Origin of the sequence: Corynebacterium sp. (assembly GCF_030532195.1) — a bacterium.
In the GTDB taxonomy this organism is placed as follows: domain Bacteria; phylum Actinomycetota; class Actinomycetes; order Mycobacteriales; family Mycobacteriaceae; genus Corynebacterium.
In genome coordinates, this window is the sequence record NZ_JAUNLP010000006.1 from 1 (window position 1) to 56193 (window position 56193).

General features: G+C 58.5%; 57 protein-coding genes and 2 tRNA genes (1 of these 59 only partly in view). 34 read left to right on the forward strand and 25 right to left on the reverse strand.

The annotated features are described in order from the left end of the window. Positions 1-28 precede the first annotated feature (28 nt). Entirely contained in the window at positions 29-1108 is a 1080-nt protein-coding gene (ychF, locus tag Q4E11_RS07340) for a redox-regulated ATPase YchF (protein WP_303164835.1), read from the reverse strand. 94 nt (positions 1109-1202) lie between these two features. Between ychF and Q4E11_RS07345 the strand changes: the two genes are divergently transcribed. From Q4E11_RS07345 to Q4E11_RS07360, 4 genes are all read left to right on the forward strand, one after another. Next, positions 1203-2753 carry an AI-2E family transporter gene (locus tag Q4E11_RS07345; protein WP_303164836.1) on the forward strand — a complete coding sequence of 517 codons (1551 nt, stop codon included), beginning with the start codon at positions 1203-1205 and terminating at the stop codon, positions 2751-2753. A gap of 137 nt (positions 2754-2890) precedes the next feature. Further along, on the forward strand, positions 2891-4024 hold the full coding sequence (locus Q4E11_RS07350; protein WP_303164837.1) for a DUF6542 domain-containing protein: 1134 nt from the start codon (positions 2891-2893) through the stop codon (positions 4022-4024). 108 nt (positions 4025-4132) lie between these two features. Continuing rightward, the gene (xseA, locus tag Q4E11_RS07355) at positions 4133-5368 is read left to right on the forward strand and encodes an exodeoxyribonuclease VII large subunit (protein ID WP_303164838.1); all 1236 of its coding nucleotides are present in this window, start codon (positions 4133-4135) and stop codon (positions 5366-5368) included. 53 nt (positions 5369-5421) lie between these two features. Next, positions 5422-5727, forward strand: a complete 306-nt coding sequence (locus Q4E11_RS07360) for an exodeoxyribonuclease VII small subunit (protein WP_303164839.1) — start codon at positions 5422-5424, stop codon at positions 5725-5727. 60 nt (positions 5728-5787) lie between these two features. Here Q4E11_RS07360 and Q4E11_RS07365 read toward each other — a convergent pair whose 3' ends face one another. Continuing rightward, entirely contained in the window at positions 5788-6435 is a 648-nt protein-coding gene (locus Q4E11_RS07365) for a DUF4245 domain-containing protein (RefSeq protein WP_303164840.1), read from the reverse strand. A gap of 372 nt (positions 6436-6807) precedes the next feature. Between Q4E11_RS07365 and glpX the strand changes: the two genes are divergently transcribed. The 5 genes from glpX (at position 6808) to Q4E11_RS07390 (ending at position 13381) form a co-directional block, all read left to right on the forward strand. Next, a complete protein-coding gene (glpX, locus tag Q4E11_RS07370) occupies positions 6808-7833 on the forward strand; it encodes a class II fructose-bisphosphatase (protein WP_303164841.1) in 1026 nt (341 codons plus the stop codon). Between the two features lie 163 nt (positions 7834-7996). Then, positions 7997-9397, forward strand: a complete 1401-nt coding sequence (locus Q4E11_RS07375; protein ID WP_303164844.1) for a class II fumarate hydratase — start codon at positions 7997-7999, stop codon at positions 9395-9397. A gap of 140 nt (positions 9398-9537) precedes the next feature. Then, positions 9538-10989, forward strand: coding sequence for a TIGR01777 family oxidoreductase (locus tag Q4E11_RS07380; protein WP_303164846.1), 1452 nt, complete (start codon positions 9538-9540; stop codon positions 10987-10989). 204 nt (positions 10990-11193) lie between these two features. Then, positions 11194-11793, forward strand: a complete 600-nt coding sequence (locus Q4E11_RS07385; RefSeq protein WP_303164848.1) for a TetR/AcrR family transcriptional regulator — start codon at positions 11194-11196, stop codon at positions 11791-11793. After that, a complete protein-coding gene (locus Q4E11_RS07390; RefSeq protein ID WP_303164849.1) occupies positions 11783-13381 on the forward strand; it encodes an MDR family MFS transporter in 1599 nt (532 codons plus the stop codon). The genes Q4E11_RS07385 and Q4E11_RS07390 overlap by 11 nt, the downstream gene beginning before the upstream one ends. 18 nt (positions 13382-13399) lie before the next feature. On the opposite strand, the gene Q4E11_RS07395 is transcribed toward Q4E11_RS07390, so the two are convergent. Continuing rightward, positions 13400-14032, reverse strand: a complete 633-nt coding sequence (locus Q4E11_RS07395) for a GNAT family N-acetyltransferase (protein ID WP_303164850.1) — start codon at positions 14030-14032, stop codon at positions 13400-13402. Between the two features lie 63 nt (positions 14033-14095). Next, positions 14096-14857 carry a LysR family transcriptional regulator gene (locus tag Q4E11_RS07400; RefSeq protein WP_303164851.1) on the reverse strand — a complete coding sequence of 254 codons (762 nt, stop codon included), beginning with the start codon at positions 14855-14857 and terminating at the stop codon, positions 14096-14098. A 40-nt stretch (positions 14858-14897) separates the two neighbouring features. Between Q4E11_RS07400 and Q4E11_RS07405 the strand changes: the two genes are divergently transcribed. The 5 genes from Q4E11_RS07405 to metS all read left to right on the forward strand — a co-directional run bounded on the left by Q4E11_RS07405 (position 14898) and on the right by metS (position 19946). Then, positions 14898-15290 (forward strand): DUF5997 family protein, encoded by a 393-nt coding sequence (locus Q4E11_RS07405; RefSeq protein WP_303164852.1) that lies wholly within the window; start codon positions 14898-14900, stop codon positions 15288-15290. 31 nt (positions 15291-15321) lie between these two features. Then, positions 15322-16095, forward strand: a complete 774-nt coding sequence (locus tag Q4E11_RS07410; RefSeq protein ID WP_303164853.1) for an alpha/beta fold hydrolase — start codon at positions 15322-15324, stop codon at positions 16093-16095. A gap of 615 nt (positions 16096-16710) precedes the next feature. After that, on the forward strand, positions 16711-17883 hold the full coding sequence (locus Q4E11_RS07415) for an acyl-CoA dehydrogenase family protein (RefSeq protein ID WP_303164854.1): 1173 nt from the start codon (positions 16711-16713) through the stop codon (positions 17881-17883). 278 nt (positions 17884-18161) lie between these two features. Beyond that, a complete protein-coding gene (locus tag Q4E11_RS07420) occupies positions 18162-19772 on the forward strand; it encodes a sodium-dependent transporter (protein ID WP_303164856.1) in 1611 nt (536 codons plus the stop codon). A gap of 6 nt (positions 19773-19778) precedes the next feature. Continuing rightward, positions 19779-19946: a methionine/alanine import NSS transporter subunit MetS gene (gene metS / locus Q4E11_RS07425; protein ID WP_303164857.1), complete on the forward strand. Its 168-nt coding sequence runs from the start codon at positions 19779-19781 to the stop codon at positions 19944-19946. A gap of 3 nt (positions 19947-19949) precedes the next feature. On the opposite strand, the gene Q4E11_RS07430 is transcribed toward metS, so the two are convergent. Then, a complete protein-coding gene (locus Q4E11_RS07430; protein WP_303164858.1) occupies positions 19950-20708 on the reverse strand; it encodes an enoyl-CoA hydratase-related protein in 759 nt (252 codons plus the stop codon). Between the two features lie 79 nt (positions 20709-20787). On the opposite strand from Q4E11_RS07430, the gene Q4E11_RS07435 reads away from it, so the two are divergent. Beyond that, positions 20788-21279 (forward strand): GNAT family N-acetyltransferase, encoded by a 492-nt coding sequence (locus tag Q4E11_RS07435; protein WP_303164860.1) that lies wholly within the window; start codon positions 20788-20790, stop codon positions 21277-21279. On the opposite strand, the gene Q4E11_RS07440 is transcribed toward Q4E11_RS07435, so the two are convergent. Continuing rightward, a complete protein-coding gene (locus tag Q4E11_RS07440) occupies positions 21280-22017 on the reverse strand; it encodes an anaerobic ribonucleoside-triphosphate reductase activating protein (protein WP_303164861.1) in 738 nt (245 codons plus the stop codon). Further along, positions 22010-23800, reverse strand: a complete 1791-nt coding sequence (locus Q4E11_RS07445) for a ribonucleoside triphosphate reductase (RefSeq protein WP_303164863.1) — start codon at positions 23798-23800, stop codon at positions 22010-22012. Before Q4E11_RS07445 ends, Q4E11_RS07440 begins: the two co-directional genes overlap by 8 nt. 245 nt (positions 23801-24045) lie before the next feature. Between Q4E11_RS07445 and Q4E11_RS07450 the strand changes: the two genes are divergently transcribed. Then, positions 24046-25260: an HNH endonuclease signature motif containing protein gene (locus Q4E11_RS07450; RefSeq protein WP_303164864.1), complete on the forward strand. Its 1215-nt coding sequence runs from the start codon at positions 24046-24048 to the stop codon at positions 25258-25260. A 63-nt stretch (positions 25261-25323) separates the two neighbouring features. On the opposite strand, the gene glyA is transcribed toward Q4E11_RS07450, so the two are convergent. Further along, complete coding sequence (gene glyA, locus Q4E11_RS07455; protein ID WP_303164865.1) at positions 25324-26625, reverse strand: serine hydroxymethyltransferase; 1302 nt, start codon at positions 26623-26625, stop codon at positions 25324-25326. 149 nt (positions 26626-26774) lie between these two features. Here glyA and coaA point away from each other — a divergent pair, with 149 nt between their 5' ends. After that, positions 26775-27710 (forward strand): type I pantothenate kinase, encoded by a 936-nt coding sequence (gene coaA, locus Q4E11_RS07460; RefSeq protein WP_303164867.1) that lies wholly within the window; start codon positions 26775-26777, stop codon positions 27708-27710. A 27-nt stretch (positions 27711-27737) separates the two neighbouring features. Here coaA and Q4E11_RS07465 read toward each other — a convergent pair whose 3' ends face one another. From Q4E11_RS07465 to mca, 4 genes are all read right to left on the reverse strand, one after another. Next, positions 27738-28523 (reverse strand): isoprenyl transferase, encoded by a 786-nt coding sequence (locus tag Q4E11_RS07465; RefSeq protein ID WP_303164868.1) that lies wholly within the window; start codon positions 28521-28523, stop codon positions 27738-27740. A 38-nt stretch (positions 28524-28561) separates the two neighbouring features. Next, positions 28562-29653 (reverse strand): 3-deoxy-7-phosphoheptulonate synthase, encoded by a 1092-nt coding sequence (locus Q4E11_RS07470; RefSeq protein WP_303164870.1) that lies wholly within the window; start codon positions 29651-29653, stop codon positions 28562-28564. 288 nt (positions 29654-29941) lie between these two features. After that, positions 29942-30229, reverse strand: a complete 288-nt coding sequence (locus Q4E11_RS07475) for a hypothetical protein (protein WP_303164872.1) — start codon at positions 30227-30229, stop codon at positions 29942-29944. A gap of 27 nt (positions 30230-30256) precedes the next feature. Further along, entirely contained in the window at positions 30257-31111 is an 855-nt protein-coding gene (mca, locus tag Q4E11_RS07480) for a mycothiol conjugate amidase Mca (RefSeq protein WP_303165095.1), read from the reverse strand. Positions 31112-31272: 161 nt separating this feature from the next. On the opposite strand from mca, the gene Q4E11_RS07485 reads away from it, so the two are divergent. Then, on the forward strand, positions 31273-31734 hold the full coding sequence (locus Q4E11_RS07485) for a DUF4307 domain-containing protein (protein WP_303164874.1): 462 nt from the start codon (positions 31273-31275) through the stop codon (positions 31732-31734). Between the two features lie 138 nt (positions 31735-31872). Then, positions 31873-32385 (forward strand): transcription elongation factor GreA, encoded by a 513-nt coding sequence (gene greA / locus Q4E11_RS07490; protein ID WP_303164876.1) that lies wholly within the window; start codon positions 31873-31875, stop codon positions 32383-32385. A 19-nt stretch (positions 32386-32404) separates the two neighbouring features. Here greA and Q4E11_RS07495 read toward each other — a convergent pair whose 3' ends face one another. Together Q4E11_RS07495 and Q4E11_RS07500 are read right to left on the reverse strand one after the other, a co-directional pair. Beyond that, positions 32405-33289, reverse strand: a complete 885-nt coding sequence (locus Q4E11_RS07495; protein WP_303164877.1) for an alpha/beta fold hydrolase — start codon at positions 33287-33289, stop codon at positions 32405-32407. Between the two features lie 126 nt (positions 33290-33415). Then, positions 33416-34243, reverse strand: coding sequence for a Bax inhibitor-1/YccA family protein (locus tag Q4E11_RS07500; RefSeq protein ID WP_303164878.1), 828 nt, complete (start codon positions 34241-34243; stop codon positions 33416-33418). A 177-nt stretch (positions 34244-34420) separates the two neighbouring features. Here Q4E11_RS07500 and Q4E11_RS07505 point away from each other — a divergent pair, with 177 nt between their 5' ends. Both Q4E11_RS07505 and Q4E11_RS07510 read left to right on the forward strand, forming a co-directional pair. Beyond that, positions 34421-34753, forward strand: coding sequence for a hypothetical protein (locus Q4E11_RS07505; RefSeq protein WP_303164880.1), 333 nt, complete (start codon positions 34421-34423; stop codon positions 34751-34753). Positions 34754-34815: 62 nt separating this feature from the next. After that, entirely contained in the window at positions 34816-36399 is a 1584-nt protein-coding gene (locus Q4E11_RS07510) for a succinic semialdehyde dehydrogenase (RefSeq protein WP_303164881.1), read from the forward strand. 220 nt (positions 36400-36619) lie between these two features. On the opposite strand, the gene Q4E11_RS07515 is transcribed toward Q4E11_RS07510, so the two are convergent. Together Q4E11_RS07515 and Q4E11_RS07520 are read right to left on the reverse strand one after the other, a co-directional pair. Continuing rightward, the gene (locus Q4E11_RS07515; RefSeq protein WP_303164883.1) at positions 36620-37774 is read right to left on the reverse strand and encodes a site-specific integrase; all 1155 of its coding nucleotides are present in this window, start codon (positions 37772-37774) and stop codon (positions 36620-36622) included. A gap of 203 nt (positions 37775-37977) precedes the next feature. Beyond that, entirely contained in the window at positions 37978-38568 is a 591-nt protein-coding gene (locus Q4E11_RS07520; RefSeq protein WP_303164885.1) for a helix-turn-helix domain-containing protein, read from the reverse strand. 158 nt (positions 38569-38726) lie between these two features. On the opposite strand from Q4E11_RS07520, the gene Q4E11_RS10635 reads away from it, so the two are divergent. The 11 genes from Q4E11_RS10635 (at position 38727) to Q4E11_RS07570 (ending at position 45272) form a co-directional block, all read left to right on the forward strand. Then, positions 38727-38921: a helix-turn-helix transcriptional regulator gene (locus Q4E11_RS10635; protein ID WP_368410412.1), complete on the forward strand. Its 195-nt coding sequence runs from the start codon at positions 38727-38729 to the stop codon at positions 38919-38921. Positions 38922-38949: 28 nt separating this feature from the next. After that, positions 38950-39318 carry a hypothetical protein gene (locus Q4E11_RS07525; RefSeq protein ID WP_303164886.1) on the forward strand — a complete coding sequence of 123 codons (369 nt, stop codon included), beginning with the start codon at positions 38950-38952 and terminating at the stop codon, positions 39316-39318. Between the two features lie 70 nt (positions 39319-39388). Beyond that, on the forward strand, positions 39389-39694 hold the full coding sequence (locus Q4E11_RS07530; RefSeq protein ID WP_303164888.1) for a hypothetical protein: 306 nt from the start codon (positions 39389-39391) through the stop codon (positions 39692-39694). 286 nt (positions 39695-39980) lie between these two features. Beyond that, a complete protein-coding gene (locus Q4E11_RS07535) occupies positions 39981-40493 on the forward strand; it encodes a hypothetical protein (protein ID WP_303164889.1) in 513 nt (170 codons plus the stop codon). Between the two features lie 2 nt (positions 40494-40495). Then, positions 40496-41764, forward strand: a complete 1269-nt coding sequence (locus Q4E11_RS07540) for a DUF3631 domain-containing protein (RefSeq protein ID WP_303164890.1) — start codon at positions 40496-40498, stop codon at positions 41762-41764. Positions 41765-42098: 334 nt separating this feature from the next. Next, positions 42099-42380, forward strand: coding sequence for a WhiB family transcriptional regulator (locus Q4E11_RS10640; RefSeq protein WP_368410413.1), 282 nt, complete (start codon positions 42099-42101; stop codon positions 42378-42380). Between the two features lie 21 nt (positions 42381-42401). Next, positions 42402-42659, forward strand: coding sequence for a hypothetical protein (locus Q4E11_RS07550; protein WP_303164892.1), 258 nt, complete (start codon positions 42402-42404; stop codon positions 42657-42659). Further along, positions 42656-42982: a hypothetical protein gene (locus Q4E11_RS07555; protein WP_303164893.1), complete on the forward strand. Its 327-nt coding sequence runs from the start codon at positions 42656-42658 to the stop codon at positions 42980-42982. Before Q4E11_RS07550 ends, Q4E11_RS07555 begins: the two co-directional genes overlap by 4 nt. A 2-nt stretch (positions 42983-42984) precedes the next feature. Continuing rightward, on the forward strand, positions 42985-43422 hold the full coding sequence (locus Q4E11_RS07560) for a hypothetical protein (protein WP_303164895.1): 438 nt from the start codon (positions 42985-42987) through the stop codon (positions 43420-43422). A 196-nt stretch (positions 43423-43618) separates the two neighbouring features. Then, positions 43619-44446, forward strand: coding sequence for a phage major capsid protein (locus Q4E11_RS07565; protein ID WP_303164896.1), 828 nt, complete (start codon positions 43619-43621; stop codon positions 44444-44446). Between the two features lie 415 nt (positions 44447-44861). After that, positions 44862-45272, forward strand: a complete 411-nt coding sequence (locus tag Q4E11_RS07570; RefSeq protein ID WP_303164898.1) for a hypothetical protein — start codon at positions 44862-44864, stop codon at positions 45270-45272. Between the two features lie 659 nt (positions 45273-45931). On the opposite strand, the gene Q4E11_RS07575 is transcribed toward Q4E11_RS07570, so the two are convergent. The 9 genes from Q4E11_RS07575 to Q4E11_RS07615 form a co-directional block, all read right to left on the reverse strand. Continuing rightward, positions 45932-46008 (reverse strand) — tRNA-Leu (locus Q4E11_RS07575). Between the two features lie 12 nt (positions 46009-46020). Then, complete coding sequence (locus Q4E11_RS07580) at positions 46021-47004, reverse strand: Ppx/GppA phosphatase family protein (protein WP_303164900.1); 984 nt, start codon at positions 47002-47004, stop codon at positions 46021-46023. Beyond that, positions 47005-47541, reverse strand: coding sequence for a DUF501 domain-containing protein (locus Q4E11_RS07585; RefSeq protein ID WP_303164901.1), 537 nt, complete (start codon positions 47539-47541; stop codon positions 47005-47007). 144 nt (positions 47542-47685) lie between these two features. Further along, positions 47686-48222 carry a septum formation initiator family protein gene (locus Q4E11_RS07590; RefSeq protein WP_303164903.1) on the reverse strand — a complete coding sequence of 179 codons (537 nt, stop codon included), beginning with the start codon at positions 48220-48222 and terminating at the stop codon, positions 47686-47688. A gap of 115 nt (positions 48223-48337) precedes the next feature. Beyond that, the gene (eno, locus tag Q4E11_RS07595) at positions 48338-49612 is read right to left on the reverse strand and encodes a phosphopyruvate hydratase (RefSeq protein ID WP_303164906.1); all 1275 of its coding nucleotides are present in this window, start codon (positions 49610-49612) and stop codon (positions 48338-48340) included. A gap of 85 nt (positions 49613-49697) precedes the next feature. Then, complete coding sequence (locus tag Q4E11_RS07600) at positions 49698-50393, reverse strand: lytic transglycosylase domain-containing protein (protein ID WP_303165096.1); 696 nt, start codon at positions 50391-50393, stop codon at positions 49698-49700. 225 nt (positions 50394-50618) lie between these two features. Further along, positions 50619-51527 carry a MazG nucleotide pyrophosphohydrolase domain-containing protein gene (locus tag Q4E11_RS07605; RefSeq protein WP_303164907.1) on the reverse strand — a complete coding sequence of 303 codons (909 nt, stop codon included), beginning with the start codon at positions 51525-51527 and terminating at the stop codon, positions 50619-50621. 7 nt (positions 51528-51534) lie between these two features. Further along, positions 51535-55140 (reverse strand): transcription-repair coupling factor, encoded by a 3606-nt coding sequence (gene mfd / locus Q4E11_RS07610; protein WP_303164909.1) that lies wholly within the window; start codon positions 55138-55140, stop codon positions 51535-51537. A gap of 48 nt (positions 55141-55188) precedes the next feature. Further along, positions 55189-55890, reverse strand: coding sequence for a TetR/AcrR family transcriptional regulator (locus Q4E11_RS07615; RefSeq protein WP_303164912.1), 702 nt, complete (start codon positions 55888-55890; stop codon positions 55189-55191). Positions 55891-55960: 70 nt separating this feature from the next. Here Q4E11_RS07615 and Q4E11_RS07620 point away from each other — a divergent pair. Together Q4E11_RS07620 and glmU are read left to right on the forward strand one after the other, a co-directional pair. Beyond that, positions 55961-56031 (forward strand) — tRNA-Gln (locus tag Q4E11_RS07620). An 86-nt stretch (positions 56032-56117) separates the two neighbouring features. Beyond that, positions 56118-56193 carry the beginning of a bifunctional UDP-N-acetylglucosamine diphosphorylase/glucosamine-1-phosphate N-acetyltransferase GlmU gene (gene glmU / locus Q4E11_RS07625; protein WP_303164914.1) on the forward strand. 1406 nt of this gene lie beyond the right edge of the window, so 76 of the gene's 1482 nt are visible here — the first part of the coding sequence; the start codon lies at positions 56118-56120; its stop codon lies beyond the right edge, outside the window.

Genomic DNA, 56193 nt, shown 5'->3' on the forward strand with positions numbered 1-56193 from the left:
CCCCCCATAACGCGAAGCGTCAATAACGCTAAACGTTAAACTTGAACTCGACCACATCGCCATCATGCATGATGTAGTCCTTGCCCTCCTGGCGAATCTTGCCCTGAGCCTTAGCCTCAGCCATGGAGCCCGCGGCAATCAAGTCGTCGTAAGAGACAATCTCGGCTTTAATGAAGCCGCGCTCAAAGTCAGAGTGAATAACGCCAGCGGCCTCCGGTGCGGTCGCCCCCTTGCGGATGGTCCAGGCGCGGGCTTCCTTCTCGCCAGCAGTCAGATACGTCTGCAGCCCCAGGGTGCGGAAACCAGCACGTGCCAGCGCATGCAGACCCGGCTCGGTCTGACCGATTTCAGAAAGCAGCTCGTTGCGGGATTCCTCATCCAGCTCGAGCAGGTCGGCCTCAGCCTTGGCGTCCAGGAATACGCAGTCCGCCGGTTCCACAGCAGAAGCCAGTTCCGCACGACGGTCTTCGTCGGCAAGCACTTCCTCATCGGCATTGAAGACGTAGAGGAACGGCTTTGCGGTGAGCAAGTGCAGTTCGCGCAGTGCGGAGAGCTTCACGTCATCGGCAGCGGCGAAGAGGGTGCGGCCCTCCTCCAGGACGGCGAGAGCCTGCTTGACGGCTTCAACCTCACCGGCCTTTTCCTTGTCCTTCTTGGCTTCCTTCTCCAGACGCGGCAGGGCCTTCTCAATGGTCTGGATATCGGCCAGAATCAGCTCGGTTTCAATGACTCCGATATCGGAGGCCGGGTCAACCTTGCCGTCGACATGCACGACATCGTCATCATTGAACACACGGACGACCTGACAGATGGCATCGGCCTCACGAATATTTGCGAGGAACTTATTGCCCAGGCCTTCGCCCTCCGAAGCGCCCTTCACAATGCCAGCAATGTCAACGAACGACACCGTGGCGGGAAGGATACGCGCCGAGCCGAAGATTTCGGCGAGCTTATTCAGACGTTCATCGGGAAGCTCAACAACACCGACGTTCGGCTCGATGGTGGCGAATGGGTAATTCGCAGCCAGCACATCGTTGCGCGTCAAAGCGTTGAACAGGGTTGACTTTCCGACGTTGGGCAGACCGACAATTCCAAGTGTAAGACTCACGCCCTTCATCTTACGGGCTTGGCAAACAAGATTTGAAGTCGCCCATACTTCGCGAACTTGCCCACGCTACCGTTTCAACCCCCATAATGAATACGTGAGTAATAAACCCAATGAAGGCGAAGAATGGACTGCACAGTCCGAAAAGGACGCTATCGATTACGTCATGGGATCGGAGCCGTTACGCGTGGAACAGTCTCTGTCAATCCCCTCCGATACGCATAAGTCGGCGACGACCCAACCTGACTTGCCGGAAGACGCAGAAAATCTCGACGAACTAATGGACGAGAGCAACTCCGAATCCATCGACCGCGCCGATGTGATTGGCGAGGGCGCTCGGTGGTTTGCAGGCTGGTGCCTGCGCTTCCTCATCACCGTCGCAGCTATTTACGTCGTCACCCAGCTGCTGGGCAAGATTTGGGATGGCGTGCTGCCAATCATGCTGGCCCTCATTGTGTCGACGGTTTTGGCGCCGCCCGCCGTCTTCCTGATGAAGCACCGCTGGCCCCGCGCGCTGGCCGCGCTGACGGTTATCCTCGGCGCGCTGGCCATTATTGGTGGTGTCATAGCACTTCTTGCCCCGACTGTGCAGTCGCAGTTCCCCGAGCTGCGTCGCCAGTTCACAAACGGCATCCAAGAAGTCCAGAACATCATTCAGGGCCCGCCGTTTAACGTCAAGGACGAGCAGCTTCTCGACGCACTGGATCAGGCAACTCAGTGGCTGCAAGAGCGCTCCGGCGATATTGCCAACACGGTTTTCCAGGGCATCTCGGTTGTCTCCTCTGTCGCTGTGACCATGATGGCCATGCTGGTGCTGACCTTCTTCTTCATCAAGGACGGTCAGGATTTCCTGCCATGGCTCCGCCGTCTGACTGGCCGTCGCCTGGGCTGGCACCTCACTGAGGTCCTCACGCGCTCCTGGAACACGCTGTCGGGTTACATCCGCACGCAGGCTATCGTTTCGCTTATCGACGCCATCTTCATCGGTGCCGGTCTTGCGATTTTGCAGGTGCCACTGGCCATGGTTTTGGCAGTGGTGACCTTCTTCGCCGGCTTCATTCCGATTGTCGGTGCCTTCACGGCAGGATTCATCGCCGTCGTCGTCGCCCTGGTGGCCAATGGCCTGACCACGGCAATCTTCGTGTTGATTATCATCATCGCCGTCCAGCAGATTGAGGGTAATATTCTCTCGCCGATCCTGCAGTCCAAGGCCATGGATCTCCACGCCGCGATTGTTCTGTTGGTGGTCCTGCTCGGCGGTGGCATCTTCGGCATTATCGGTGCTTTCCTGGCTGTGCCGGTCACCGCAGTCGTCGCAGTCTGGTTCCGTTACCTCGGCGACCTTACCGACCTGCGCACTGGCGATAAGACGGCGAAGGATATTAAGTTCGCCACAGATGCGGGTTCGATTTCCGGCATTCAGATTGAGGCTGCTGGCCGCGCCATGCGCGACCGCCTGGCCAACTTCCGCTTAGGCCATGAGGAAGAGGACAATTCCGCAGAACACGTGGTGAAGGCTGATGCCAAGACTGCGGGCCAGGTTTCACCTGAAGCTGGTGTCACAAATCATGAAGAGGGCGCAATGACTAAAGCCTTCCGCAAAATCTCCGAGACGGTTTCCGGCCCATTTAACCGAAAAGACAAATAACGGTAGATTCAACTGTGAACCACGTTAAAGTCTGAAGATAGGTTCTATTTCCGGGCTTTAGTCCCTTAGAGACACGGGCAGGCCTATATACCGGGCTTGCCCGTTTTTATCACTAGTAACCGGTAGGATACGCATTCGTGTCGAACAGATCAGCAGTAACCCGTACGAGCGGCGGTAGCAAGCCGCTGCTTCCTCGCGTACCGATGTGGGTGCCACCATTGCTGATGCTTCTGGCCGGCATCATTGGCCTTATCTTCTCTGTTCCTAACGGTGCAATTGGCAAGCCGTACTTCATCGCTTTCACGATTGCGGCGCTAGCCGGAACCCTACTGGTGGTACCTCGTGGACTCGTTGTCACAGTTGCGCAGATACCTATTTTATTTGCGATTGTGACATTCCTGACCGCCTGGTTTACCGGTTCTCTAGCCGATCCTGAAAATGGCGGTGCCACGTCATCGACCTCGCGCAAAGCACGATTGGTGACGTCGGCCTATCCCATCGTCCAGCAGTTTCCGTGGCTGCTTATCCTGTTGATAGTCTGCATCATCATTGCGGTGTGGCGCTATCTTGAGATCACTCGCAAACAGCAGAAATCTCACAATATCCAGCTCAAGGAAGCCAAGCGCCGCCAGGTTCGCGACGATGCAGCCGTGGAGTCCTCTTCCCAGGTTCGCCGTCGTCTTGCTGAGTCCGACCGTCGCACAGCTTCGCGTGCAAACGACAGGTCCGCTGCTAGGCGACCGGCAGCAGACATCATCCGTGATGCAGAAGCTCGCCGCCAGGCTCGACAGCAGGCAGCACAGAAATCAACACAATCTGGTGCTGCTGCCTCGACTGGCACAAGGGCCGGCGCAGGCGCTGGCAATCGAGCGGCTGCGCGCCCGACTCCACGCCCGGCCACGGCGGAATCCCGTCCCCAGCCGCAGGGCGCCGAGCGGCTGCAGCAGCCGTCTCCGAACCGAGGCGACCGCACCGCCAATCAGCCACGGCGAGCTGCGGCTCAGGCACGACGTCCCATCGAGCGGCCGAACCGTCCGATGCGGTCGACACCTGAGTTTCCCCGTCGTCAAGCTGAGGGCGGCGCGCGTATGTGGGGAGAGCCGTCGGCTGCTTCTGCACCACGTGCAAATCGCCAGGCGCGCCCCGAGTATCCCGAGCGCCCCGGCACTGGCACTCACCGTCGCACCGAGGAATGGCCGCCACGTCAGCAGCGTCCACGACAGGAGCGCATGACTGGCCGTGACAACGCCAATCGCCGCTATCGCAAGTAGCTCGATTGCGCAATCGCACCCACGAGTTTGCCCACAGGTATTTTTTGCCTGTGGGCACATTGCGTTTGGCAGCAGGAGCAATCCTCGCAATCGTGTAAGTGTTGAGATATGTCGAAACTGGAAACGTCGGCCGAGAAACCGGTTCAGGTACGGCGCCTGAACCAGTTGGTCAAGGACTACATTGAGCGCCTCGGACAAATCTGGGTGGAAGGGGAAATCGCTCAGGTCAATTCAAAGCCGAGTTGGAAGCTCTCCTACATCACGCTGCGGGACACCTCCGCGGAGTTTTCGGTGTCTGTGACCTGCTCTACCACCGCGTTGCGCAATCATCCGCTGCGCAATGGTGACCGAGTGGTCATGCTGGGCAAGCCCGCTTTCTACGCAGGGCGTGGCCAATTCTCGCTGTGGGCGACGGAATGGCGGCCGGTCGGTCTTGGCCAGTTGCTCGCGCGATTGGAGCAGCTGCGCAAGGCGCTGGCAGCCGAGGGGCTCTTTGATCCGCGACTAAAACGGCCACTGCCCTACCTACCCAACAAGATTGGGCTTATTACAGGTCGCGGCTCGGCCGCAGAGCGCGACGTGCTCTCAGTGGCCAAGGCTCGGTGGCCGGAGGTGGACTTCCGTGTCATCAACACCATCGTCCAAGGCGCGAAGGCGGTGCCGGAGGTCATTGAAGCACTCGGTCAGCTCGATGCCGACCCACAGGTAGATGTCATCATCATCGCCCGCGGCGGCGGCAGTGTGGAGGATTTGCTGCCTTTTTCTGATGAAGCGCTTGTGCGCGCAGTGAGCAAGGCGACGACACCGGTTGTTTCCGCCATTGGGCACGAGCCGGATACACCTCTGCTGGACTATGTTGCGGACCTGCGCGCGGCAACACCGACAGATGCAGCGAAAAAGACAGTGCCCGATGCCGCTGAGGAGCGGCGTTTGATTGAGCAGTTACGCGAGCGTTCTTCTGCTTCGCTGCGACGGTGGGTGGATCGTGAAGTGGCAACGCTGCGCGACCTCACGTCGAGGCCGGTGCTGCGCGATCCACACACGCCTATCCGGGTGCGCGAAGAATTTGTTTCCGCGCACGTTGACCAGCTTCGCTTCTTGGTCAATCGCAGCCTAGAGCGCGAGGAGGCCAAGGTCGCGGGCTTGCGCGGCAAGGTCTCTGCGTTGGGGCCATCAGCCACGTTGGCACGAGGCTATGCCATTGTCCAGGCGCAATCGGCATCCCAGCCAGAGCCGCAGATTGTCACCTCGATCGATCAGGCACCAACGGGATCGCAGCTCCGCATCCGAGTCAGCGATGGCTCCATCTCGGCTGCCACACTGGGCACGCACCCTGCAAACTAAGACAACTCAACATCCGACGTAAACAAACACGAATGAAAAGGACGTAACCACTCATGAATGACAGTGTTTTTGGCGCAGGTCAGGCACCATCTGCTGAGGAACAGGTACCGGTGGAGAACTTGAGTTATGAAGAAGCTCGAGACGCATTGGTAGAAACCGTCAAACTGTTGGAGCTCGGCCAGATGAGCTTAGATGAGTCGCTGGCGCTGTGGGAGCGCGGCGAGGCATTGGCGCGCCGCTGTGAAGAGCACCTAGCTGGTGCGCGAGCAAAGGTTGAGGCTGCATTGGCCAGTAAAAACCAAGATGCCGCAGCATCGAATGCTGCGGCATCTGCACCGGGCAGCGACAGCGGAGAGTAATCCTGATACTCAGCCGCTACCTGCGGTTTCGGGCGCTTGAAAAGACGGTGGCTTTTAGAGTTAGTTAGCGGGAGCGCCAGTTTCAGCGGGCCTGTTCTGCTCGGAATCAGCCGGGGCTGAAGTCGGCGCTGGTGTCTGCAGGGCGGCATTGGCATCAATTGGCTTTGCCTTCTGTAGGCCCGAGGCCAACTGCGTGAACTCCTCGTCGTTAGCGGTGCCCTCAATCATTGCGCGCACCTCGCCTAAGTCTCCAACCCACACGCGACGGTCGTTGTCATCAGTCGGCTGGAACTTAGTCCACTTGGTGCCGTCGACATTAACTGCACCATCCCGGAGGCGTTCCTTACCATCTGCGGGCAGCTTGTCAGCTGGTGCATCAGTCTGCGTGACCTGCACAAACGTGCCACTAGCAGTGACGAAGCCGACGATAGTCGTCTGGTGACCCGCAGCCGTGCCAGCGCGCGTCGAGTTTGAAGTCCAGCCCTTTGGCACCTCGGGCATCCGAACCGGGTAATCCACGCGGTTGGATTCCATGTTCAAAAATGACTGCGCGTCCACTTCATGCACCGGCCCATTTTCGGGTTTTCCGGGGTTAAAGCTGCACAGACCGGTAAAGCCGATGGTGACAGCCATCGCGATTGCCATCACCACAAGGGTGAGAATCATGTCCCGGCTGTCCTGCAAAATCCTAGGTTTCTCATTCGCCACGGGCTCAAGTATGCCAAAGGCACACTTGCGAACCTATTCCTCCGTGGGTTTTCCACCGTTACCGCTGGCAGGCGTTGGTGACATTCGCTGGTGCCGTCGGCAAGCGAAAACGGCGCCAGAACAGAATTTTGACACGCGTTTGATGTGGAGGTTTGTGTGCTGTCCTCCCCCACTTTGGCACTAGCCCCACCCCCGCGAGTGAAAAAAGTGGAACACTAGTACCAGATGGCCAGGCGCGAAAAACGGTTGCGCTGAGACATCGATGAATGGAAATTGCTGCAGCGCTAAGCCCCAGTTTTCTTGGCGTGGCGTCTCCTAGAAAATCAAATATCTCAACTTAGAGTTCCCAAAAGACGGAAGGGCCAGAATTTAATGAACGCCTCGAATCCTGAAGCACCGGATCGCAACCTTGCGATGGAGCTCGTCCGAGTCACTGAGTCGGCAGCTCTGGCGGCTGGTCAGTGGGTTGGTCGTGGTCAGAAGGAAAAGGGCGACGGCGCTGCCGTCGATGCCATGCGCAAGCTCATCAACACGGTGGCTATGAACGGTGTCGTCGTTATCGGTGAGGGCGAAAAGGACGAAGCTCCGATGCTCTTCAACGGCGAGAAGGTCGGCAACGGCTATGGTCCGGCCGTCGACATCGCAGTTGACCCGATTGACGGCACCACTTTGATGGCAGAGGGTCGACCGAACTCGATTGCAGTTCTCGCTGCTGCTGACCGCGGTTCTATGTACGACCCGTCGGCCGTTTTCTACATGGACAAGATTGCTGTCGGCCCGGAGGCTGCAGGCAAGATTGATATTGAGGCTCCGGTCGAGCACAACATTAAGGCTGTGGCAAAGGCCAAGGGCCTGCGTCCGGAAGATGTCACTGTTGTGGTTCTGGATCGTCCGCGTCACGCTGACATGATTCGTGACATCCGCGCTGCTGGCGCAAAGGTTCGCCTGATTGGTGACGGCGACGTTGCCGGTGCAGTTGCCGCTGCTCAGGACACCAACTCTGTGGACATCATGATGGGTGTCGGTGGCACTCCGGAAGGTGTCATCACCGCATGCGCCATGAAGTGCATGGGCGGTGAGATTCAGGGCAAGCTCCACCCGCGCGATGAGGCTGAGATTAAGAAGGCCCTGGATGCCGGCCACGACCTGTCCCGGATTCTGACCACCGATGACCTGGTCAATTCTGACAACTGCTACTTCGTTGCAACTGGTGTGACCAACGGTGACATGCTGCGTGGCGTTGCTTACCGCGGTAATGGTGCATGGACCCGTTCGCTGGTCATGCGCTCCAAGTCCGGCACGATTCGCCGCATCGAGGCTTTCCACTCCCTGGCAAAGCTGCGTAAGTACGCATCGATTGATTACGGCGCTGGCGAGATGCCGTCGGAAGATCTGTAAAGCGAACTACCCCTTTAGTGGTGCCCTCGGGGCACCACTTTTTTATCAATCTGATTCATACTTGAAGGCGAATGCGCTACTGGTGTGAGTTGCATGCCTAATTGCATGTGACAACAGTCGCTTGTCGCGCGCACTCAAGTTCCCTAGATGAAAGAGGCAACGAATGACAGAGCAGCAGTTCCGCATCGAGCATGACACCATGGGCGAGGTCAAGGTTCCGGTTGATGCCCTGTGGCGCGCACAGACTCAGCGTGCAGTTGAGAACTTCCCAATCTCCGGCCGTCCGCTGGAGTCCGAGCAGATTCGCGCTATGGGTCTGCTGAAGGCTGCCTGCGCCATTGTTAACAAGGACCGCGGTCTGCTGTCTGCAGAGCAGGCAGACGCAATCGTCGCTGCTGCCAAGGAGATTGCTGACGGCAAGCACGATGACCAGTTCCCGATCGACGTTTTCCAGACTGGTTCGGGTACGTCCTCCAACATGAACACCAACGAAGTCATTGCTTCTATCGCAAAGGCCAACGGCGTTGAGGTTCACCCGAATGACCACGTCAACATGGGTCAGTCTTCTAACGACACCTTCCCGACTGCAACTCACGTCGCAGCTACCGAGGCCGCAATTAAGGACCTCATCCCGGGTCTGAAGGTTCTGCAGGAGTCCCTGGCTAAGAAGGCCAAGGAATGGGAGACCGTAGTTAAGTCCGGCCGTACCCACCTGATGGACGCTGTCCCTGTCACCCTGGGCCAGGAGTTCTCTGGTTACGCTCGCCAGATTGCCGCTGGCATCGAGCGCATCGAGGCCACCCTGCCGCGTCTGGGTGAGCTGCCAATCGGTGGTACCGCTGTTGGTACCGGCCTGAACACTCCGGCTGACTTCGGTGCCAAGGTCACTGAGCAGCTCATTGAGCTCACCGGTGTCAAGGAGCTCAAGGAAGCTCAGAACCACTTCGAGGCCCAGGCTAACCGCGACGGCCTGGTTGAGTTCTCCGGCGCTATGCGCTCGGTTGCTGTCTCCCTGAACAAGATTGCAAACGACATTCGCTGGATGGGCTCCGGCCCGCTGACCGGTCTCGCCGAGATTCACCTGCCGGATCTGCAGCCGGGTTCCTCCATCATGCCGGGCAAGGTCAACCCGGTTCTGTGTGAGACCGCTACTCAGGTCGCAGCACAGGTCATGGGTAACGACGCCGCTGTCGCCTTCGCCGGCGCAAACGGCGCGTTCGAGCTGAACGTCTTCATCCCGGTCATGGCACGCAACGTCCTGGAGTCCTCCAAGCTGCTGGCCAACACCGCTCGCGTCTTCGCTGAGAAGCTGGTTGACGGCATCGAGCCGAACATCGAGCGCATGAAGACTCTGGCTGAGTCCTCCCCGTCTATCGTCACCCCGCTGAACTCCGCTATCGGCTACGAGAACGCAGCTAAGGTGGCTAAGACTGCTCTGAAGGAAGGCAAGACCATCCGCCAGACTGTCATCGACATGGGCTTCGTCGACGGTGAGAAGCTGACCGAGGAAGAGCTGGATAAGCGCCTGAACGTTCTCGACATGGCCAACACCGACCGCGACTAATCGCAGGTTTTCTGCCACGCTAGCCGTGGCTAGCTAAAACTAGTCCCCTGCCAGTCGGTTGCCGCTTTTACGGCGACTTCCTGGGAGGGGATTTTTCATGCCTACTCGACTAATCCGCACTTTGCCGTACCGTGGCAGGCATGAGCACCCGCTTGCCGACCTTTGACAAAATCTTCCATCACACCGTCAATTTTCCGCGCGTTCGCGTTGCCGAGTGGTTCGCACGGCCCGGCGCGGTCACGCGTCTGACCCCTGGGCTGATTCCGATGTCACCGAAGTCTGAGGCATCGTCGCTTGTCGACGGCACTACGGTGTTCTCCCTGCCAATAGGCGGCAGGTGGGTTGCGCAACATCAAGATGCAGAATTCGAGCCTGGAAAACAGTTTGTAGATGTCGTAACCAACCAGCCCTTTGCTGCGCTTACTGGTTGGCATCACACTCATCGCCTGGAAGATGCCATCAGTCTTACGGGGACAGGTCAGGCAACGGCGCTGGTAGATACTGTTTCAACAAAGGTGCCAGTACCCGGACTTCGGTCAATGTTTTCCTATCGCGCTACCAAGGTCGCCGGTGATCTTGGCGCCGTCGATAAGCTCTCTACCTACCTTGGGCATACTCCGAAGCCGCTGACGGTGGCGATGACGGGTGCATCGGGGACCGTCGGCACGCAGTTGCGTGCGCTGCTGATGACCGCAGGACACACGGTTGTGTCCTTGGTGCGCCGCCCGGAGCAGACGCGGCCCGCAAGTGAGCACGGCGATGGCGATGGTGGAGCGCGGTTGTGGGATACTGCCCAGCCTGCGCGTGACTTGCTCGATGGTGTCGATGCGGTGGTGCATCTAGCGGGCGCGCCTATTGCCGGGCACTTCAGCGATAGTCATGTGGCGAAAGTGCGGCATTCTCGAGTGGAGCCGACGCGCGCATTGGCGGAAGTGATTGCGCAGTCGCCGTCTGTGAAGGTTGCGGTTGGGGCCTCAGCGGTGGGCTTTTATGGCGCTGACCGCGGCGGGCAGGTGCTGGATGAAAGCGCTGCGATCGGGCCAGAGGCTGCTGGCTATGACGGCACTGCAGCCACGGATAATTTGGCGGCGATTGTTCGCGATTGGGAGGCCGCTTGGGAACCTGCCCGAAAGGCTGGGACTCGCGTTGTCACAGTTCGCACTGGCCTTGTTTTATCTGGTGGCGGTGGATTGCTGCCGCTTTTAACCGGTGTTGTTTTTACTGGTTTGGGCGGGCCATTGGGGGATGGCAAGCAGTGGTTTCCGTGGATTGCGTTGGACGATCTGCTGGATATTTATCACCGCGCACTGGTCGATCCCGCGCTATCGGGGCCGGTGAATGCCACCGCGCCGATTACCTCTGGCGTTGATAATGCCGAGTTCACGGCGGTGTTGGGCAAGGTACTTCGCCGCCCGACTGCGATTCCGGTCCCAAAAGTTGGCCCGAGACTTCTGCTTGGCAACCGCGGTGCCAGAGAGCTTGCACTGGCGAATCAAAAGGTTGATGCGGCGGTGTTGGCAAAGGTCAGCCATGAATTCCGTTTCACATCGCTGCAGCGTGCACTCGAGCACGAGCTTCTGAAAGAGCGCTAACGAGAGGCTAGTGCAAGGCTCAGGCAAGACTGGCCTGGACTGACCTGCTTTGCCCGGAAAATCCCAGGTTGATACGTCAACTTGCGCATGATTGCACGGGGTGTAAACTTTCACTCCGTGCAAGAACAAAGCAATGGTCAACATTCCAGGGAGCGTCCTGAATGCGGGCTACGCGAACTAAAACGGTTCAAAACGCACTGTAATTTGGCGGATGCCGCCACTGCGCTGGTACTCGATCGCGGGTATGACGATGTCAATATCGAAGACATCTGTGAGCGAGCCGGCACTAGTCGACGTACATTCTTCAATTATTTCGATTCCAAGGATCAGTCCATTTTCGGCAACGGCATTATGTCGTTCGATGCCGAGGATGAAGAGCAATTCGTCTCTCAGAAACACGAAGACCCGATTGCTGACATGCTCGATCACATCGAGGCCGAAAAGCGGAACAAGCTTCGCAGGTATCAGGCGCTGGGGGCCACTGACGAGTTTCGTCGCATGCTGCGTGACCGCATCCAGGAAATTCTGCGTAATGAGCCGAAACTGTCCACGGTGGTTATCTCCAACTTTGGAAACTCCATGCGACGAGTTCGCTCCGCTTTTGAGCGCTATTTCGAAATAGATCCGAGCTCGCGCAGCCACCCGGAGCTTCCGCTGGAGGCCGAGGTATCGCTGTCGGTTGGATTTGTTCGCGAATGCGTCCTCTATTCATCCGTTCACCTGGATGAATTCAATACAGATACGCCGCTTCACGACGCTGCACACGTCGTTACAAATTTTAGGAGGAGGATTAGTGACCGCTAGTAACACCACTGCCCAGCGCGAAACCAACACTACGGTTTCTGACAACGAATCACACTTGGGCATCATCTTCTTCGCGCTCATTCTCACAATGTTGATGAGCTCGCTGGGGCAGATGATTTTCTCCACCGCGCTGCCGACCATCGTCGGCGAGCTCGGCGGTGTCGACCACATGTCGTGGGTCATTTCTGCGTTCCTGTTGGCACAGACGGTGGCAATGCCGATTGTCGGCAAGCTCGGTGACATGATTGGCCGCAAGGGCCTGTTCATGATGGGCATTGTCCTGTTTATGGTGGGCTCCATCATCGGCGCCATCACCCACTCGATGGGCCTTCTCATTGCCGCCCGCGCCTTCCAGGGATTTGCTGGCGGTACGTTGATGGTCTCCTCTCAGTCCATCCTGGCTGAGGTTATTCCGGCACGTCAGCGCGGTAAGTTCATGGGCATCATGGGCGCGGTGTTCGGCTTAAGCTCCGTACTCGGTCCAGTGTTGGGCGGTTGGTTCACCGATGGTCCGGGCTGGCGCTGGGGTCTGTGGATCAACGTTCCAATGGGCTTGATTGCGCTCGTCGCCGCCGCGGCCTTCCTGAAACTGCCGCGCCGCAAGAGCGAGGGCAACTTCGACTACATCGGCACGATGTTCCTCACCGCTGCTGCCTCCACGCTGATTCTCACCACTACCTGGGGCGGCACGCAGTATGAGTGGACTTCGGGCACCATCATTTCGCTGGTCATTACCTCGGCAATTTCGTGGACACTGTTCTTCTTCACTGAGACCCGTGTCACCAACCCGCTGATTCCAATGCACCTGTTCCGCAGCCGGAACTTCGTGCTGACGACCTCCTCCGGCCTGATTCTCGGTATCGCAATGTTCGGCACGATGGCCTACATTCCGACCTACCTGCAGATGGTGCACTCGATGTCGCCGACTGCAGCCGGCTTGATGATGACTCCGATGATGGTCGGCATGCTACTGACCTCAATTGGTGTGGGTCAGGTAATTTCGCGCACTGGTAAGTACCGCTTCTACCCGTTCATCGGCCTGATGATTATGGCCGTGTCGCTATACCTGCTGTCCACGCTGGAGCCTTCTACCCCGCTGTGGCAGCTCGGTATTTACCTGTTCATCATGGGCTTTGGCCTGGGCACCGGTATGCAGGTTCTGGTTCTGATTGTTCAGAACTCGTTCCCAGTGGCAATGGTCGGTACTGCTACGGCAGCTAATAACTTCTTCCGCCAGATCGGTGGCGCGGTGGGCTCCTCCATCGTGGGCTCGATCTTCATCCACCGCATGAAGGATCTGGCCGGCGAGCGAGTCCCGGCTGCCATCGAACAGATTAAGGCCGCCTCCCCCGAGGCTGCCGCGGAGTTCGCAAAGCAAATGGGGCCGGAGGGCTTTTCCTCCAAGTCCATCGGTTCACTGACTCCACAGGTATTGGATAGTCTGCCGGCGCCAATCCACGAAGCGCTGATTTCCAGCTACAACGATGGATTGACACCGATCTTCTTGTACTTGACGCCAGTTATTGTCCTGGCGGCAATCATCGTGTTCTTCGTTCGTGAGGATCCGTTGAAGGAGACCGTCGAGTAAAACCTCGACAACCTCCTACTACGCCCCCACCTGGCCGTCGGCGCGGTCGAGCTTTTCCAGAATTGGACGGTTCGGCTCGCCGGCGGCCTCTGCTTCTTCCTGAACACGCTTGAGTGCGCGCTCCTCCGGTTTTTCCAGCAGTTTTTCCAAAATAATGACGTCACGCCACTGTCCTGCCATCGGGCCGTAGGTCATCTTGGCCATGTGATGATAAATGCCGACCTCGCGGAAACCGAGCTTGCGATGCAGCTTGAGCGAGCCCACATTCTCCGGGAAAACCCAGGAGTGAATGGACCAGCAGCCCTTCTCCGTGGCATCGTCGATAAGCTTTTGCAGCATCGTCGCTGCCAGTCCCATCCCCTGGCCGTCCGGGTGGACGTAGATGGAGTCTTCGATGACACCGTTGAAGATTGGGCGCTTGGACACTGGCGCGGCTGAGGCCCATGCCAAAATCTTGTCTGGATTCTCCGCATCGACTGCGACATAACACAGGTCAACGCGTTTTAGAGCGATAAATTCGTCCCATTCGGGTGCCGAATGTTCCCACGATGCATGTCCTGTATCAAGGCCAATCTCGTAGATCTCTTGGATCTGTGGATAGTCCTCTTCACGCATCATTCGGATCGTGAAATCGCGCTTCTTTTCTGCCATACCTACAGTGTCGCTAATTTTTCGGTGTGCGTCGAACGAAACCGTAAAAATATTGTAAAAAAATCACTTTCTCCTGCGCGGCCGCCCGCCACCCGCACGTCCACCGCGCCCGCTACGACCCTTCGCAGTGGGTTTTGCATGCTTTACGACGCCACTTGCGGCCCTGCGACGGGCTTGCTTAGCCAGCGTCTTTTCCCTGGCCGTAAGCTTCTTCGGAGCGGATTTGGCCGCCTCGCGCCCCAGTTGCGTGCGCGTCGAGCCCTGTTTGCGCCCCTGCACAATGCCGACGAATTCCTGCCGAAGCTCATCATCGTCGGCTTTTGGCCACACCAGCCAAATGGCGGTCTTCGTCAGAGGCTCGGTCGCCCCCTCTTCGGCCACCAGGTCTGAAGAGGACACCGCCTTCTTCGCCAGCGCCTTCAAAATAGTGCGCGGCCCCACCACGACACCGGCACCGGTCGCCGCGACGGGCAGCATCTGTCGCAATTCGTCGACGTCTGTGGAGGTCAACAACACCGTTTCATCTGCCAGGAGTCCCTGGTCAATGGACTGCGATAGTGAGAACACATGGTCCTTTTCAAAGGCCACGCCCCAAGCTTCGTCGTAAAGCCGGATGCGATGGAGCGTATCCGGCAGCGACTCCTCCGAATCCAGCCGTACCAGCGCCATGTCGGCGGTGCCGTCGGTAAGTGCGGAAAGCGGTTTGTCGAGCGCGTGCGTGTGCAGGTCGGCCGGAATGCGGTCGCGGCAGCGGCGGAACCACTTCTCGGGGCTGGTGCCGGTGGCAAACGCGATGCGCAGGACGGCGGTTTCGGGGGTCTCCATACTCCGCAAGGGTAGTCGAATGGGTGCTAGCGTTGGACACATGAAACCCCTAACCGCAGCCAAGAAACTTGGCATTTTCCTCCCGGCAACACCCGAGGAATTTCGCACTGGTGAGATTTCGCACGCACAGTTTGTAGAACTGCAGAACAATCCGCCGGAGTGGCTCGCGCAGCTGCGCCGCAACGGCCCGCACCCGCGTCCGGAAGTTGCCCGCAAGCTGGGCATTACTATCACGGCGTTGAAGAAGAACGATATGGATAAGCCGCTGACGACGGCGGATATCAAGGAACTGCTGGAGCAGATGCCGGATTGGTTGGCGGATGCTCGTGAATCCATGGCTAAGCAGCGCGCTGAGGCCGCTGAAGCCGAGGCAAAGAAGGATGACGGCCCAGGTCGCGCTGCTGCGGAAGCATCTCGCGCAGCTGAGAAATAGCCGATAACCCTACTAAAAGGAGGATTCCCCCGTGGCCATCGACTACACCGCACATGCAATCAACCACAAGGGCAACGGCACTGTTGTCCTGATTGGCTCGCTGGGCACCACTCAGGAAATGTGGGAGCCGCAGGTAGCCGCTTTGAGCGAGAAGTACCAGGTCATCACCCCGGATATCCGTGGTCACGGCGAATCCCCAATTCCGGAAGGTCAGTGGGAGATGAGCCACCTGGCCGCCGACATCATCGAGGTTCTCGATGAAGAGGACATCAAGCAGGCGCATTTCGTTGGCCTATCTCTCGGCGGCGCAATCGCTCAGACAATCGCGTTGGAGCACGCGGATCGCGTAGTGAGCCTGACGCTGTCGTCGACGGCACCGAAGTTCGGCACGCCAGAGTCCTGGCAGGAAAAGGCCGCAACCGTTCGCGACAAGGGCACAGTCGCGCTTGCTGACACAGTCGTTCACAACTGGTTCACCGATACCTGCTTCGACAACAACCCGGAGCTGCCCGCCCGCTTCCGCGACATGATTGCCGACTGCCCCGATGACGGCTACATCGGCGCGTGCGGTGCGCTCTCCCGCTTCGACACCCGCGAACGTCTGGCCGACATCACCGCACCGACACTGGTCATCGCCGGCAAGCAGGACACGTCGACCTCACTCGACGTTGTCACATCGCTTCACGACGGCATCCCTGGCTCCACCATGGTCGTGGTCTCGCCGGCCAAGCACCTGCTGAACCAAGAAACTCCGGAGTACTACAACGCGGCGCTCTTGGCACACATCGACGGCATTGCGGAGTAGCCAATAGATGCTGCCGGCTTTTCGGCACATAAAAAGGCGCGGCCTGCGAAAATCCCTGAATACCTAATTCGGGACAACACGCAGGCCGCGCCTTTTTCGAGTGCAATTGGAGGTTGCTATGACTGCCAGCGGGAAAGAGAGGAAATCAAGGAAAACCTCACTTCCCACCTGCCAGACATAGTATCGACTACCTGCAGCGATGGGAATAAGGAAACAGGATTGTTTCTAAAATCACCCCCGGTTTTCATCTCACACCAAACACCCCACCGCACAGCAATGACAACTCCACACAAACCCCAAAAGTCGCCGCGACCTGTACCGCGGGTTAGCATTACCTAACTTTTCATCTATCTAGCTAACAGCAATCACTTCGAAATCACACAAAATCGCCGTGGGGGTAATTTCTAGTCTTCAGGACTAGCCCGCAGTGGCCGTCGTAAAGCGAGCAGAGACCAGCAAATACGGAAAAACTTTTAAAAAAATCAGTGTCTCTCGTCACATTCGTGCATAATGAGGTACAACAGTCATAGTCGCTATGACGATGAACCGAGGCCGGAACTTGATGCAAAGGCCTTAAGACAAAAATTCCACGATCAATTTTTCAAGGAGCATGTCATGAAGGACTTTCTGCCCCGCACTCACTTCGAAGAAGAGCACAACATGTTCCGCGACATGGTTCGCGGCTTCGTTGAGAAGGAAATCGTCCCGAACGTAGAGCGTTGGCACGAGCAGGGTCAGCCGGACCGCGAGATCTTCAAGAAGGCTGGCGAGCTGGGCCTGATTGGTATGTCCACCCCGGAGCAGTACGGTGGCGGCGGAGAGATGGACTTCCGCTACAACCAGGTTCTCAATGAGGAGCTGACCAACGCCGACTGTGGTTCCATCGTCGTTTCCTTCGGCGTCCTCAATGACCTCGTTGCCCCGTACCTGGCTAAGTTCGGCAACGAGGACCAGAAGCAGAAGTACCTGGCTGCCATGAACGCCGGCGACCTGATTGGCTGCCTGGCAATGACCGAGCCGGGCGCAGGTTCCGACCTGGCCGGCATGCGCACCTTCGCAAAGAAGGACGGCGACCACTACATCCTCAACGGCACCAAGATCTTCATCTCCAACGGCATGCTGTCCGACTTCGCACTGGTCGCAGCAATCACCGACCCATCCAAGGGTCGTGCCGGTGTCTCCATGTTCATCGTTGACTCCGACCTCGAGGGCTACACCAAGTCCGGCCCGCTAAAGAAGCTCGGCCTGAAGGCTCAGGACACCGCTGAGCTGAACTTCGACAACGTCCGCGTTCCGGCTGAGAACCTGCTGGGTGAAGAGGGCGCTGCCTTCGGCTACCTGCGCACCAACCTCGCTCACGAGCGCCTGACCCTGGCTTGCGGTTCCGTCGCTACCTCTCGCCGCGCTTGGACCCTGGCTTACAAGTACGCTCAGGAGCGCGAGGCATTCGGTCGCCCGATCATCAAGCACCAGGTCCACGGCCACTACCTGGCTGACATCGCTACCCGCATCACCGCACTGCAGGCGTTCGTCGACCAGGCTGTTATGGCTCACAACGAGGGCAAGCTGGATGAGACCGGCGCTTCGATGGCCAAGTACTGGACCACCGAGGAGCAGCAGGACATCGTCACCCGCTGTGTCCAGATGTTCGGTGGCTACGGTTTCATGCTCGAGTACCCAATCTCCACTCACTACCTCGACTCCAAGGTTCAGACCATCTACGGTGGCACCAACGAGATCATGAAGGAGATCATCTTCCGTCGCATCTCCAAGGGTGGCGCCGAGTAAAGGCTCGCCCACCTCAAACCGTCGCGGCTCACGCTTGACGACGGCGCATTGATGAAAAGACCTCGCCCTGCTTGGGGCGGGGTCTTTTTGTGTTTTCACCCGACTGCAGCGCCGATGTCAGCCACTGCCCCATGAAACAGTTACCCCCACAAAATTGTGACTATGTAGTGAGATTGCTATCTCATATACTAAGATTTTATTAAGTGATGGTGATGCACTTCACCAGTTTTCCTTTAAGATCACGCTAATCCCGTGAAGAATCGGAGTTCGAAGAGCCAATGAGTACCGCAAACTCAACCGCAAAACCCCAAAGAAGGGAGGTGTTTTCCACCCGAGCTGCCTTCATTTTCGCCGCCATTGGCTCAGCAGTCGGACTGGGGAACATCTGGCGCTTTCCATACGTCGCTTATGATTCCGGCGGCGGCGCCTTTCTCATTCCCTACCTGGTCGCCCTTCTGACCGCAGGTATCCCACTGCTGTTCTTGGACTTCGCCATCGGCCACCGCTTCCGCGGTTCCGCTCCGAAGTCCCTGCGCCGCATTAAGTCCTGGGCCGAGCCGATTGGCTGGGTGCAGGTCGGTATCGCGTTCTTCATTACCGTCTACTACGCGGCGATCATTGCGTGGTCGTTTATCTACGCGTGGAAGTCGCTGTCCAAGAGCTGGGGCGACGATGCCGAAACGCACTTCATGGAAGATTTCCTCCATGCGGACACCGAGTCCGTGATGTCGTTAGAATTCGTGCCGACCATTTCCATCGTTTTGCTGATTGTTTGGGTTCTCGTCATCGGTATTCTCGCCGCGGGCGTAGACAAGGGCATCGGCAAGGTGTCGGTCATCTTCATTCCGCTTTTGACCGTGCTGTTTGTCGCAGTGGTGATTTACTCGCTGACTCTCGATGGCGCTGCCAAGGGTCTGGATGCCTTCTTCACTCCGGACTGGTCCGCGCTCAGTGACTCCAGCGTGTGGATTGCCGCTTACGGCCAGATTTTCTTCTCCTTGTCCGTGGCGTTTGGCATCATGCTGACCTACGCCTCCTACCTGAAGCCCCGCACCAACCTGACCGGGTCCGGCCTGGTGACGGCATTTGCGAACTCCTCCTTCGAGGTGCTGGCCGGTATCGGCGTCTTCGCCACCCTCGGCTTCATGGCAACGCAATCCGGTCAGGCGGTCGATGAAGTCGCAACGTCCGGTATCGGTCTGGCATTCATCGCCTTCCCGACGGTCATCTCCGAGATGCCGGGCGTGGTCGGTTCCATCTTCGGCCTGCTGTTCTTCCTCTCCCTGTCCATCGCTGGCGTCACCTCGCTGATGTCACTGCTTGAGGTTGTTGTCTCCGCCGTCCGCGACAAGCTGAACCTGGGCCGCGTCCAGGCAACCCTCGTCGTCGGTGTGCCGATGGCAATTCTTTCGATGCTGGCTTTCCCGACCACCTCTGGTCTGGCCACTCTGGACATCGTCGATAAGTTCACCAACAACGTCGGCATCGTGCTCGTGGCACTGATGACCATCATCGCAGTCGACTGGGTTTTGCACCGCTCCAACGAACTGGCTATGCACCTCAATGCCGTGTCCTCGTTCAAGGTCGGCACCGTCTGGCGCATTTTCGTCGGCAATATCACGCCGGTTGTACTCGCAGTCATCCTGTTCCAGGAGCTCGTCGGCCTCATCAACGAAAACTACGGCGGCTACTCGGACGCACAGATTGATGTCTATGGCTGGGGCGTTATCGGTGTCATCCTCATCGGCGCGCTGATTATGGCCATCCTGCCGTGGCGTGGTCACCACCGTCTGGACGGTCCTCCGGGCTCGGACTTCGGTGTCACACCGGACTTTAAGCGCACCTCGCATCTGCCACGCAAGCATGTTCCAGCAAGTGAGGAGGTTTAAGCCACAATGTCCGGTATCGCAATTGTCATGATGTCGCTGTTCATTCTCGTCATCTGGGGCGGGTTGGCAGTCGCAATTGTCAACCTGTCCAATCACCCTGATGAAATCTCCGGCGATTTAGGAGATCACCCAGACCTCACTAACGAGGCCCTGGGCGCCATGGAAGAACAGTAAAAACTACTTGCCTTCAAAACGCGGTGGTCGCTTCTCCAAGAATGCGGCTACCGCTTCTTTATGGTCTGCGGAGACGGCCAGACGCGCCTGCGCGTCGGCCTCAGCATCGGCGGCAGCCAGGGTGTCGCGGCGAAGCAGGGCCTTGATCTCCTTAAATGCCATCGTCGGACCAGAGGCAAACTGAGTTGCCAGCTCGCGTGCCCTGGCGACTGGGTCCGCGACAACTTCCGTGACCAGGCCGAGGTCCAGGGCTTCGTCGGCAAGCACCTTCTTATCGAAGAACAGCAGCTCGCGCGCCTTCGCGTCGCTGACCATGCGTGGCAGCAGCGCCGACATACCGCAGTCCGTCGCCAGACCGATTGACGGGAACGCGGCCTTGAACGAGGCCTTCGGACCGGCGATGCGGAAGTCACAGTGCAGCGCCAGCGACCAGCCGGCACCTGCGGCAGCGCCCTCAACAGCGGCGATAATCGGCACATCAATGGCCGTCAGCGCCGCGACCATCGGGTTGTACTCCTCGACGACCTTGCCCATACCGGCACCTGCCTGCAGGTCAGCGACATGTTCCTTCAAGTCCTGGCCGGTGCAAAACGCCTTTGGGCCGCCCATCAGGACGACCGCGCGCACCTCCGGATCCTGGGCGCGCTCAAAAGCCTCCTTCAGCTCCAGGCGAATGGCCTTGTCCAACGAGTTGTACGCTTCCGGGCGGTCGATAGTGATGGCCAAAACGCCATCGGAAAGATCAAGTGTTACGTGGTTCATACTTTCAGAGATTATCGAACACTCCCCCACCCACGACGCACTTTGCACCAAATCCCCCGCCCGGAGTAACAAAGACATCATGACTGATTCCCGTACGCCCACGCCCCGTCCCGCCACACCTGACGACGTCCACGAGATCGTCGCCCTCATCCGGGATTTGGCAGCTTATGAAAAGGAGCCAGATGCCGTCCGCCTGACTCCTGAGCGTCTGCGCGAGCAGCTCTTCGGGGACAATCCGGCAATTTTCTGCCACGTCATCGACGGCGCCGGCCCGCGCCTCGACGGCATCGCCCTGTGGTTTTTGAACTACTCCACCTGGGAAGGCACCCACGGTATCTACCTCGAAGATCTCTACGTGCGCCCCGAGGCCCGGGGCACCGGCAAGGGCAAGGCGCTGCTGCAAAATCTGGCACGCATCGCCGTCGAGCGCGGCTACTCGCGTGTCGAGTGGTGCGTGCTCAAATGGAATCAGCCGTCAATCGACTTCTACAAGTCCCTCGGCGCCTTCCCCATGGACGAGTGGGACACCTACCGCCTCACCGGCGAGGCGCTGAACACCTTCGGCGCCTAACTACCGCACCGCCACATCCGGAAAATTTCGCCGCGCCGCCACAATCGCATCCGAAATCGCCACGGCACGCTCATGCTTGACGACGTCCGCAGCGCCACAAAACTCCGCCGCAGTACCTTGGTCCCGACTGCGCTGTAACACCCAGTTATCCACTCCTGCGTCGGCCAATTGGTCCGCCAGTTGCGGGAGTGTCCGCAGCTGCTCCGGGCAGTCGAAGACCGTGGTCCGGACTTCGAAATCACCGCCCGCTGCTTGTAGTAGCTCCAGGCTGCGCCAAGCGCGTCTGGCTGCTCTTTCGGCTGCCGCCGAGCTAGTCGCACCGATTGCCTGCCCGTAGGCAGCCGGTTGGGGTGCGGCCTTGATATCCAGCCCCACCCAGTCAACAAGCTTCCAATCAAGAATGCGCGCCAAGATCTGCGGATACATCCCATTGGTATGCAGACCGATGGCAAAGCCCAGGTCACGAATCTGCCGGATGGCGGTCGGCAATCCGCGCTGCCGAGTTGGCTCGCCGCCGCTGAACACGAAGCCGTCGAGAAGCCCGCGCCTGCGGCGGGCGAGTTTCATGACTTCCTCCCACAGCACGTTTTCGCTGTCAGCGGTGGTGTCGCGGAGTTCAGAGTTGTGGCAGTACGGGCAGTTCCAGGAGCAGCCCTGCGTGAACACGGTGGCGACGATACGACCCGGCCAGTCCACCATGGAAAACGGGGTCAGCCCGGCGATTGTGATGTCAGGCATGGCTGACCGGCGCGGTGAATGTGGTGCGTTGGAAGTATTCGCCCTTCTTGCCGATGTTGAAACTGCTCACCGGCCGGAAATACCCCATGACTCGCGTCCACACCTCGGCATCATTTCCGCAGTTTGGACACTGGAAATGCTCACCGGCGAGGTAACCGTGTGTAGGGCAGATGGAAAATGTCGGGGTTACCGTGAGATACGGCAACCGATGGGTTTCCAGCGCGCGGCGGACCAGGGCCTTGCAGGAGGTGCCGTCGGCAAGCGATGCCCCGAGGTAGAGATGCAGAACCGTACCGCCGGTGTAGAGCGTCTGCAGCTCGTCCTGCGCGTCGAGCGCTTCGAAGGGATCGTCGGTGAGGTCGACCGGCAGTTGCGTGGAATTGGTGTAGTACGGATTGTCCTGAGTGCCGGCCTGCAGGATATCGGGAAAGGCGGCGCGATCGGTTTTGGCGAATCGATAGGTCGCGCCTTCTGCCGGAGTGGCCTCGAGGTTGTACATATGCCCCGTGGCCTCCTGGATTTCCACCAGGCGAGCGCGAATATGCTCGAGCACGCGGTGCGCCATAGCTTCGCCGTCAATCGAAGCTAGATCGGTGGCATCGTCGGTGAAGTTACGTACCATCTCGTTGCCACCATTGACGCCGATGGTGGAGAAATGATTGTCGAAGGAGGCCAACCAGCGCTTGGAGTAGGGGTAAAGGCCCAGCTCCATGAACTTATCGACCGCCGCCCGACGACGCTCCAAAGTATCCGCAGCCACGTCGATGAGATTGTCCAGTTCGGTGATGAGGCCATCCCAGTCGCCCTTATGGAGGTAGCCCAACCGAGCCAGATTGATGGTCACCACCCCAATAGAGCCCGTTTGTTCGGCTGAACCGAAAAGACCATTGCCGCGCTTTTCCAGCTCACGCAGATCCAGTTGCAGACGGCAGCACATCGAGCGAATTTGGCCGGGGTTCAAGTCAGAGTTAATGAAATTTTGAAAATACGGCAGCCCGTACTTGGCCGTCATCGCGAAGATGTCGTCGGCAAGCGTGCTCTCCCACGCGAAGTCCTCGGTGATGTTGTACGTCGGAATCGGGAATGTGAAGACGCGTCCGTCGACATCGCCGGCGCTCATGACGTCAATGAACGCGCGGTTAATCATCTCCATTTCGCCGCCCAGCTCGCCGTACGTGAAATCGCAGACCTCGTCGCCAATGAGCGGATACTGCTCGGCGAGATCTGCCGGGCACGTGATGTCGAAGGTGAGGTTGGTAAAGGGCGTCTGCGAGCCCCACCTGCTGGATGCGTTGAGTGAGAAGACCATTTCCTGCAGGCACTGCCGCACCGCGTCATAGCTCATGCGATCCAGGCGCACGAACGGTGCCATGTAGGTGTCAAAGGAGCTGAACGCCTGCGCGCCGGCCCACTCGTTTTGCAGGGTTCCCAGGAAGTTGACAATCTGCCCGCATGCCGACGACATGTGCTTCGGCGGCGCGGAGTTCACGGCATTCGGGACACCTGAAAAGCCCTCTTCTAGAAGCTGGCGGAGCGACCAGCCAGCGCAGTAGCCGCCGAGAACATCCAGGTCGTGGATGTGGATTGCTCCCTGCTTGTGGGCTGTGGCTGCCTCATCCGAGAAGACTTCGGAGAGCCAGTAGTTGGCAATCACTTTTCCGGCGACGTTGAGGACCAGGCCGCCGTAGGAGAAGTCCTGGTTGGCGTTGGCGTTGACGCGCCAGTCACTGCGATCCAGGTATTCATTAACGCATCCAATTGGGTCAATAGCAATACTATTCATAATTGCCGACCCTACCGGGCAAATTACACGGAAGTAAGTCCGCCGGTACGTGATACTCGTCACCAGCTGACACAAAATACATTGTTTACGTAAGCACAAACCACTACATTTAGTGCCTTAATTGATTTACTCCCCTGATTGCCGCTATCCGTTGTGGTTGTGGATAACTGTCAACCCGACCGAGTTATCCACAGGGACGTCGTTTAGCCGCCCCTCCCCCACATCCGGACTTTTACAGTCAAAGCATGACAGTTCTCGGGATCATCGCTTCCCTCGCCTCGCGCGGGATGGACACGCTGGCGGAGCTCCACGCCGTGCGTCCCGACGGCCGCGACGCCACCTCGCAGCTCGCCGCCGACCTCGGCCTCGATCCGGCCCGCCTGCGTCTGCTGCTCCGCGTCGCCGACCACTACCTCAGCCCCGCCGACACCGACGAGAACACCGCCGCCCGCGAACACGCCACCGCCCTCGCCCGCCGCCTGGGGCTCAGCCTGGACACCTGCGTGCTCATCGACAAGCGCAGCCGCCAAGCCAACAACTCCGAGCTTCACGACGGCCTGCGTCTCACCTTCGTCGAGGCCGCCGAGCGGCTCGGCTACGAAGAGCTCGACCTCTACATGCGAGAAACTCTCACAGAGCTCAACACCGACGACGAGCCGCCACAGCACCTGCGCGCCCGATTTTCCCGGAAGGTAGACATCCGGGGAATGAAGCACTTCCACATCACCGGGCCGGCTGGCATGATGGACGACCTACTGTCGCCACTGACCGTCCGCGCCGCAGAAATCCGGAAGGCCCATCCGGAGTTTTCACATGACCGCTGCGTCGGCCAAGCGCTCGAAGAGCGCCTCGAGTTTGCAGGAGTCGCGGGGCCCGTCGACAAGCTCGACGAAATGCGCTACCAACCGGCAATCATCATCACGGCACAAGATATCGTCGACTACAGCCCGCGCTACGCCGCGACGACCAACGGCTCCGCCCTCGCGCCCGACGTCTTCGTCAACGCGCTACTCGCCGACACCGGGTGGGCGGTGCTTTACGACGAGCACAACGCCATTACGGACTTATTTCCGCTTGGTAACCCCCGGCTGGCGACCGAATCCCAGCGCATCGCGATGCTCATCGACAATCCGCTGTGCGCTTGGCCCGGATGTAACCGCCCGGCCTACAGCGGTCAGGCGCACCATCTCGTCGCGCACAAACACGGCGGCGAAACGACGCTGGACAATCTCACCATGGTCTGCCGGGAGCACAACGCGCTTAACGACGACGACCGGGAGGGGCGAAACGGCCACTTGGAGAGAATCCCTACATCCGGACATGTGCGGTGGCGCCCACCGGATAAAACGAGGCCACCGTTGTTTAGCAACGCATTCGTGACGTCAATGTCCGGAAGGTCGTACGCCGGATACAGATCGGGGACCATCCAGCAGGCAGGACCAGAACCGCCACCGCCCTAAAAACGGGAAAACCCGCCCTAGCCCACTGGCTAGAACGGGTGTTCGCGCTGCACAGGTGCAGTATTAGATGAGGTTCCAATCCTCGATGCCGTCGTAAAGCGGGAATTCCTGGGCGATCTTCGAGACACGAGCGCGTAGGGAGTCAACATCCGCGTTCTTGCCGGCAGCCAGGGCGGTACCGATGACATCGGCGACCTCGGTGAAAGCCTTCTCGTCGAGACCACGGGTGGCCAGCGCCGGTGTACCGATACGAAGTCCGGATGTAACCATCGGCGGGCGCGGGTCGAACGGAACTGCATTGCGGTTGACGGTGATGCCAACCTCGTGCAGCAGGTCCTCGGCCTCCTGACCGTTCATCTCGGAGTTGCGCAGGTCCGCAAGCACGAGGTGGACGTCAGTACCACCGGTGAGAACATCGACGCCTGCCGCGGTGCAGTCGGAAGCGGTCAGACGCTCTGCGAGGATACGAGCGCCGGCGAGGGTGCGCTCCTGGCGCTCCTTGAACTGCTCGGTGCCAGCGATCTTCAATGCGACGGCCTTGCCAGCAATCGCGTGCATCAACGGGCCACCCTGCTGCCCCGGGAACACAGCGGAGTTCAGCTTCTTGGCGTAGTCCTGCTTGGCCAGGATCATGCCCGAACGAGGACCACCGAGAGTCTTGTGGACGGTGGTCGACACAACGTCGGAGTACGGAACTGGCGACGGGTGCAGACCAGCGGCGACCAGACCTGCGAAGTGCGCCATGTCGGTCCACAGCTTGGCACCGACTTCGTCGGCAATCGAGCGGAAAGCCTCGAAGTCCAGGTGGCGTGGGTACGCCGACCAACCTGCGATGAGAACATCCGGCTTTTCCGCCAGCGCCTGCTCGCGCACCTTGTCCATATCGATGCGCATGGTGTCCTTGTCCACACCGTATGCGGCGACGTGGTAGAGCTTGCCGGAGAAGTTCAGCTTCATACCGTGAGTCAGGTGGCCGCCGTGTGCCAGGTCGAGACCCATGATCTTGTCGCCGGCGTTGATCAGCGCGTGGAGCACGGCTGCATTGGCCTGCGCGCCGGCGTGCGGCTGGACGTTGGCGAACTCCGCACCGAAGAGTTCCTTGGCGCGGTTGCGTGCCAGGTCCTCGACGACATCGACGTACTCGCAACCGCCGTAGTAACGACGTCCCGGGTAACCCTCGGCGTACTTGTTGGTCAGAACCGAGCCCTGCGCCTGTAGGACTGCGCGCGGAACAAAGTTCTCACTAGCGATCATTTCCAGCATGTCTCGCTGACGAGAAAGTTCCCCTGCCATTGCCTCTGCGAGGTCAGGGTCGACTTCACGCAGTGATTGGTAGCGGACATCGTTATTGTTAGCCCCGGTCATGAGTGCGTTTTCGACCTTTCAATAAAACTTCAATGTCATAGGCCATGCTAACCCTTTCCGGGGCAAACCACGAAAGCGCCAGCTTCCCGGTATGCCCCCTTTAGCGGCCCGTTTTCCGATTTTGGCTACCCCCTTGGCACAATTGAACTATGACCCGCGCAACATCTCCCAGCCCTTACGTCGAGTTCAAGCGCGAGCAGTGGCGTGAAATGCGCAAGAATATGCCCCTAGTGCTCACGGCGAAGGAAGCCGAGCGACTTTCCGGTATCGGCGAAAACATCGACCTTCAGGAAGTCGCTGATGTCTACCTTCCGCTGTCGCGCCTGATTCACATGCGCGTTGCCGCCCATCGAGAATTGAACGTCACCACGTCGAACTTTCTCGGCGAGGACCCCTCCCGGGGCGCGGCGGTGCCGTTTATTATCGGCGTCGCTGGCTCGGTGGCGGTCGGCAAGTCAACGACCGCTCGTCTGCTCCAGGTGCTGTTGGAGCGTTGGGAGACCAACCCTCGGGTAGATCTTGTCACCACCGACGGTTTTCTCTACCCCTCCGAAGAATTGAATCGTCGCGGCATCATGCAGCGCAAGGGGTACCCCGAGTCCTACGATCAGCGTGCACTGATGAAGTTCGTCACCGCGGTGAAATCGGGTGCGCGCCACGTCAAGGCGCCGGTGTACTCGCACACGCTCTACGACCGAGTTCCGGATGAGTTCATCGAAGTCGACCGCCCGGACATCCTCATCCTCGAGGGCCTCAATGTCCTACAGACGGGCCCGACGCTCATGATTTCCGACCTATTCGACTTCAGCGTCTACGTCGACGCCCCACGCGCGGACATCGAGCGCTGGTATATCGACCGTTTCCTCCGCCTGCGCCAAACGGCGTTTCGCGCTCCGGGCGCGCACTTCGCCGATTACGCCACGCTTGACGACGAAGCCGCGGCTGAGGAGGCCCGTCGGATTTGGCAGCAGGTGAACCTGCCCAACCTTACGGAAAATATTTTGCCCACTCGCGTCCGAGCCTCCTTGGTACTGACCAAGTCCAAGGACCACAAGGTCTCCCGGGTGAGAATGCGGAAGCTCTAACATCCGGAAAAATTTCCGGATGGGGGATTATTTGCCGAACCTGCGCGAGCGCTGCGAATAATCCCGCAGCGCACGGAGAAAGTCGATGCGGCGGAACTCGGGCCAGTAGGTGTCGGTGAACCAAATTTCGGAGTAGGCCGACTGCCACAGCAGGAAACCGCTGAGCCGCTGTTCTCCGGAGGTGCGGATGACCAGATCGGGGTCTGGTTGTCCGGAGGTGTAGAGCCGACGCGAGATGGCGTCGGTGGTGACGAGTTCCTCAAGTTCGGAAGCGGCGACGCCCTCTTCGACGGCCTCGTGAATAATCTTGCGCACCGCGTCGACAATCTCCTGTCGGCCGCCGTAGCCGACGGCGATGTTGACCTGAATGCCGTTGTTGTTGGCGGTTAGTTCTTCGTCGTGGCGCAACCGGGTGGTCATTTTTTCCGGGAGGAGCTCCAGGTGGCCGACCATGCGCAACCGAACGTCGTGAGGCGAATGCGCCAGCTCATCGACGACATCAGCGATGATTTCGTACAGTAACGCGAGTTCTTCGGGCTGGCGCCCGAGATTCTCGGTGGACAGCAGGTAGATGGTGACCAGCTCGATGTCCTGCTCGGTGCACCACCCAACGAACTCCGCAATTTTGCGCGAACCGACGCGGTGGCCGTGGCTGACGTCGGTAAATCCAGCCTCCCGCGCCCAGCGCCGGTTGCCATCGGCCATGATGGCAACGTGCTTGGGGCGGGGCTTTCCTTCTAGCTCCTGGGCTAGTTTGCGCTCGTAGATCGGATATGCAATCCGCCTGAGTGAGGATGGCTGATTTTCTTTCACACTCGTAACCCTACCCAATGGGCATGGCGGAGTTACCGTTAGTCGCGTGCTTCACGACGCTTCCGGACTTCTGCAGCCAGAGTGCGCAGAAGGCGGTCGGTGGTTTCCCAATCCATGCAGGCATCGGTGACGGACTTGCCGTAGACCAGACCGTTGCGGCCGTCGGTGATCTTCTGGTTGCCGCCTTCGATGAAGGACTCCATCATGATGCCGGTAATGCGCTCATCGCCGGCACCGATCATCTTTGCCAGCTCCTCGACGACCTCTGCCTGGCGCACCTCGGACTTGCCGGAGTTGGCGTGGGAGGCATCGACCATGATGCTGACAGTCTGGTCGGCCTTTTCCAGACGAGCCACCGCATCGGCCAGGGATTCTTCATCCCAGTTGGGCCCGGAGGTGCCACCGCGCAGGATGATGTGGCAGTTCTGGTTGCCGGCGGTCTCGACCACGGCAGCGCGGCCGTCGTCGTTCATGCCGAAGAAGAAGTGCGGGTTAGCTGCGGAAACGAGCGAGTCCACGGCGACCTGAACGTTGCCGTCGGTGCCATTTTTGAAGCCGATTGGCATGGAAAGTCCGGAAGCGAGCTGGCGGTGCACCTGCGACTCGGTCGTGCGCGCACCAATCGCGCCCCAGGACACGGCGTCGGCGATGTACTGCGGGCTGTTTGGCTCGAGGAATTCGGCGCCGGCGGGCAGGCCGGTGCGCAGCACCTCAATCAGGACTTCGCGAGCCATGTGCAGGCCCTTAATAATTTTGTAGGAACTATCCAGGTCAGGGTCGTTAATCAGGCCCTTCCAACCGACCGTCGTCCGTGGCTTTTCGAAGTACACACGCATGACAACCAGCAGATCGTCGTCAAGCTCATCGGCCGTGGCCTTGAGGCGGCGGGCGTAATCGATGGCGGCCTCGGGGTCGTGGATGGAGCACGGTCCGACGATGACTAGCAGACGGTCGTCTTCGCCGGCGACGACGCGCGCGACATCGAGACGCGACTTTTCGACGTCGTTGATCAGGTCCGGCGTCAGTGGCTGCTTCGCCATGACTTCCTCCGGCGAGGGCAGGTCGTGGAATGCGACAACGCGACGGTTCGCGGTGGATGCGGGGGCTTCGAGTGAGGTCGGTGGGGTCATCGGGGTGCTCTTTCCTAAGTGCTGATATTGGGTTTAGTCACGCATGTTTTTGGTTCTAGATACGACAAAAGGCAGCGCCCCTAGTAGTGGGGCTGCTGCCTTTGGCTCCGGTTGTTGGCGACGTGACGATTGTCCGCCGGCTGAGACTAACTGGTCTCGGCCTCCGGAGCCTTCGAAAAATAAAATCGCCACATACGCATGTCGCTAATCGTACACCGCGATAACTAATCCCGCAATTCGAACACACAATCCCACAACGTGAGACGATATGTTCAGCACATCAAGCGCTTACCGCTCCGCTTCACGACGGCGTTCTTCTGCATCCATAGCTGCATCAATAGCCTCCCCATCGAACGGGTCCATATCGTGGGCTTCTGCAAACTTACGGCGAGCGGCCATGCGCTTGGCACGACGCGAAAGATCCCAGCCGAGCGCGAGGATAATGATCAGCAAAACAACAATGATTAGCAGGCCGACCGGCGAGGCCTTACCGAAGTCAGCGCCACGCGGACCAGTGGGATTCTGGGCGAGAAAAATTGTCGTGCGAGCCGCCAGGGCATCGAGGCTTTCAATCATGAGTTCCAGCTTAGCGTTAAATCGGGACTATTCCGCGTCCGGGTCAATACCGGCAAAAAGATCGGTTTCCGGCAGCTGCGTCTGCACGCGGGTGCGGGCCAGCTCGAATTCCTCAGTCGGCCAGACTTTCTGCTGAATGTCACAGGGCACAGCGAAGAAGGGACCATGCGGGTCAATCTGGGTGGCGTGCGCCAGCAGTGCCTGGTCTCGCTGCGGGAAGTAGTCGGCGCACTCGACCTGAGTGGTCACGCGCGTCATGATGTCACCCGGAGTCTTCGTCCAGCGACGGAAAGACTCTGCCAGAGGACTTTCCAGCCCGTTGTCGCGGTAGTAATTATCCAGCGCAATCAGGCGCGCCTTGATAAACCCGTGGGTGTAGTAGAGCTTGGAAATCTCCCAGGGCTCACCGAGCTCCGGGTACTTGTCGGTGCCGGACTCCAACCAGGCGCGCATGGAGACAATGTGGGTCATGATGTGGTCCGGATGCGGGTAGCCGCCGTTTTCGTCGTAGGTAATAACGACGTGCGGGCGGAATTCGCGGATGGCGCGGATTACCGGCTTCGTCGCATCCTCCACGTTCTGGCGGGCAAATACGCCGTGCGAGAGCACTGGCACGGGATTGCCCGACGGCAGACCGGAGTCGGTGAAACCGAGCCACTCATGCTCGATGCCGAGCGCCTTTGCGGCCTCTGCCATTTCATGCACACGCACAGCTGCAATGTTCTCACGGACATCTGGGCGATCCATTGCGGGGTTGAGAATGCTGCCAGCCTCGCCGCCGGTGCAGGTCACCACTTTGACGCGATGCCCCTCTGCGGCATAGCGAGCCATCGTTGCTGCGCCCTTACTGGATTCATCATCCGGATGAGCATGAATCGCCATCAGCCGCAGTGCCACTTTAAAGCCACTCCCCTTTTGTTCGACTGTGTGAATACCGTGCCAGTATAGTGTCACGACCGCGCAGGATGGCACCCGCGCCGCCATTATTGTTTACTCATCAACATTTTACCACGTCGCCCGGCAACTCCGATAGGCTAAGAGACATGGCTGAAAGTTCGGAGCGAAATACCGCAGTGCGACAGCAGCAACGCGCACGCTATGGCGATACCAAAAACCGCACGTTGCCGGCGAAGCTAGTTGTCATTGGCATTCTTGCAATGCTGGTTATCACTGGTGCGTATATCTTCGTTCAGATGAATCGTGTGTCCGCCCCGGATGTCTCCGCATCCCAGGCCGGATGGAGCCGCACTCCCGGCAAGGAAGATGAGCAGTTCATTTTCACGTTGGACGTGACTCGTGAGAAGCCTGAGCTGGACAGCTACTGCATCATCTACGCACTGAACTACGACGTAGCTGAGGTTGGTCGCCGCGATGTCTTCATCCCGGGCGGCGGTGAGAAGACGGTCCGTATGGATGTCCCCATTTCCACTCGTGAGATGGCTGTCGCCGGCGATGTCTACGGCTGCTCCACCGAGATTCCGGAATTCTTGAAGCCCGCAAAGTAAAGCGCAAAGTAAAGCCAGTTTTACCTTTTCGGCCCCGCCGTTATTGCCATCAGGCGTGACAGTGCTATCCTGTGACGCATTGACGGCCCCAGGCGGGGCCGCTTTTGTATTAAACAGGCATAAATCACAGGAGGAACCATGACTGAGGCACAGAACAATAGCCCATGGCTCACCCAGGAGTCCTACGACAAGCTCAAGGCTGAGCTTGAGGCGCTATACGAAAACCGCCCGGTCATCGCGGCTGAGATTAACGAGCGTCGCGAAGAGGGCGACTTGAAGGAGAACGCTGGCTACGATGCTGCCCGCGAGCAGCAGGGCCAGGAAGAGGCACGCATCCGTTACCTCGAAGACCTCCTGCAGCGCGCTACCGTCGGCGAAATCCCGCAGGAGTCCGGCGTGGCTCTGGTGGGCACTGTTGTCCACGTCTACTACGACGGCGACGAGGACGACGCCGAGACCTTCCTCATCGGTACCCGCGGTGCAGACTCCTCCAACCCGAACCTGGAGACCTACTCCACCGACTCCCCGCTGGGCAAGGCACTCATTGGTGCCAAGGAGGGCGAGACCCGCACCTACGCTTCCCCGAGCGGCGACGAAATTTCCGTGACCGTGGTCAAGGCTGAGCCGTACAACCCGGACATGGATGCCTAAGCTCTTTTAGGCTTTTGCTCTACGCCGCCTCAATCCAGGCGGTGACTTCCGGCCACAACTGCCGATTCTTGGACCGATAGAAGCCCATATGGCCTATCGGTCCATTTTTTGTCCCCTTACCCGCTTCAACATCGCGCTTTACGACGTCACACTGCGCGGTCTGATTGGTCAAAATGTCAACTGCCGAGCGATTGGCCCACAGATCGTCGGTGAATACCACGGACAGCAGTGGTCCGGTGGCCTGCGCGAAACGCTCGGCCAAATTGAACTCGGGATCGTCGAAGAAATACTGCTTCTTCCGGGTCCACTTACCCCACTGTGTCATCACACCAACTGGGATTGACTTGCCGACCCCCAGTGTTTCGACGGGCACATACCCCATGAGGCGTGAGCAAATCGGGGTGACAATATTAAAGATTGTCCATACCTTGGCACGCTCTGCGGCCGTGCTAATTGTTCGGGTAATGCCCGCGTGGCTGGCAATCATCACCATGGCATCTACAGGCTTTTCCGCCTGTGTGGCCAGCATGCCGTGAGCACCTACTGAGTGGCCGACTCCGACATGTTTGGCGTTCGGGAACTTCTCTTTCAGTGCAACCGTGGCAGCCGGAACATCGTAGAGAATCCAGTCGCTCATCCGGATGCCGCGGTCGCGCTTGGCATCGCCGGTAGCCGATGCGCCGGTGCCGCGGAAGTCATAAATTAGAGCTGGCATTCCCGCCTCCGCCAGATTAATGGCGAACTTGCGGTAGAGATTCATATCCACGCCCGTTGCCGGGTGGAGGACTGTGGCTTTGGTAACCGAGGATTCGTCGTCAAGCGGAAGCACCCACTGCCCCGCTAGCGTTACCCCGTCTGAACAGATGATGCTGGTTGGTTCGATGCGGTGCGTTGACTCAGTCATGGCTCAAAACTAAAACACTACAGCGCATGCTTTATGGGGAACCGAAAAATTTGTGACAACAAAAGAAAAACGCCGACTCACCCCGCGGTGGGATGAGCCGACGCTTAGTCAGCGAGACTTAAAAGTTTAGTCCCTGAAGTAGGACAGCAGACGCAGGATCTCGGTGTAGAGCCAGACCAAGGTCACGGCCAGGCCGAGAGCGACGCCCCAGGCGTAGTTAGCCGGAGCACCAGCGCGAACCAGACGGTCTGCCTGATCGAAGTCAATCAGGAAGCTGAAGGCAGCCAGGCCGATGCAGACCAGCGAGAAGATGATAGCCAGCGGACCACCGTTGTACAGCGGCATGCCCAGGCCGAACAGCGACAGCAGCAGGTTGCCCAGGACCAGAACCAGGACACCGATCAGCGCGGCGCTCATAAAACGAGTGAACTTCGGCGTCACGCGGATTGCGCCCGACTTGTAGACAAAGAGCATACCGATGAAGACACCGAGGGTGCCGAGCACTGCCTGCATAATCAGTGCGCCAGCGGAAATACCCTGAATAGGAGCGGTGAAGGCGAAGCTGATGCCGCCGACGAAGAGCCCCTCAAAGGCGGCGTAGGTCAGCGTGACAGCAGCGGAGCCGTACTTCTTACCGAAGGTGGAAACCAGAACGGTGATCAGACCACCGATGGCACCGACCATGGTGAGAATCATGGCCAGGCTGGTGGAGACACTGACGGCGATGAAGAAGTTCACCGCAGCGGCAACGATGATGGTAGCCAGCGTGATGCCAGTCTTCGAAACCACATCATCGACCGTCATCGGACGGTAATCAGCGGCAACCTGCGACTGGTAGGGATTCATCCCGTAGTCGGCGCCCATCTGACCATGGCCGTATTGCTGCATTCCCGACTGTTCGCGGGCGACGGTCTTAGTTAGTGAACTGAATGCAGGATTGCTGCTTTCGCGCACGTCGTCCTTCTTTCTTTTCTCTTAGAGATTTTGAACTGATTTTTACGTACATTGTCTACAACGACCGAGCCCCGCCTATTGTTCCCAACCTGAAAAAACGGTTATTATCAAGGTAATTCCTCGCCTGTCAGCAGGCGTGGCCCACCCCGTGTGATGATGAACAGGAGGCTGGTCAAGATGTCAGACGGCCTTGACTATGACCCGGATACCACTGGTGACTTCGACGAGACCACGTTGGATGGCTCGGAGGGGCTCGACGGCGTGTTCCTCACCGGTGATGGTGAAAACTACGTCATGGATGCCCCGGATCGGTGGCGCGGGGCCGAACCGCATGACACGCTCGGCAAGCGCTTGGCCGAGGAAAAGCCGGACATCGACGCTGATGATGACCTCGAAGAGGATCCAGAGATGCGCTACGGCGACGTCGATGGTCACGAGCCGTTTGAATTCGGCAACGACGGCCCCCAAGATCCGGACCGCAACCGTCGCCTCGGTTGGACGACCTACTGAGTTTTCAGTAGTTTTGCCAAATTTTCTATCTCGTTGCGGTGTACGTCAGTAGTATCTGACACATGACAGCATCTACTGCTACTTCACACCGCAATTCCATTCGCAATCCGCTTGATGAAGCCCTGGTGACTCGCCTACTAAAGCGGGTCACGGTGGCTGATCAGTCGGACACTAAGACTATTTCGACGCCGTTTACCGGCGAGGAATTGGCGCAAATTCCCGTCGGTACGCAGTCCGATGTCGATGAGGCATTCAAGCGTGCACGCGCTGCCCAAAAGGTGTGGGCTCGGGTGTCGATGGCACAGCGCCGTGATGTGCTCCACCACTTCCACGACCTGCTGTTTACGCACTCCGACAAAATTCTGGACGTACTACAGGCGGAGACGGGTAAGAACCGCGCCAGCGCCCATGAGGAGCTCATCCACACCGCTATTACGGCTCGTTACTACGGCAATCAGGCCGAAAAGATGTTGGCGCCAAAGAAGGCCCATGGCGCAATCCCGGTGCTTTCCCAGACCACCGTCTACCACCATCCCAAGGGTGTTGTCGGCGTGATCTCGCCGTGGAATTACCCACTTACCCTGGCTATTTCCGATGCGCTCGCCGCTCTCATGGCCGGCAATGCCATTGTGCTGAAGCCGGATAGCACCACGCCGTTTACTGCGCTGCTCGCCGTCGATCTGCTCTACCGCGCTGGCCTGCCTGACGACGTCTTCCAGGTCGTCCCCGGCCCCGGTCGCGTCGTTGGCCAGTCGATTGTCTCGCAGTGCGACTACCTGATGTTTACCGGTTCCTCCGAAACCGGCCGTGGCCTGGCACAGCAGGCCGGCGAGCGCTTGATCGGTTTCTCCGCTGAGCTCGGCGGCAAGAATCCACTGATTGTCGCCGAGGATGCCAATGTCGACCGCGCTGTCGAGGGCGCTCGGATTGGTGCATTCACCAACTCCGGTCACCTGTGTGTCTCCATCGAGCGCATCTATGTCGCCGATGCCGTCTGGGATGAATTCGTCCCGGCGTTTACTGACCGCGTCAAGGCGATGTCACTCGGCATTGGCTACGACTGGGAAATTGAGATGGGTTGCCTGCAGTCGCAGAGCCAATTCGATACGGTCAAGACCATGGTCGACGAAGCTATCGAGGCCGGCGCCACTGTGCTTGCCGGTGGTCGTCCGCGTCCGGATTTGGGGCCGCTGTTCTACGAACCGACCGTGCTTACCGACGTCCCGGAGGACGTTGCTCTGTTGACCGAAGAGGTATTCGGTCCGGTGGTTGTCCTGCACCGCGTCGCCGATGTTCACGAGGGCATTGCCAAGGCCAACGATTCCCGCTACGGCCTCAACGCGTCGCTGTGGACCTCGCCGAAGCGAGCAAAGGAATTGGCGCCACAGATTGAGGCTGGCTCCGTCAATGTCAACGATGGTTTTGCAGCATCCTTTGCATCCGTCGATGCCCCGATGGGTGGTTTCAAGGAATCGGGTGTGGGCCGTCGTCAAGCGGAGGACGGTTTGCTGAAGTACACCGACGCGCAGACCGTGACTGTTCAGCGCATTACCCCGGTGTCCATGCCGGCACTGCCGCGTGAGACATACGCGAAGGTGTTTAACGGCGTGCTGCAGCTGGGTAAGAAGCTGCGGATTCTGCCATAGGAAAAAGCCAGGTCAGAAAACTCTCTGACCTGGCCTTTTGGTGCCCCCAGTGGGACTCGAACCCACACTGAAAGGGTGTTAAAGGGCGATAATGTTGGTTCCTGTCATTGACCGAGATTCCTATTATTGCAGCTCAACAATCTAGTTATCCCGTCTAGTTTCGCCCATATTCATTAATTCCGGTTATTATTTGGACACTTTTTGGACAGTTCCTGCCGTGTTACACTTCCTCGTCCGCGCCTGGAATCAACTGGTCTGCGAATGCTGCAACGTCCACCGCGTCACGTGCGATATAGAACTTCTCGGTAATCGAGCTGTCGGCATGACCCATTGCAACAGCAAGAGACCACGGGTCAAGGTTGCCTTTGCCGACGCTGCTAAACGTCCTCCGAAGCGTGTGGATTGTGACGTTCTTCCACCTCTCCCCGCGTGCCGTCCGAAAATCTTCGTTAAAGTTGTTCTCCCACCTGTACGTTCCCGTAGCCGACGGAAACACCATCGGAAGATAATCGCCGTGACGCTCCCTATTTCTTCGAATAATCTCCATTGCTTTCGGCGCTAGCGAAATTGAGCGCGTGGCCGCGTCGGTCTTTCCGTGCTCCTGGCGAATGTTCCCGGTCGCCTTCGAGTAACTAATCGTTGCGTTCAGAGTGAGGACTGGAGGGTCTTTTTCCTCGTCAATGTCGCTGAAGTTGAGCGCTAACAGCTCCCCTGCTCTAAATCCTGTGAGCAGCGCTAGGACGCACACGTCGTAAACGTATTCGTACTTACTCTTCTTTAGATCCTCTAGGAACTCGATTACTTCATCGGGTGTGAGTCGGTTTGCTTCCTTCTTCGTTGCCTTTAGTGGTCTGACGTTTTTCATTGGGTTATGGCCGATGAGCCGGTATCGAGCAGCGAGCCCGAACGCTCCGTTGAGGACTGTTCTGCACTGTTGGACGTTGCGACGCTTATGCGAGTGTAGCCACTGATCCATGACGAGCGGGGTAATCTCGTTGAGCCTTAGTGCTCCGAGGGTGGGCTTTAAATGTTTTTCGATTACGTCGGTGTATCTATCGACGGATTGCGGTCGTGTGCCGTCGGTCTTTTTGACGGCTAGGTATTCGTCGAGCAGTTGAGAGAATGTGCTTGTCGAGGATAATTCCGAGTGGTCGGTGTGTTCTTCGAGGCGTTGTGCGCATCGTTGCTTCAGTGCGGTTTTGGCTTTGTTCTCTGACTTTCCTCGTGCTCGTACTCTGACGGTTTCGCCTGTGGTGAGTCGTAGTCTCGTGTCCGCTTCCCAGCGGGTTGGTTTTCCGTCTTCGCCAGTTGTGACTGGATTTATGTTTATCTCGCCCCAGGTTCCTGGGGTGAGTGCTGGTCGGCCTCGTGCCATTGTGGTGGTTCCTTTTCGACACTTTCGACACGGCTGTCGAAAGTTGTTTTTACGTGTTGACCTGCGTTTTCTACACTTTCGACACTTTCGAAAGAGGCATGCGAGAAGGACTATTGACTCGCCTCATCTATTGAACAAATAATTTTTCATCTGAGATTTTTCGCATAGTGCTTTGATTGGCCTGGCCTACTACGAGACCCTTATTAATTTTGGGAACGGAACGATCCAATTTCTGGGAAGTTGCCTTCCTCCCACCATGGATTAATTCCATCAGCCCCTTTACTCATTCTGATCTCAGTTTCGAGTCCGGCGTCGTTTCGAAGCTGGATAGCGTCCCTTACGACTTGTGCGTGCGACTTAAGGAATGCCCACAAGTCTCTGGTCGCTTCCGCGTTTATCACCTCTGGGTCACTCGCAGTTGCCAGCGTTTCAATCGCTTCTCCGAGGAAGTCTGGCACGCCTTGTGCCTCGTTGAGTAAATCTTTCACTGCTTCTCGGCAGTTACTCATATACGTGTGAACATCTGACAGCGCTGGGTTAATCGGTTCGGATACAAGTCTTTCAACCGGCACTTGGAAGACCCTTGCAAAGGCAACGGCTTCAAGGACTTTCGGCTGCTGTTCACCATTTTCGATTCTGCGCAAAGTCGTTGGGTGCATCTCGACTCCAGCCATTCTGTCGAGTCTTTCTATTAGTTCCTGCCTAGACATTCCCGCGGACTTTCGGAGAGTTCCTACGTTTTGGGACACGAAATCTTGGATTGGTGTCCATCCACTTTCGGTACTAATTGCCATGACCTACACCTTTCCGGAATTGTCCATGTCGTGTTGACCATAGCGGACAATCCGACTATAGTCGTTTTTAGATGTTCACAGCGGACAACACGTAGCGTGTTTATTTTGTTCGCCCTGTGTGCATTATTCTATCCAGACCACCCCAATAAGGAGTAATTGTGAAGCTCTCCTTCAACCCCTCCGAAGTAGCACCACTGCTAGGAGTCTCCCGGTCTTCGGTCTACGAAGCGATCCGAAACGACACTTTTCCGACGCAAGTAATCAAGGTTGGTGGCCGCTACGTAATTCCAGCAAAGCCTCTTCTTGACCTACTTGGCATCGACGAACTACCGGCAGAGCCAACCGCCGCTTAACCCAAAGCGCAGACCGAAAGGAAAAACAGTGACCAATTTCCACAACGCCTTTATCGTCTTAACCGCCACCGAAACACTTCCACTCATTCAGGAGCACATGCCAGACCGCTCACCAGAAGGCGCTCCGTGGGAATTCGAGGTTAAGGAGATCCTCGCCGAGCGCATCGAGCCTGCATTTCGACGAGTACTCACCGACTACATCGACGTCGTTAAGGGCGAAAACTACGAGTTTGCCCCCAATATCGACAAGGAAGAAATGCTCGACGGCATGATTGCCCACTTCGGCAAGGACACGCTTCTCACACTCATCGCAAAGGACTCCTTCACCGCTGCCATGAAGTACCTGGCAGGGCAGAGTGAGAAGGCGGTCATGGGAATGATCGCCAATCTGAAATAAGAAAAGCGCCTTATCGCGAAGAAGTAAGACGCTTTTCCGAACCCAAAAGCACTAAGAAAGGAGATCAACAGTGCAATACCATTCTAACACCAATATCGAACATAATTCCGATACACGCACTGCCACTCAATCGAAAAGGCCACGTCGCCGCGCCGCTCACCTCATCGAGCACGAAACCAAAGAAGGCCTCCAGGCTAAGTGCGGCCACTTTATCCACAAGCAGCACATCGTCCGAGTCGGCAATCCATCCGAACACTCCGAGTACTACCCATGCAAGACCTGCTACACGCTCGACGCCGCCGAAAAGGAACTAGAGCAGGACACCGCCCTTCTCCTGCTCTCCAGCATTCACTCGCTCACAAACAAGGAGAAGTAAGCCCATGACTCCAATCACCTGCGACCTGCTTCTCGACCAGGCCGACGAAGAGCTCGTCTTCGACATAACCGACCTTCTAAGCCGCCTAGATTGCAGCGATTCTACAGACCACCGCCCTATCAAGGCAGCAGCCTAAATCGTTGGTGTGACAAAACTCCGTGACGAAACATCACGATATCCCGGAACGGTTCATTTGACGAAGTTCGATTCTTCGACCGGGAACAAGGGATTTGTCTCCCCTCCGGATCCCTTTTTTGCAACCTGCTGGCTCCATGTTTTAGGAGGAATGGTGAGTTCACACTCACAGAAGATTAGTTACCGAGGTACGCAGTTCCTCGCAGCAATTCTTGACCTTACGCCCGGCCTTCGCCAAAAGACGCTGGAAAGCGTAGAGGCATCAGACTTCACAACAGAGCCTTACCGCTTGATCTACAAAACGATGCTGGAGATTCCCGGCCTCGGCACTATCTCTGGACGTGAGGCAATGGGGCTTGCTCTTTATGACCAGGCCGTCGCCAATGGTTCCTTAAATGGGGAATTCGGCTTCAGCGTCCAGCAGGCTCTTCTGGATATTGCGACCAATCAATCCACCGGAGACATGGCACTGCCTCTTGCCAAGGCTCTCCGTGAAGACCGCTTCCGCAATGAAACCTGCGCAATCTTCTCCCGCCTTGCCAAGGAGACGAAGACCGCACCGCTGGAGACTATTCAGGCGTCACTCAAAGAGGTTTACCAGCCGGAAATTGACCTGTTTCTCCGCATCGAGCAGCCACACCGCCGCCTAAAGGAGGCGGCCTAACAATGACCGCAAAGTCCATCAGTGAACATCTCGACAATCTTGCAGATTGGTTCGCCAAATACATGGTGTTCCCCAACAAGCATGTAGCACCAATGCTCGCACTCTGGACAGCGCATACCTACCTTGCCGAGCAGTTCTACACAACTCCTCGACTGGTGGCCAGTAGTCCAGCACCACAATCAGGGAAAACTCGGCTCATTGAGCTGCTTGAGTTGGTGGCATACCGGCCATGTATGAGTGCAAACATGACTCCCGCCGCACTCTTCCGAATGATCTCATCACAATCCGGAGAAGGAGGAACTCCCCCGACAGTCATTCTCGACGAGGTAGACACCATCTTCGGTGCTCAAGCGACCAGCAGCTCGGAAGAATTACGCGGCCTACTCAACGCTGGCTACAAGCGTGGCGCCCGCGTCTACCGATGCACCGGAGAAGGCTCAAACATGTCTGTGGCGCCATTCGAGTGTTATGCGCCGGTAGCACTCGCTGGTATCGCAGGAAACCTGCCAGACACCATCGCTACCCGCTCAATCATTGTCAATCTCAAGCGTCGACGAAAAGGCGAAAAGATTGCATCTTATCGCGAGCGCACAGCCATGTCCGAGATCAAGGACACCAAAACTGCTATCGCCGAATGGTGCAATGCAAACCGAAAGAACATCGGCATTCCAACAATGCCCGAAGGAGTCGAAGACCGCCCAGCCGAAACCTGGGAACCACTTCTCGCAATCGCAGACATGGCTGAAGGCCACTGGCCAGAGACTGCCCGAAATGCGTGCAAGCATTTTGTATTTGACACAAAGCTAGAACGGCCGACTCTTGAAATTCAGCTTCTCGAAGATGTGCGCGAAGTATTTGTGCAACACGAAGTGAAGCAAATGCCTACCGCCGAATTGGTGATGAAGCTCCGAAGCCTCGACTCAGCACCATGGAGCACTATCGGCAAAGACGGGCTAACCGCCTACAGTCTGTCTCGCTTCCTCTCTCAGTTCGACGTGAAGCCAGTCCAGTACAAGGACAGCACCAAGCAGAAGAAGCGCGGTTACATTTTCGGAGCAACGAGTAAGCAAGCCGGTTTGGAGGACGCCTTCGACCGCTACCTCCCCGCCCTATCCGGGAAGTCCGGTACCTCCGGTACTTCCGGTACCTCGCAGGTCAAGGCGGGTGAAAACGGTACCGCATTGGCAAGCAGTACCGGTACCGACTCCGGTACCAAAACATCAAAACCTCAGCAGGAAGAGCCGACCTTGGACTTCACGGTACCGGCCTAGAAGCACATCAGTACCGGTACCAAACCGGTATCCGGTACTAATTCCACCCCTCTGACCTGCACGGTACCGGATGTACCACTTGTACCGGACTTCCCAGAAGGCATGGGAGAGGGGAGCCAAAACACCGTCATTTCTCACTAAAGGAAACTGCCATGCGGAAATACATCAAATGCCGGTCTGTCGACCGAAGGAAGAAGTTCAGCATCGTCCTTAAACCAGACGAGGACGGCACTGGAATGTGGTTCCTCGGAATGCCAGGGTTCGCCGTCCTGCTCACTGAAGAACAAATGGTTCAACTCGGAAACTCCATCGCTGACTTGCTGGAGTCAACCGAGTGAAGAAACCACCATTCCCAAAAACCAGGAGCCTACCCAAAAACCTCTACCCAATCCGAGACGCCTCACTGACAGGAGCCTCATGCGCAGGACACTCACCACTCTTCGACGCCGACATTCAAGGCGAAACCAAGCAGCAGCGCGAAGCCCGCCACCACCAAGCCCGCACCATATGCAGACATTGCCCAGTGCTCACACAATGCACCGCCGTCGCCGGCCGGCTCCCCCAGGATCATCGACAAGGCCTGTGGGCAGGGATTCTGCTCGACAACACCAAATAATTCATAGAAAGGAAGTCACCAATGACCAACTTTGACACCCCAGCAGTAGGACGCGCGAGGCAACAGCTCGAAGCAATCCGGATGCTAAAGGCAGCAGCATCAACCAAGACGAACAAGTACGTCATCATGACACCGTTCCAGGCTGGAGCAGTCACTCTAGGGACTCTCGTCGCCATCAACGACATGACCATGAAGACGCTCTTCACCGAAGACCAGCACCACGCAATTCTGGACGCATGGGCTGACCGGATCCGCACCGAACTCGAGGCAGCAGAATGAAGCAGCTCCCACAACCGGACCCGCGCGGGTGGCTGGCCTTCACCGGCTTAGATAAAAAGCAACAAGCAGCTGAAGATGCCACACAGTACGCAGACCATGAGAACTACTGGCACAACCAAGGAGGATTCAGCTACCAGTACAGCCAGCAAGACGGCTGCGAGTTGCGGGTGCTCGAACGAGATGCCACTGCCACGGAGCGCGAGCTTCTCACCAGTCTTGGTCACCACGTTCCGGAAGAACTAACAACCAGTGTGCACATGCGCGCTCATGGCGTGCGATTCCGTTTCTGGCCACAACTCGAAGAACAACAAGAAGGAGACTAATCATGTCCGACACTGAACAGACCACCACCGACGTCGACCCCACCCCAGTAGTCGAAGGCACCACGGAGAGCAACGCCCAGCAGGACAAGGTGAAGCACGCGCGTAACGAAGCCGCCAAGTACCGCACCAAGCTCCGTGATACTGAAGCAGAACGCGACGCTCTTGCCGCCAAGTACGAGCTGCTAGCAAAAACCGTGATTGCCGACACAGCACAGAAGAACTATCGCGTTACCCGCGAAGCCCTCTTTGACGCAGGAGCCGAGTGGCAAGACCTCATCGACGACGAAGGCAAGGTCAACCTCGAAGCCTTAGACCAAGCCGCACAGGTTGCAATCCAACGCTACGGCAAACCACAGCCGAAGCCGGAAGCACCCAACCAAGGACGCGGAACTTCAGGCGTAGACGCTACACCAAACTGGGCTGAAGCACTCCGCCGATAATCCCCTCCCCCTATTCAGAAACCCCGCCCCACCTGCTAAGATTAGTAGACGTAGGGCGGGGTTATCCGTTGGCCAGGCGCCACTTACCCACGCCCCAGCATCACGCCCCAGGCAGGGCACCCCCACAGCATCGCGCAGGCCGCGACCAAGGGGAAAAAACAGTAACGTTTCAACACCTGCCTAGGAGGGCAGACACATGCTTAACACCACCAATTCCGTGCCGGTACTCACCCCGGAACAGGTACAGCAACTACTCGTCAAACCAGTCATTGACCAGTCGATTGCCGCACAGGTTTCCACTGTCGTTATCACCAGCTCTAAGACCACTCGGTTCCCAATGCTCACCAAGGATCCAGTTGCAGCGTGGACGGCCGAAGGCGCCGAGATCACGCCGAGCGATCCAGAATTCGCAGAGCTCGAAGTCACACCAACAAAGGTCGCTGGACTCGTAATCGCAACGAATGAAATGATGCGTGACTCGAGCGCCGAAGCAGTCAATCAGATTGGTGAAGGACTCGTTCGAGATATCACACGCGCAATCGACGCTGCATTCTTTGGAGCACTCGACGCACCAGCGCCGCAAGGACTCAACACGATTGAAGCGACGGAAATCAACGGAAACACTGCAAACCTTGATTGGGCTGAAGAAGCCATTGCAGCAGCAGCCAACAACGGTGCAACTGTAACCGGCTTCGTCGCTAACCCGGCTGATATCCTCACCCTGGCAAAGCTGAAGGAGTCCAAGGACTCCAACCGTGGACTCCTTGAACCGAACCCAACTGTCCCCACCGGCCGACTCGTAGCCGGGGTGCCACTGCACTCCACCACCGCAGTACCCCAGGGCACCGTCTGGGCAATCCCCAACGCCTTCAGCAATGTTGTCGTGCGTGAATCTGCAACCGTCGTCGCAAGTACCGAGCAGTTCTTCACCAGTGACCGAACTGCCGTGCGTGGCACCATGCGAGTCGGCTTTGGTTTCACTCACCCGACCGGAATTGTGAAGGTCACTCTCACCGCCGCGTAAGCACCCCACCGCAGGGATAAAAGCGCCCCAGTGGTTTAACTGCAACCCCGGCATCACAACGCGGCCACGGCAGGCCTACGCCGCTGTTTCGCAGCGCTACGAATATCTGGACGAGCAGTTAACCCCTGGGGGCTATCCCCCACCCAACGAGCCGCCGAAGCCCCCGAAGGCGTAGGCGTTAGGGCTGTGTACGAGACTGGGGTTCGAGCCACGAGGTGGCTCTACTTCGTGTTGTAGCAGCGTGTGGCGTGTTTTTAGCGAGTCTTTGAAGTGTGTGTGCCCTACAGTTTTGGGTCGCTTAAAACGCTATACAGCGCATAAGTCGTAACACTGGCCTTCGCGTGTTTAGGCCGGTGATTTCTAATTGGAGGTGATTAATTTGGGTGGCCGTGGACGTCCTCCGAAGCCTGCAAACATGAGAGCTCGGGGTAATCGTGATCCATTCCCAACACGTGTGATTGAGTCCGCTCCGGTTCCCCAGCCACCTTTGCCGGAGGCTATGCCGGATGGTCGCCCGTGGCCGCAGATTACGCGGGCGTGGTGGCGCATGTGGGGTAAGGACCCGTTGGCGGCTGATTTCCGCGCGACGGACTGGGCGGAGCTCCGGGATACCGCGGCTATCCACGGTGCTTATTGGTCTGGTGACTTCAAGTTGGCTGGAGAGCTTAGGCTTCGTACTGCCAAGTTTGGTGCGACGGCTGAAGATAGGGCTCGTCTTCGTATCCAGTACGCGGCTGCTGATAAAGCGGATGAGAAGCGGGAGCGTGCTCGTCATGGTGCTGATAGTCGCTATGTGGGGTTGCGCGCCGTGGATCCAGCGGATTAGCTGTTGGCGCTGTTCAGGCCGGTGCGCTAGGACGCTCTGTAAGCGGTTGAAGGGTGCTATAGTACGTGCGCCCCGCGTTTAACCGCTTAGAATCGATTTGCGAACAGGGGTATTGCAGGCCACCGAGCCTAAGCCCCACGCAAGCGCACCAACTCCGGTCATGATGACCGTGCAGGTACTCATTTTTGAGTTCGTCGAGGTCTGCTTGTGGCAGCGCGGTCGCGCGGGGTGACGGCTCCGGTTCAGGTTCCGGTTCTCGCTTAGGTTGCGTAGCCGGACGAACACGGCCATCAGCACTCACTCGTGTCTCCGACTGCGCAATTTGCGCAGTCGATTCCAGCTCCCGGCGCACACTGCCAACAGTGTTGTCGCTCGTTCCGGTGCGTCGTGCGTGCTCACGGTTAGATAGGCCGGGGTCTGCCTTCAACGACTCCGCAATCAACGCGCGGGCATGGTGGCCATAGTTGTACTCACTTTGCGCGAAAGTAACCGTAACGATGAACGTAATGGTTATGGGGTGGCGATTCACCACCGAATCGAAGCAGCGTTACACTTCGCCACTTGTCTAGTGATTCCGATTATTATTTGGACACTTTTTGGACACTTTTACGTGAAAACGAGAAAAAAGCCAGGTCAGAAAACTCTCTGACCTGGCCTTTTGGTGCCCCCAGTGGGACTCGAACCCACACTGAAAGGATTTTAAGTCCTCTGCCTCTGCCAATTGGGCTATAGGGGCCCCTAGGAAAGATTAATGGGGCACGTGCGTATCTACCAAACTTGCTACTATGCCGTCGAGAATATCCTTCTCGCTGATGTAGAAAGATTGCTGGTCAGCGGGCATGGCACCTGGGAGCGACTGGAAAAGATCCATTAGCCCCTCGACGATGATGGCCCCGCCGGCAAACACATCGGCACGCCCTGGATGCATCACCGGGTTGGCAGCCAGCGATTCCACATCGGACTCCACCACAGAGGCCGTCAGCGCGCGGAGTGCGGCAAAGCGCAGCTGCGACAGGTGAATGGCCGCAGGATCATAGGTTTCCAGCCCCTGCGCCAGCGCCGAGAGCGTGGTAAAGGTGCCAGCGCACCCCACAATAGTGCGCGCGGTGTGTACCGGCACCTGGGTGGCAATCTCCTCGGTCAGCTGCGCCACATAGTCGTGGGCCTGCGCCACTTCCTCATCAGTCGGCGGTGAGGTGTGCAGGAAGCGCTCGGTAAGGCGAACGCTGCCCATCGCAACGGAGTCAGAGCCGGCCACCGTGCCGTCGTGATCGCCCACGATGACCTCGGTGGAGCCGCCGCCCACATCAATCACGCAGAATGGCCCCAACTCCGGGTCCAAGTCATCGACTGCCCCGCGGAAGGACAGCGCGGCTTCCTCATCACCGGAGATGACCTCGGCCTCGGCACCCCACGGAGCGAGAATCTCGCGGGTCATGGCGAAAAAGTCCTCGCGGTTCGACGCATCACGCGTGGCCGAAGTTGCGACCATCCGCACAGCCTTGACCTGCTCCGCCTGCATCAGTTCGGCGTATTTGGTCAGTGCGACGCGGACTCGCTCGAGTGCCTCCGGTGCCAGCTGACCGGTGGCATCAACGCCTTGGCCCAACCGCACAATTTCCATCAGACGGTGAAGTTCGGTGATTTCCAGGACTCCGTCGACAAGCTCAACTCGGCTAATGAGCAGGCGAATTGAGTTGGTACCGCAGTCTACCGCTGCCAGTGTGGTCATTTACCCCTCCGCCCCTGGATACTCGATGCCAAGGTCTTCAATCGTCGGCCAATCAGCCGGAATTGCGGTGCCGCGCAGCCTTTCATTTTCCGCTGCTAGCGCCACTGACTCTGTACCCAGGCGGAAGTGCTCCGGCCCCTTCGCCAGCGCATATGCAATCAGAACATGCAGGCACTTCACACGGGTCGGCATACCGCCGCCGGAGAAGTCCGTCCCTAAGTCCTCCATCGCATTGCGCTCTGCCAGGAATGCCTCGTGTGCACGCAAGTAATCGGCTGCGAGCTCCTCATCGTTTTCCAGGCGCGCAGTCATATCCTTCATGACTCCGGTGGTCTCCAACCGTGAGGCCTCCGCCGTCAGGCGCGGATCAGTCAGGTAAAAGAGGGTGGGAAACGGAGTGCCATCATCCAGGCGCGGCTTCGTCTTGACCACACCGGGTGTCCCATCCGGGCTGCGGTACGAAATCTCCACCACACCCCGCGGCTCACGTCCCAGCTGCTCCGCTACAACTTCCAGATCTGCGGTGTCAACAGACATTCGCCACACTCCCCTTTCCACACTTCACTGACACATAATCTCACAGCCGCCCAACACGCGCGTCATTACGCTTTACGACGGACACCTCAACTGCGCACGCCACGTCCACCGAAGAAGAGGTGTTTGAGGCAGTGCGAAGGTGGTTTATGACTCCGGAACCGTCGGCAAGTTCTCTGGCCTGGTGGCTTGGTCGCGCGCCGGATTCGGTCGAGTCGACTCAGGCTCAGGCGGAATGGAAATCGAATCCCATAAGGTTTCGTACCACTTCTTCGCCTGATGCTCCGGGATCGCCTCCGGCTCGGTTACCGGCTGCTCCCCCACTGCTGGGTCGAGAATTCTAAATGGTGTCTCGCCCGGTTCAATCAGGCCGAGGCGCAGGCGTGCCTGCTCCTTGATGTAGGCCGGATTGGAGTAGAGCTCCTTTTCATCTTCCAACTGGGAAATACGCCGCTCCATGCGGGCGATATTGTCCCGAGTCTCAGCAACATCCGCCTGCTGCTGCGCGAATGTGCGCAACGGAATGGCCAGCGTTGCCACCAAAAAGAGCACCAGCAGCCCGATTCCGATTTTCTGCGCTGTGCTCAGCGAGCGCATTCCCGATGCAATTGCCGACGCCGAACGCCCGCGCCCCTGCGTGGGACGCGTTTTTGTTCCGCGACGAGATTGCTCCGATGCACTCATGTCCCACACTCTACCCGACGCCTGGACAATAAAATAACGAAAAACCCGCTCGAACCAATCAGTCGGTTCGAGCGGGTCAGTGCTGTCAGTTATGCCTCAGCGACATCAGTTGCACTTACTTAAGACGTGGGAATGCGCTGCGACCAGCGTAAACTGCAGCGTCACCCAGGTACTCCTCGATGCGCAGCAGCTGGTTGTACTTAGCAACGCGCTCGGAGCGAGCCGGAGCACCGGTCTTGATCTGGCCACAGTTCAGGCCGACAGCCAGGTCAGCGATAGTGGTGTCCTCGGTCTCACCGGAGCGGTGGGACATCATCGTCTTGTAGCCAGCGTTGTGGGCCATTGCGACGGCCTCGAAGGTCTCGGACAGAGTACCAATCTGGTTGACCTTGACCAGCAGAGCGTTAGCGGCCTTCTTCTCAATGCCCTCAGCCAGACGCTTCGGGTTGGTGACGAAGAAGTCGTCGCCGACGATCTGAACCTTGTCGCCGAGCTGAGCGGTCAGGGTGGTGTAGCCCTCCCAGTCATCTTCCTGCAGCGGATCCTCGATGGAGACGATGGCGTAGTTCTCAACCAGGTCAGCGTAGACAGCTGCCATCTCCTCAGCGGTGTGCTCGCCGCCTTCGAAGTGGTACTTGCCATCCTTGAAGAACTCAGAAGAAGCAACGTCGAGAGCCAGTGCAACATCGTCGCCCAGCTTGTAGCCCGCAGCCTCAATTGCCTCAACAATCAGGTCAAGAGCAGCCTTGGTGGAGTCAACCGACGGAGCGAAGCCGCCCTCATCGCCGAGACCGGTGGACAGGCCCTTGTCCTTAATGACCTTCTTCAGTGCGTGGTAGACCTCAGCACCGACGCGCAGTGCTTCCTTGAAGGTCGGGGCACCAATCGGAGCAATCATGAACTCCTGGACATCAACGCCGGAGTCAGCGTGTGCGCCACCGTTGAGGATGTTCATCATCGGAACCGGCAGAACGTGACCGTTCGGGCCACCGACGTAGCGGAACAGATCCAGGCCAGCGGACTCGGCGGCAGCCTTGGCAACAGCCATGGAAACACCCAGGATTGCGTTAGCACCCAGGCGGGACTTGTTGTCGGTGCCGTCCAGCTCAATCATGGTTTTGTCAACCAGACGCTGGTCCTCAGCCTCTAGGCCAATAATTGCGTCCTCAATCTCCTCGAGCACGGCGCGGACAGCCTTCTCGACGCCCTTGCCCAGGTAACGGTCTCCGCCGTCGCGGAGCTCGTGTGCCTCATGAACGCCGGTGGAGGCACCGGACGGAACCGCAGCGCGGCCCACAGCGCCGTCTTCCAGCAGCACCTCAACCTCAACAGTCGGGTTACCGCGGGAGTCCAGAATTTCGCGTGCGTTCAACTCGATGATTGCAGCCATAGGTCACCTTTCCGCCGGAACCGTTCCGGCACTTGCCTTCAATTGTGGCACGGTTTGGCAACCTTCGCCGTAAATGGAATTCTGCCTAGGCGGGCTGGTTCAGCGCATAGTTGGCCGCAGCATCGCGAACATCGCGAAGATACTGCTCAGACTGGTTATAAGAGCGAATTGCGTCTGCCCACCCTTCCGGGGTGGCAAGGTCACGACCACCACTGCAGAGCATCCGTGCGGCCGTCGCTGTGGCGTCGTCAATGTGGTTTGGATCCGCAACGCCGTCACCGGAAGCATCCGTCGCAAAGCGTTTCCACGTCTCTGGAATAAACTGCATCGGCCCCACGGCGCGGTCATAACGAGTGTCGCCGTCGAGTTTGCCGTTATCGGTATCCGGTACCTCGGCAAACGCGCCGGTGCCGTCGAGCGGCGGGCCGATAATCGGCGGGCGCACTACCCCATCGGGACCAATTTGCGCGGGCTTGAGCCAATTGCCGGAGTACGTGCCGTGCCGAGTTTCAACCTGCCCCAGGCCAGCGAGCGTATTCCACGACAGGTGGCACTCCGGGGATTCCTCGGCGGCCAGCACATAGGCATTGCCATAGGCTCGCACTGCGTCTTCCGAAATCCCGGTCTCCGGCGCAATCTTCTGCGCCCACTGCCGCAGCTGGTCGGACGTGCGCCCGGGCGCGTGGATATCAATCATCGGTGGCGCTTCCGCAGCAGCCGGCGGCACGTTATCGGGAATCGGCTTCTTCGTAATCGACGGCATAACCGGGCCGGTGAACATACTGAGCGCCCCAACCGTGCCGATAATTATGAGCACCGCCAGCGTGGTCACACCGAGGCAACCGCAGCCTCGATTGGACTTCTTTTTCCCCTTACTGCGGCCACGCGAATTCGCCCCGCGGGGTACGGGGTGCGCGTATTCGTCGAACTGGGAATTAGAAGGCATGAAGAATTACTCTACGGGCAAAGCCCTGGAATCAATTCAATCTCGAGGACAGCGAGTGTTTTACGACTCTTCGCTTGCCGACGGTTCTTGCGTCTGGGCCAGCTCTGCCAGGAATGCCCGGGCGGCCTTGCGGGTGCGCTCCTCCGCCCCGGAGTCGGTCTCCAACCCTGGCGTTGGCACCAAGATTTCCACTGGAATGTCCGTATCCGCCATGCCGAGCGCACGAGCACGGCGAATAGCTTCCTCCGCCAGCGTCAGAGCAGGCAGCTGAGTAGCCGGCATCGAGCGCGGACGACCGCGGCCGTAGCTCCACAGACGTTCCTGCTCTTCCTCGGAGACCATCTGGCCTTCCTCGACAGAGCCGTCAAAAAGGTACGGCTGACGGGCACGCATCTTCAAAATGAAGTCGGTGGCCACGTCGTCGAAGTCGAAGTCCTCGGCGATTTCCGCATGGAAGAGAATCTGTAGCAGCAGGTCTGCCAGCTCACTGCGGATGTCACCGCCCTCATTGACGGCATCGACGAACTCGTAGGTTTCCTCAATGAGGTACGGCAGCAGGCTCTGGTGAGTCTGGCGCGCTTCCCACTGCCCGGTGCGACGTGCCTTAGCCATGATGTCAATAGCTTCTTCGACATGTGGCAGGCGGGATTGGACCGCCATCGGCGCAGGCGCAGGGACAGTTTCTGGTTCCGGGTCGGGTTCCGGCTGCGGTTCGGGATCCGGAGCCCCTTCAAGCTCGACAGAGTAGACCTTCTCACCCGCATCAAGGCGGTCGAGCACCTCGTCATTGTCCATATCGGTGGTAACCAGAATCTCAGCCTGCGAGACCGAGTGGCCACCGGCATCGGCGATGGCCCAGCGCACACGGATGGGGACTTCCTCGGTGTAGCTGACTTCACCTGTCAGCAGGCTAGCGGCTTCCAGCGGAATGGCCGTTGGAAAGCGGCTATCGAGCTTGATGATAGTCATACGTTTTCTAGTCCTTTCCCATGTGCGAGATGTCCATGCGAGGAATTCCCGCCATCGATGTCAAGAAATCTGCGACCCACTGCACCAATGCGATATCGCGAACAGGTTTTGCCCGCAATCCTCGTCCTTCCTTCGGCATGCCGACGGACACCGTGCGTGTTGCCGCACGATACGTCGCCTGTGGGTACAGGCGCTTGAGGCGCACTTGCTTGGAGTCAGCAAGCTCCATAGGGGTTATTCTAATGTGCGCACCCATAGCTTGAACTTCATGCACGCCGAATTCACGGCAAATAATTCGAAGACGTGAAATAACTGCCAGTCTTTCCACCTCAATGGGTGGGGTTCCGTAGCGGTCTACGAGCTCTTCAAGCACCACATCGATATCGTCCAGCGCAGTAGCGGCAGCAAATTTGCGGTACGCCTCCAGCCGCAGGCGTTCCGACGACACATAATCAGCCGGAATATTCGCATCCACCGGAAGGTCAATTCGAACTTCCTTCGGCTCATTATCGGAGGCATCCGGAGTTTCACCGTCAGCCACCGCCTTCAGCGCGGCAACGGCCTCACCGACAAGGCGGACGTACATGTCGAAACCGACACCGGCGATATGTCCTGACTGCTCCGCTCCGAGAATACTGCCGGCACCACGCATTTCCAGATCCTTCATAGCCACGGCCATACCGGCGCCCAAATCATTGTTCTGGGCAATCGTTGCCAGACGGTCATACGAGGTCTCCGTCAGCGTCTGATTTTCCGGGTAGAGGAAGTAGGCGTATGCGCGCTCGCGGGAACGCCCCACACGTCCGCGCAGCTGGTGGAGCTGCGAAAGACCCATGTGGTGGGCATTTTCCACAATCAGCGTATTGGCATTGGCAATGTCCAGGCCGGTCTCCACGATGGTGGTACACACCAGGACGTCGTACTCGCGCTGCCAAAAGCCATCGACCGTGCGCTCCAGCTGGTCTTCCCCCATCTGGCCGTGTGCGACCACCACCCGCGCCTCGGGCACCAAGTTGCGGATATGCTGTGCCACCTTGTCAATGGTTGCGACCTTATTGTGCAGGTAGAACACCTGGCCGTCGCGAAGCAGCTCACGCCGAATCGCAGCGGCAATCTGCTTATCGGACTGCTCGCCGACGTAGGTCAGCACCGGATGGCGATCCTGCGGCGGGGTGAGAATCTGGCTCATCTCGCGGATGCCGGCAATCGACATCTCGAGTGTGCGCGGAATTGGCGTGGCCGACATGGTAAGCACGTCGACGTGATGGCGCAGCGCCTTAATGTGTTCCTTGTGCTCGACGCCGAAGCGCTGCTCCTCGTCGACGATGACCAGGCCGAGTTCCTTCCACTGCACGCCGGTCTGCAGCAGGCGGTGCGTACCGATGACAATGTCGACATCGCCGGACTTCAACCCTTCGAGAACCTGCTTGGATTCCTTCGGCGAGGTAAAGCGCGACAGGCCGCGGATGGTGACCGGGAAGCCCTCCATACGCTGGGTAAATGTGGCCAAGTGCTGCTGCGCCAAAAGCGTGGTCGGCACCAGCACCGCCACCTGGCGACCATCCTGGACGGCCTTGAACGCCGCACGCAGCGCCACTTCGGTCTTGCCATAGCCGACATCGCCAATGAGCACGCGGTCCATCGGCACCGGCTTTTCCATGTCGGACTTAATCTCTTCAATGGCCTGCAGTTGGTCTTCCGTTTCGACGAAGGGGAAATTGTCCTCCATCTCGTGCTGCCACGGGGTATCCGGCGCGAACGCATGGCCCGGCGCGGCTTGGCGCTCCGCGTAGAGCTTCACCAGCTCCTCGGCGATTTCACGGACAGCACCGCGCGCCTTGCGCTTCGTGGACTTCCAGTCCGAGCCGCCCATCTTCGACAGCGTCGGCTTCTCACCGCCGACATACCGCGACAGCAAATCCAGGCTCTCCATCGGCACAAAGAGCTGGTCAGCCGGGCCACCGCGCTTGCTCGGTGCATACTCCAGCACCACATATTCGCGCCGAGCCTGATCCTCACCAGTGCCAATCGTGCGCTCAGTGAGCTTCACAAACCGACCGATGCCGTGGGTGTCATGCACCACGTAGTCACCGGCTTTCAGCGCCAGCGGGTCAACGCGGTTACGGCGCTTCGCGGGTTTACGCTTTCCCCGCAGCGCGCCCTCAGCGATGCGGTTGCCCGTAATATCCTGCTCCGTAATCAGCGTCAGCGCGCCGCCCGGAATACGCGGAAACATCAGGCCACCATGCAAAACGCCCTGGTAGACGGTGATTCGTCCCGCTTCCGGCTGCTCGGGGCCGGTGGCGATGCGCGTCGCAATTCCCGCCTCGCGGAACTTCTCCGCTTGACGACGAGCCCCCGCGGGCGTGGCCGCCACGTACGCCACGCGCTCGCCTGCGACCGTGGCATCGCGCAGCTGCTTCATCAGGCGACCAATCTCCTTCAAGTCACCGCGCGGTGCGGGAGCCGGCTCAAAGGTCAGTGGCAGCACCTCATCTTCAGTGACCCCGGCCTCCAGCATGCCGGGCGGGGAAATATGCCAGGAGGTGGGCATTGGAATGGAGGCCAAGCTGCGGTACGCACTCGGCTCTAACCCATCGGTGGCAATCGGCGTGGAGCCACCCATCGCCGCCGTTTCCCACGCCGCGGCCATGAATTCCTCGCCAGCGCTAATTAGGTCATCCGCGCGGGAACGAATCCGCTCCGGACCGCACATCAGCACATGGGTTTTCTCCGGCATGACCTCGGTGAGCATCTTCATTGGGTACTGACTAATCAGCGGGATCAGCGATTCCATGCCCTCGACCCACTGGCCGTCGCCGATACGTGTGAGCATCTCCTGGACTTGGCCCGAGCGCGTGGTGGCGAGTTTCTCCGCGGAGGCCTTCACGGCGTCGTCGATAAGCAGTGCGCGACACGGAAAGATGTCGAGCTTGTCGACTTCCACCTCAGCAATCGTGCGCTGGTCGGCGACGGAAAATGCGCGCAGATCGGTGACTTCATCGCCCCAGAGCTCAATGCGCACCGGCAGCTCTTCGGTCGCCGGGAAAACGTCGACAATGCCGCCGCGCACGGCAAACTGACCGCGCCTGCCGACCATATCCACATGTGAATAGCCATGGTGCACCAACCGCTCCACCAAATCCTCACAGTCCTGGTCCAGCTGCACGTGGATCGGAGCGCTGGCTTCATCATCGAGGTCATCGACAATCGGCTGCACCAGGGAGCGCACCCCCGCTATCAGCACGTCGACCTTGCCACGGCGAACGTCGTAAAGCGCTTTACGACGCAGCGCAACGGTGTCCACCGCCGGCGAGAGCTTCTCATGCGGCAGTGTTTCCCAGGACGGGAACATGGTGACTCGGTCGCCGATCATGGACTTGACCTCGGCCGTCAGGTCCTCTGCCTCACGGCCGGTGGCAGTGATAACCAGCACCGGCACCTTCGTCGACATCGCGTAAATGAGATGCGAGCGAACCGAATCAACACCTGTGAGCGCCAGCTCGTCTTCATCGAGGTGGCCGAGCACTCCGACAAACTGCGGATCAGTGGCAACCAGATCAGCGAGCCCCGATAGCGGGTTCGGCAAAATGACAGGCGAGGAAGTTGGCATAGCCCCAATATAACCACTGAGGCGGATTTCACCTCAGCTACTCCTCAGCTACTCCTCAGTGCCAACCTCTGCGGCACGCAGCGGATCGGCTGCGGCACCGGCACCGAACTTCGCACCTTCGGCAGCGGCGGGTTCAGTCACGGGACCGTGCAGCGTCGGATGCCCTTCCATGCCGGCCAAACCGTTCCAGCACAGATTGACGATATGCGCCGCCACTGTTTCCTTATCCGGGCTGCGCTTTTCCAGCCACCAGCGCGCTGTCTGCGAGACCATGCCGACCATGCAATTGCCGTAGAGAACCGACATCGACGGGTCGTAGCCAACGCGCTTGAATGCATCGGCCAGGATGGGGGTAACGGACTCCGTGGCGTTATTCAGCAGCGTCTCATAGCCGCCGGCCACACCGGGGTCGCGGGAAATAATGGAAAAGCCCTCCGGGTTTTCCTCCACATATGTCAGCAGCGCGAGCACCGCCTGTTCAATGCGGTAGCGAGAGCGACCAAGGCTCAAGGCCTCTCGAATGGTGGTCTCCAGAACCTCCATCTCCTGGTCTACCACTGCCTGATACAGCCGTTCCTTGGTGCCAAAGTGCTCATAGACCACTGGCTTAGAGACACCAGCCGCGGCAGCAATCTCCTCCATCGATGCAGCATCAGGGCCCTTGGCGGCAAAGATTCTACGGCTAACCTCAGTTAGCTGTGCTTTGCGCTGCGGACCGGTCATACGTCGTCTCGGGGAATTGGAGGCCATGCTTTTAGATTAGTGGCTAAAGTCTTGCTATCGTATATCGCAGGCGCACAGTGGGTCCGCTGTGCGCCAATCTCCCATGGTGTAATGGCAACACTCCGGTTTTTGGTACCGGCATTCTAGGTTCGAGTCCTGGTGGGAGAGCAAGCGGGGGGCCGGCCCCTTGTTAAGAAGTGACTTTTCGCCCCGCCGTGACCGTGATGCACCCTGACTGAGGAGTAGCAAGTTTCATGCCAAACGGTTCGGCCACCGCTGTGGTCATTCTCGCCGCGGGTCAAGGCACCCGAATGAAATCCGATACGCCGA

What these genes read in the sequence shown, in the direction of transcription:
- Q4E11_RS07505 (WP_303164880.1), top strand. Translation starts at nt 34,421, where the DNA reads ATGTCAGACGGCCTTGACTATGACCCGGATACCACTGGTGACTTCGAC.
- coaA (WP_303164867.1), top strand. Translation starts at nt 26,775, where the DNA reads ATGACCCGCGCAACATCTCCCAGCCCTTACGTCGAGTTCAAGCGCGAG.
- Q4E11_RS07565 (WP_303164896.1), top strand. Translation starts at nt 43,619, where the DNA reads ATGCTTAACACCACCAATTCCGTGCCGGTACTCACCCCGGAACAGGTA.
- Q4E11_RS07475 (WP_303164872.1), bottom strand. Translation starts at nt 30,229, where the DNA reads ATGATTGAAAGCCTCGATGCCCTGGCGGCTCGCACGACAATTTTTCTC.
- Q4E11_RS07510 (WP_303164881.1), top strand. Translation starts at nt 34,816, where the DNA reads ATGACAGCATCTACTGCTACTTCACACCGCAATTCCATTCGCAATCCG.
- Q4E11_RS07550 (WP_303164892.1), top strand. Translation starts at nt 42,402, where the DNA reads ATGACCAACTTTGACACCCCAGCAGTAGGACGCGCGAGGCAACAGCTC.
- Q4E11_RS07590 (WP_303164903.1), bottom strand. Translation starts at nt 48,222, where the DNA reads ATGAGTGCATCGGAGCAATCTCGTCGCGGAACAAAAACGCGTCCCACG.
- Q4E11_RS07360 (WP_303164839.1), top strand. Translation starts at nt 5,422, where the DNA reads ATGAATGACAGTGTTTTTGGCGCAGGTCAGGCACCATCTGCTGAGGAA.
- Q4E11_RS07420 (WP_303164856.1), top strand. Translation starts at nt 18,162, where the DNA reads ATGAGTACCGCAAACTCAACCGCAAAACCCCAAAGAAGGGAGGTGTTT.
- Q4E11_RS07535 (WP_303164889.1), top strand. Translation starts at nt 39,981, where the DNA reads ATGGTGAGTTCACACTCACAGAAGATTAGTTACCGAGGTACGCAGTTC.
- Q4E11_RS07520 (WP_303164885.1), bottom strand. Translation starts at nt 38,568, where the DNA reads ATGGCAATTAGTACCGAAAGTGGATGGACACCAATCCAAGATTTCGTG.
- glpX (WP_303164841.1), top strand. Translation starts at nt 6,808, where the DNA reads ATGAACGCCTCGAATCCTGAAGCACCGGATCGCAACCTTGCGATGGAG.
- Q4E11_RS07405 (WP_303164852.1), top strand. Translation starts at nt 14,898, where the DNA reads ATGAAACCCCTAACCGCAGCCAAGAAACTTGGCATTTTCCTCCCGGCA.
- Q4E11_RS07440 (WP_303164861.1), bottom strand. Translation starts at nt 22,017, where the DNA reads ATGCCTGACATCACAATCGCCGGGCTGACCCCGTTTTCCATGGTGGAC.
- metS (WP_303164857.1), top strand. Translation starts at nt 19,779, where the DNA reads ATGTCCGGTATCGCAATTGTCATGATGTCGCTGTTCATTCTCGTCATC.
- mca (WP_303165095.1), bottom strand. Translation starts at nt 31,111, where the DNA reads ATGGCGATTCATGCTCATCCGGATGATGAATCCAGTAAGGGCGCAGCA.
- Q4E11_RS07615 (WP_303164912.1), bottom strand. Translation starts at nt 55,890, where the DNA reads ATGGCCTCCAATTCCCCGAGACGACGTATGACCGGTCCGCAGCGCAAA.
- glyA (WP_303164865.1), bottom strand. Translation starts at nt 26,625, where the DNA reads ATGACCGGGGCTAACAATAACGATGTCCGCTACCAATCACTGCGTGAA.
- Q4E11_RS07540 (WP_303164890.1), top strand. Translation starts at nt 40,496, where the DNA reads ATGACCGCAAAGTCCATCAGTGAACATCTCGACAATCTTGCAGATTGG.
- Q4E11_RS07605 (WP_303164907.1), bottom strand. Translation starts at nt 51,527, where the DNA reads ATGACTATCATCAAGCTCGATAGCCGCTTTCCAACGGCCATTCCGCTG.
- Q4E11_RS07585 (WP_303164901.1), bottom strand. Translation starts at nt 47,541, where the DNA reads ATGTCTGTTGACACCGCAGATCTGGAAGTTGTAGCGGAGCAGCTGGGA.
- mfd (WP_303164909.1), bottom strand. Translation starts at nt 55,140, where the DNA reads ATGCCAACTTCCTCGCCTGTCATTTTGCCGAACCCGCTATCGGGGCTC.
- Q4E11_RS07600 (WP_303165096.1), bottom strand. Translation starts at nt 50,393, where the DNA reads ATGTTCACCGGCCCGGTTATGCCGTCGATTACGAAGAAGCCGATTCCC.
- Q4E11_RS07580 (WP_303164900.1), bottom strand. Translation starts at nt 47,004, where the DNA reads ATGACCACACTGGCAGCGGTAGACTGCGGTACCAACTCAATTCGCCTG.
- Q4E11_RS07415 (WP_303164854.1), top strand. Translation starts at nt 16,711, where the DNA reads ATGAAGGACTTTCTGCCCCGCACTCACTTCGAAGAAGAGCACAACATG.
- Q4E11_RS07560 (WP_303164895.1), top strand. Translation starts at nt 42,985, where the DNA reads ATGTCCGACACTGAACAGACCACCACCGACGTCGACCCCACCCCAGTA.
- Q4E11_RS07570 (WP_303164898.1), top strand. Translation starts at nt 44,862, where the DNA reads ATGAGAGCTCGGGGTAATCGTGATCCATTCCCAACACGTGTGATTGAG.
- Q4E11_RS07400 (WP_303164851.1), bottom strand. Translation starts at nt 14,857, where the DNA reads ATGGAGACCCCCGAAACCGCCGTCCTGCGCATCGCGTTTGCCACCGGC.
- Q4E11_RS07515 (WP_303164883.1), bottom strand. Translation starts at nt 37,774, where the DNA reads ATGGCACGAGGCCGACCAGCACTCACCCCAGGAACCTGGGGCGAGATA.
- Q4E11_RS07435 (WP_303164860.1), top strand. Translation starts at nt 20,788, where the DNA reads ATGACTGATTCCCGTACGCCCACGCCCCGTCCCGCCACACCTGACGAC.
- Q4E11_RS07495 (WP_303164877.1), bottom strand. Translation starts at nt 33,289, where the DNA reads ATGACTGAGTCAACGCACCGCATCGAACCAACCAGCATCATCTGTTCA.
- Q4E11_RS07485 (WP_303164874.1), top strand. Translation starts at nt 31,273, where the DNA reads ATGGCTGAAAGTTCGGAGCGAAATACCGCAGTGCGACAGCAGCAACGC.
- Q4E11_RS07430 (WP_303164858.1), bottom strand. Translation starts at nt 20,708, where the DNA reads ATGAACCACGTAACACTTGATCTTTCCGATGGCGTTTTGGCCATCACT.
- Q4E11_RS07380 (WP_303164846.1), top strand. Translation starts at nt 9,538, where the DNA reads ATGAGCACCCGCTTGCCGACCTTTGACAAAATCTTCCATCACACCGTC.
- Q4E11_RS07470 (WP_303164870.1), bottom strand. Translation starts at nt 29,653, where the DNA reads ATGACCCCACCGACCTCACTCGAAGCCCCCGCATCCACCGCGAACCGT.
- Q4E11_RS07375 (WP_303164844.1), top strand. Translation starts at nt 7,997, where the DNA reads ATGACAGAGCAGCAGTTCCGCATCGAGCATGACACCATGGGCGAGGTC.
- Q4E11_RS07395 (WP_303164850.1), bottom strand. Translation starts at nt 14,032, where the DNA reads ATGGCAGAAAAGAAGCGCGATTTCACGATCCGAATGATGCGTGAAGAG.
- eno (WP_303164906.1), bottom strand. Translation starts at nt 49,612, where the DNA reads ATGGCTGCAATCATCGAGTTGAACGCACGCGAAATTCTGGACTCCCGC.
- greA (WP_303164876.1), top strand. Translation starts at nt 31,873, where the DNA reads ATGACTGAGGCACAGAACAATAGCCCATGGCTCACCCAGGAGTCCTAC.
- Q4E11_RS07445 (WP_303164863.1), bottom strand. Translation starts at nt 23,800, where the DNA reads ATGAATAGTATTGCTATTGACCCAATTGGATGCGTTAATGAATACCTG.
- Q4E11_RS07555 (WP_303164893.1), top strand. Translation starts at nt 42,656, where the DNA reads ATGAAGCAGCTCCCACAACCGGACCCGCGCGGGTGGCTGGCCTTCACC.
- Q4E11_RS07450 (WP_303164864.1), top strand. Translation starts at nt 24,046, where the DNA reads ATGACAGTTCTCGGGATCATCGCTTCCCTCGCCTCGCGCGGGATGGAC.
- xseA (WP_303164838.1), top strand. Translation starts at nt 4,133, where the DNA reads ATGTCGAAACTGGAAACGTCGGCCGAGAAACCGGTTCAGGTACGGCGC.